Genomic DNA, 57,671 nt, shown 5'->3' with positions numbered 1-57,671 from the left:
GGCATGCAACCTGATGCCCGGTTAATCATGATTTTGCCCTGCGCGAGCAATTCTTCATTGATCGACAGTTCAGTAAATCCCCAGGCAAAATTTTCCAGGGCGCCCAGACGCTCACTCAGGATGTAGTCGCTATGGCGCTGCTGCTGTTGAAAATGCTGCGGCAGAGCAAACAGGCCTTCCTGCCAAATCACTCTGTTTTTCGTGGTTGCCATGGTCAGTCGTCCTCTTTTTTAATCTCAATGCTGTTCTGCCGAACATGAACCAACAGGCGGTAACGATGCCCTGTCCCTTCTACTGATTCTGTCTGTTTCCATTCACTGGTCTGGTCGTCAGAAAAATAAGCGACGACACCGATAAACTGTGTTTTTTCGTTCAGCTTTACTGGCGCTTGGGTTTTGATGGTGTCCGGAAGCAGGGTAAAGTCCTGGTGTTCGATATAGTTTTTCCCGAGTACATCCGGAAGTGGTGTAGTGGCTATCTGGTCATAGTCCGCAGACTGCAGTTTTGAGTCATCACTCAGATAAACCAGCTGGACATCAATGGGGGCGGGCTCTCCGTCACTATTGATATTGGTGTCCTGTTCGGTAAGCAGGGTGACGGTGAGTTCCGAAGGCTGTTCCGCCAGCGTCCCGACCTGGATACCCGGATCGCCGATCACCTGGCCAATTTTTTTCGCCGTTTCGCAACCGGTTAACGTGACTATCATCAGGATGCCAACCAGGAACGTCCTCACCATCATGCTTCCAGCTCCCGCTGTTTTTCACGCAGCACCCGGTCATAAACTTGGGCATAGACTTCGTTAAACAGCATGGCGAACCCCTGTTGACGGTCAGACGCCAGCTCATCGTAATAATGGCTGTACATTCGCCATGCGCCTGCGTCATCCAGTTCGCGGCGGAGTTCATGACTACGCCGGTACTGTACAAACCGACGCATCAGGTTCTGTGGTGAGAAAGCGTCAAGCATGACTCGCAACGCTTCGGCAATGGCGGCACGATTGGCTTCTTCGTGATGACGCACATTACGCAGGCTCTCACGAATAGCGGCAGGCGCCGCCAGGTGTACCGGGCTTTTCCCCTCGGCAAACATCACTTCCAGCGCCGTGCTGTAATCAAGGTTCAGGCGCAATGGGTTATCCTCAAGCGGGCGCAGATGCTTATCCGACAGGCTGTTCTGACTGTGCTGGAGATCAAGCAGTCCCTGAATCGCAGCCTGAAGTGCACGACCTGACTCTTCCAGAAAGGCATCCGCATCCTGAGAGTTTTGCACGCTGAGTGAACTCCCTAACCCTCGCAGCAGCGGCGTTACGGCAAGATGCTTTTGTGCCATGTCTGCCAGTGATGTTTCGTCATCCTGCGGATCGGCATAAACGGGCGGCAGATCCATAAACGGCGTATCGATCCCGCCATTGGCTTTCAGATCGGATAACGGAACCGTGCGTTGCTGGTGTGAAGCGGTGGAAAACTGCGTCAGGCTTTCAGTCTGCAGTACCTGAAGGGGGTCGGCAGAAAAACCGTTAACGACGGTTGGCGTCAGTTGATGGCGATGTTGCATGCCCGGATATTCTGGCTGTCCGTCCGTAGATATCAGCGCCTCCGCCAGGCTGTCACGACGCGTGACAATGCTTTCAGGCGTTGCCATCTGCTCGTCATAGCTGATGCGTTTTCCTTCATGCAGAAAGACTTTCAACGCCAGTGCACCAAGATTGATTTCATCACCCTGACACAGGCGGACCAGCCCGGCTTCAGTAGAAACGGGGGCCAGATTGATCATCAACCCCGGCATCAGGCTACGTAAACAAAACGCCCCGTCGTGCCGGACAATAGTACAGGCATGCCCGGCAATAGACCCCGCCCTGTCCTGTACTGACCAGTGGCAATCCCCGGCATGACCAATATCGCCATCCTCACCAGAGAACTGACATTTCGCGGCACGGCCACTTTCCAGCTCGTTGCCATTCATCACCTGTAACGTCAGTGATACGGTGTTGTTTTGTTGTTTTTCTTCAACCACAGACTGCTCCATAAAATTATTCCCTGATGTGGAGAGTGACGGAAGGCGGCACCTTCGGCTGACCAATGAAACTGGTTCTGCCCAGACATGCGCAGGACCGATCCCCAAGCCTCATCCCTCTTGCCTGATCCGGTGCCAGACACAACTGTAAGTCCCAGGCAAACTGGTCGCGCAGCAGGAAAGAGATGAACATTTTTAGCGCCTGATGATTTTCACCGTCCGGCAAAAAAGTGAGATAGCGCGCCATCGACAGATCGCCAATCTGCAGCAGGAATTTACCGCTGCGATCGGGCACCCGTGCGCCGAGCGTGAAATTGACGCCAAGTACGGACTTGCCCGGAATGTGACCCGCAGTTTTCTTTTTTGGCATTCGTTCGCCAAGCCGGTTTTGTTGAGATGGTGAAATCGCAACCCAACGCAGCTGCCAGCTTTTGATAGCAACGACAGGGAGATCGAAACAGTGCGAGACCAGGTTACAAATCACCTCCGGCGCGCGTCCTGGTGTCGCCAGCACACCGGCATAGGCCAGCATTTTGCTGTGATTGATGGCGAGCCTGTCGCGGATGCTTTGGCTACCCAGCCCCACGAGAGCGTACATCCGCTGCGAAAAATGATCGGTGCCCCCGTTGCGAAAACAGATGTAATAGCGATATTTTCGCCAGGCGTGGTACGCAAACTGCGTCCAGCGGTGGCTGAACAGATCGAGAAAGGCTTTCATTCCCTCTTCGTTTTGCGCCTCTTCCTTTGCCATCTGATCGAGGTAATAACCCGGTAGCGGAGACTGGCTTCCGGAAAAGCCAAGAAACGTTGAGGTCAAAACAAACTGCCCCGCGTCGTTTCGCTCAAGCGTGCTGAGATCGCTGCCTGGAAAGGCAATGCTGGCATCAGATTTAAACAGCACCACTTCCTGTTTGGGTTCAGTGCGGAGACTCGCCTCTCCATAGCGACGGTAGAGCGATTCCATCAGCACATAAAAGTTAGTACCGCGTACGTCGTTCAGCGGAAAGTGCGACTTTACATCAGAGCGTGCTGGCCGGTGTGTTGCCATTCCCAGGACTCCTGACTTTCCGTGTTGATGATTTTCAGACAATGAAACGAATTGATGCTGGCATATAACGCGAAGAAGTGTGACAGCACCGTGCCCAGCAAATAGATTTCCCCTTCGCAGACAAAAGGAGCTGGGTTGATCCATAACGTGGTGGCGAGCCCGCGTACCGGTACGCCCTCAAACAGGCGATCCGTTGGCTGGGTCTCCAGTTTTTCAATGGCATCCAGTTTTTGCCCGGAAAGCCGAGCCTGTTGCGGGTGATGAATGCCCGGAAGATCAAAGGTGCGCAGGATCTGGCATAGCGCTTCTCTGTCAAGCAGTGAGAGATAATTCAGGTTCATACTCGAAATAAGCGACCAGTGCATGTCGCCGTCCGTGATGGGATACAACGGTCGCGTTGGACGGGTAACATTGCTGAAAGAGGCAACGGCGGGATTTTTACCAATAGCGACACAGACATCGCCGGTATGCAACTCGGCTGGCAACATCTGGTTAGTGCAAACCAACGACGTCGTGATCACTTCACCTTTCAACCGGGTAATCCCCGGAACGCTGCCATCGGCGTGAACAAAAGCTATCGCGTGGTCAAGTCCGCGATGGAACAAGGATGTTTTGGCCCGGTGATGCCAGTACACCACCTCACGCTGGCGACTGTATTCAATTTGATGGTTGAAACTTTCAAACTCTGGCCAGGTTCTGGTTTTATTATCCTTTTCTGATGACTCTCCTGAGGCCTGAACACTGCTGGAAACCGACTCCANAAAATATCATAAGCTTCAGGAAATTTATGGCTGGCACGGAGCGGATACTGGGACATGCTGCCGTCCGGCCTGATGGGCTCTGCGTGATGGACAAACAGATTGACGGCAGGCGTGCAATAAAGCCGTAATGAATTCCGGCGCAGCTTGATATCCACGGGCAAAGGCTGGTTAAAACGCAAACGTAGCGTGAAGGCGCTGATCGGAAAATCCTCCGGCAACGGAGCAACATCCCGCAGGTGAAAGAAAAAGAAGCTCTCCGGATAACAAAAATACTCCTGGAGGACCCGATATCCGTTATGGACGTTTTTCGGCCACGGCAGTAATGCGTCGTCGCGTTCAAACCCGGCGGCTTCCAGCCATAAGTCAGGCAATGGTATCCGATATTCACCGGAAACCAGTTCCGCACCGGTCAGTCGCTCACTGAACCACAAATACAGCTGATGGCGGGTATAGTCATCTTCATTTCCGAGCCAGAACGTAAGTTTGTTTAACTCCAGCGCACGAGGAAAGACGCCTGATCCCGCGACAAAATCGACATCAATGATGCCTTCCTTGAGGGTGCTGTTATTGCAAACGTCCTGGATTTGCACAGGCTGCAACCAGACGTCACGCGCGAGTGTGAAATGACAAACGGGAGGAGACACATTTTCACGTTCAGTCAGTGCTCCTTTGCCTGGCAATAATGAACCATTGACCGTCCGGGATCTGACCAGTTCATTACGGCTCACCTGAACAGGCGCATTGAGTCTGTTTTTGGGCTGGTATTCAATGACCGTCATGGCAGGTACCGGGCGCAGGTAGTTCGGCCAGAGCATACGAATAATGCCGTGCGTAAATTCCGGGAACTCATCTTCCAGTTTCTGCCGTAGCCCCCCTGAAAGAAAGGCAAACGCCTCCATCAGACGTTCCACATCCGGGTCTCCCGCCTTTTCAGACAGAAAACGGGCCAGGTGAGGTTTTTCCTCCGCCAGCAATTTGCCTAACTGACGTAGATAGTCCAGCTCTTCCCGGTAGTAACGTTCCTCAAAAGCCATAATGTTTACTCCACCTGAAAGTGCTGATGGCTATCGAGCAGGATGTCGAACTCCAGAACATCCACGGCCTCATCAAAACCCACCTGCGCCATAATGTGAAAACGTAACTCCAGCGGGGAATAGCCATCCGCGGTGGCGGCAGTCACAACAGCACTATCGATACGCGGTTCATACTGCAGAATACAGTCATGAAGCCCATGCCCGATTTCACTGCGGAAATCACGAGAGATAAGCGCCTCATCGTTTAAATCAGAAATGCCCAGTTCCGGGGATCCGTAACAACTGCCGGAACGGGTATTGAGGATGTTTTGCAGGTTATGCAAGATGGAATGCAGCAGTACCATCTTTGGTTTCCGACGCGGCGACAACGTTGCCGCATCACCGATGCGTTCAAATAAACTTCCCCCAAAGCCCCGCTCCGTCACAGTCGTTACTCCCTGTCCAGACGCCCAACCAAAGACAGGTCGAAGCTGGCACCCATGTACTTGAAGTGCGGTCGTACGGAGAGCGCAACCTGATACCAGCCCGGTTCGCCTTCGACATCCAGTACCTCAACCTTTGCCTGACGCAGCGGTTTACGGCTGCGGACTTCTGCTGGCGGGTTTTCCTGATCGGCGACGTACTGACGGATCCAGCCATTCAGCTCCCGCTCCAGGTCGCCACGCTCTTTCCACGAGCCAATCTGCTCGCGTTGGAGCACTTTGATGTAATGGGCCAAACGGCTGATAATGAAGAGATAAGGCAATTGCGTGCCCAATTTGTAATTGGTTTCAGCTTCTTTGCCTTCGGGCGTATTCGGGAATACTTTTGGTTTTTGTACAGAGTTAGCCGAGAAGAATGCGGCGTTATCACTGCCCTTACGCATAGTCAGCGTAATAAATCCCTCTTCAGCCAGTTCATATTCACGGCGATCGGTGATCAACACCTCCGTCGGGATTTTTGCCTGTAGTTGCCCCATGGCTTCATACAGGTGTACGGGCAGATCCTTCACCGCCCCGCCGTTTTGCGGACCGACGATATTTGGACACCAGCGGTATTTCGCAAAGCTCTCCGCCATGTTGGAAGCCAGCAGGAATGCTGTATTGCCCCACAGGTAGTCTTCATGGCGCTTACTGACATCTTCGCGATAGTTGAAACTCTTAACAGGGTTTTCGCCTGGCGCATATGGCTGGCGCAGCAGGAAGCGAGGCGCGGTAAGGCCAAGATAACGGGAGTCTTCAGATTCACGTAAGGCACGCCATTTGCTATATGCCGGACCTTCGAAAATCGCACCAGGATCTTTAATCCCCGGCAGTTCAGCCCAGCTGTCCAGACCGAAAAACTCCGCAGAGACCGACGACAGAAATGGGGCGTGCGCCATCGCGCTGACCGTGCTGACGTATTTCAGAAGTTTCATGTCGGCAGCGGTGTTCTTAAATGCATAGTTACCAATGACTGCCGCGACCGGTTCGCCGCCAAACTGGCCGTAACCACTGGAGTAAACGTGTTTATAAAAACCAGACTGGGTGATTTCAGGTGCAAACTCGAAATCATCCAGCAATTCTTCTTGCGTCGCATGTACGACATAAATTTTGATGTTTTCTCGCGTATCGGCGCGCTCCACCAGTAGCTTCAGGGAGCGCAAAAATGACTCCAGCTCCTGAAACTCCGGCGAATGAACGATGAGATCCATCTGTCGGCCCATGCGTTCATCGATGTCGGCAATCATGGTATTCACGGCCAGAATATCGATCGGCTCTACATTGTTGTCGCTCTGCAGCAGCGCTGAAATAAAGGCGGTAACGCCATGACGGGCAATATCGTAGCTTTCGGAGTCGGGTTGAAACCGGGTCTGCGACATAATTTCATCCAGCAGAGAGGATGTAGCCGCAGGCGTGGCGCTAACCGGAGCAAGTTCTTCCTGTTGAGACATACTGAAATCCTTGTACAAAGTTATTTCTGACTGGCGAGACCCAGCTCCTGAATCAGCTGCTCGCGGGTTTCTTCGTTATCCAACAGCGCCTGAAGCTGAGCGCGGAATGAGGGGATATTGCCCATTGGCCCTTTCAGCGCGACCAGCGCCTCACGCAACTCCAGAAGCTTTTTCAGCTCCGGTACCTGAGCCGCAATGTTGTCTGGCGAAAGATCGGCAAGAGATTGCACTTTCAGATTGATATCCATCCGCGCACCAGGGGTTTCGCTGATCGCTGACGGTGTGGTGAAATCCCGGCGGATTCCTGACTCTGCAATGACGGCATCAAAATTATTCTTATTGATGGAAACCGGCTGGCGTTCATCCAGCGGTGTATCGTCCGCTTTTCCTTTCAGATTTCCCGTCACCAGCAAATTTAGCGGCAGTTCCACTTCTGCTGTCTGACCATCAGTTTTCGGGACGTAGCGGATATTAATTCGTTCTTTCGGGGCGATACTGCCTTCTTTATTGCTGCTCATGAGTTTAATCCGTCAGGTTATGTAGGCGCATTCCGTTCAGCCATCTAAAGAAATACCGTGACAGATAAAAACATAAGTATTGCTTTAATGGCAGTTGATAAATAGCACAAGGCTACTTTTAACAGGGCACTATACGCACCTGTAAAACGACATAAAAATACGACTTCGGACTTTTTATATCATTGCACATGCAGTGACACTATAAATAACCTTTAAAACAATGAGATACAAAACTCCACACACAACAAGATTGCGCACAGTTTCACTTAACAACGATGCACACATAAATATCATCCATATAAACGTCACTATATATTTACCAATAAAATATTTACCCGGGCAATAAATATTGCCACGCATTTATTATATACATCCGATTTCGAACCTTTATAGTCATGAATTAATACGTTATTCATGTGAACATATGAAAATCCTGGTCACCAGGAACTTACGAAAGACAATCGTTAAATAAATACGCATCCATTAAGAAAAGGAGTTAATCATGCCAACACCCTGTTATATATCGATCAAAGGCCAGACTCAGGGCCTGATTACCGATCGTGCATTCACAGCGGAATCCGTGGGCAATATCTACGTTCAGGGACACGAAGATGAAATGCTGGTGCAGGAGTTCAAGCATAACGTTACGGTACCGACCGACCCGCAATCCGGTCAGCCAAGCGGTCAGCGCGCGCATAAGCCGTTCATTTTTACCGTCGCGCTGAACAAAGCGGTGCCGCTGCTGTACAACGCGCTGGCGTCCGGTGAAATGCTGCCGACTACCGAATTGCACTGGTATCGTACTTCTATTGAGGGCAAACAGGAGCATTTCTTCACCACCCGCCTGACAGATTCCACTATCGTGGATATCGACTGTCACATGCCGCATTGTCAGGACGACACCAAGCGTGAATTCACGCAGCTGATTCAGGTATCGCTGGCTTACCGTAAGATCGAGTGGGAACACGTTTCCGCCGGAACATCAGGTGCTGATGACTGGCGTGCACCGCTGGAAGCATAAGGGTAAATCAACAGCATTTTGCCTTCCAGGCAGAGTGCTGTTCTTATTTAATCGCTTTATTCACGACACACTGTTGCGGGTAGTGCGCCTCAAAATAGCTGCGCAGAAACTCGACCGTGGTCCGGATTTTTGCCGACGTCGCCAGCCGGGAAACATAAACGGCCCAGATATTAGCGGGCTGATAGCAATCCGGCAGGATCTGTACCAGATGGCCGCTGGCAATGTTGTCACTCACATCCCACCAGGAACGCAGCGCGATCCCATGTCCGTCCAGACACCACTGATGCACAATCTCACCGTGATTCGATGACAGTGCGCCGGTCACTTTTATCGCGTGTACGCCCTCTTTACTGTGCAGTTGCCACACGCCGAAGGGGTGATCGCGTTCTTTAATCACCAGACAGGGCAACGCCGCAAGGTCGCTCAATTGCTTTGGCATACCGTGACGGGCAATAAAATCCGGTGAGGCACAGAGAATACGATGATTGTTTGCCAGCTTGCGGGCAATAAGATTGGGCGCTATATCATCACCAACGCGAATATCCAGATCGACACCTTCATTCACCAGATCCACCAGCCGGTCTTCCATATCAAAGCGTAATTCCAGCTGAGGGTACTGTCGGGCAAGGGCTGATAAAGCTGGTGCCACTACTCGACGGCCAAAACCGAAACTGCTGATGATCCGCAGTGTCCCTTGAGGAATTTGCCGCACGTCCGATAGCTCATCCACCATCTGATCCACATCCTGAAGAATGCGTTGCGCCCATTCGTAGATGCGCTCGCCCTCTTCAGTGATAGTAACGCGACGCGTCGTTCTGTGCAGCAGCACCACATTCAGTGTTTGTTCCAGCAGTGAAACCCGCTTGCTGACGAAAGCCGGTGAGGCACCGAGTTCCTCTGCCGCCGCCGCAAACCCGGCCCGGCGGGCCACCAGCATAAACACGCGTAAGTCATTCAGTAGCGGAAGATTATTCATGATCTGTGTTTTATGTTTCACCAGTTAGCGTGATTGATTATGAATGAGTCAATTATAGGATAGAGAGGAAGTCAATTTTTATCGTGGAAAAGTGAGAGTGGGTATGAAGAAAACCTGGCGTATTGCCGCGATCCCCGGAGACGGGATTGGCAAAGAAGTTCTGCCCGAAGGCATTCGCGTGTTGCAGACTGCCGCCGAACGCTGGGATCTGTCGCTCAGCTTTGAGCAAATCGAATGGGCCAGCTGTGAGTACTACTTGCGCCACGGCAAAATGATGCCGGACGACTGGCATGCGCAGCTTAAGGATTTTGACGCCATCTATTTCGGCGCTGTGGGCTGGCCGGACACCGTGCCGGATCACATCTCCCTGTGGGGATCCTTACTGAAGTTTCGTCGCGAATTCGATCAGTACGTCAACCTCCGCCCGGTGCGTCTGTTCCCCGGCGTGCCCTGCCCGCTGGCAGGCAAACAGCCGGGTGACATTGATTTCTACGTCGTACGGGAAAATACCGAAGGAGAGTACTCTTCGCTGGGTGGGCGTGTTAATGCGGGCACTGAGCATGAGGTGGTGATTCAGGAATCCGTTTTTACTCGCCGCGGCGTGGATCGCATCCTGCGCTACGCCTTTGAACTGGCGCAGAGCCGCCCCCGTAAGACGCTGACGTCAGCGACCAAATCCAACGGACTGGCGATCAGCATGCCGTACTGGGATGAACGCGTCGAAGCCATGGCCAGCCATTACCCTGACGTTCGCTGGGACAAACAGCATATTGATGTGTTATGCGCGCGTTTTGTCCTGCAGCCGGAACGTTTTGACGTTGTCGTCGCATCGAATTTGTTTGGCGATATTCTTTCCGATCTCGGCCCGGCCTGCACAGGAACGATCGGCATTGCGCCGTCTGCCAATTTAAATCCACAGCGCACTTTTCCGTCGCTTTTCGAACCGGTACATGGTTCCGCGCCGGATATTTATGGCAAGAACATTGCCAACCCTGTCGCCACAATCTGGGCCGGTGCGATGATGCTCGACTTCCTTGGCCAGGGCGATGAGCGTTACCACGCCGCCCATAATGGTATTTTGAACGCCATTGAGCAGAGCATTGCCAGCGGACCAAAAACCCCGGATATGAAAGGCAGCGCCTCCACACAGCAGGTCGGTGAAGCCATTCGCCAGGCCCTTCTTCGCTAAGATCGAACCGCAACCTCAGAGCCGCGTCACTGACGCGGCTTTTTTGTACCTGCCGCCTGGCAGGTCGCCAAAAAAAAACAACACGCAGTTAACATTTCGTCAAACTAAATTTGACATTAATCCCGCCATCACAGATGTATATACAGGCAAATACAATAAAAACATGACAACCACACGATAAACATCCGCTTCAGGCAGGGGAGATCTGTATGGCCGTATCCGGCGACATGAACATTCAACAAGCCATCGACGACAGCCGCTTTTCGTGGTTCCACTGGACACTCATTATTCTCGGTTTTCTGGTACTGGCCATTGATGGTTTTGATACGGCGGCAATGGGCTATATCGCGCCCGCGCTCTCCAGTGACTGGGGAATTAAAAAACAGGATCTTGGCCCGGTGCTGAGCGCCGCCCTGCTCGGCCTGTCGCTGGGCGCGTTAATCGCTGGCCCGGTTTCGGACCGTATTGGCCGCAAACGTGTGCTGGTCTTTTCGTGTTTGTTCTTCGGACTCGCCAGCCTGGGCACGGCGTACGCACAGTCGATCAACACGCTGACCCTGTGGCGCTTCCTGACCGGGCTTGGACTTGGCGCCGCCATGCCGAACGCCATTACGCTGATGTCCGAATACGCACCGCAGCGCNGCTATCTCTTCCTGGCTGATTCCGGCGCATGGCTGGCACAGCGTCTTGCTGTTGGGTGCCGCGGCGCCGTTAGTGCTGACGGTGCTACTGATCTGGCTGCTGCCGGAATCAGTGAAATATCTGGTTAACCGCGGCGAAAATGGGGTGAAAATCAAACGGATCCTGCGTCGTTTTGTCGATCAGGATCTTGAGCAGGTAAGCCGTTTTTCGCTGCATGAAGAGCAGAAAACGCAGAAGAAAGGCAGCGTGGCGCAGTTGTTCAGCGCGGCTTATCTGCCCGGTACGCTGATGCTGTGGATGAGCTATTTTATGGGGCTGGTTATCTATTACGTCCTGCTGAGCTGGATGCCGATCCTGATGCAGGGCATGGGTTATCAGATGGAGCAATCCGCGCTGCTCACCTCGCTGTTCACCTTTGGCGGCACGGCGGGCATTCTGCTGGCCGGCTGGCTGATGGACCGCTGGGAAGCGCACAAAGTGGTCTCGGTCGGGTTTATCATCACCACGCTGTTCATCGTGCTGATGGCGCAGGAAAACAGCCATATCTGGCTGTTTGGCGGGCTGATTTTCCTGATGGGGATCACCATGAACGGCGCGCAGTCCGGTATGCAGACGCTGGCGGCTACGTTCTATCCAACCCAGTGTCGGGCAACGGGCATCGCGTGGATGCAGGGTGTGGGCCGTTTTGGCGGCGTGGCGGGGACGATGATGAGCGCCCAGCTGCTGTCGATGCAATGGCAGGCTGACAGCATCCTGATGTTCCTCGGTGTTCCGGCGCTGCTGGCCGCCTGCGCCACGCTGTATAAAATGTGGCGCTGCCAGCCCGTCGCGCAGCCTGCGCTCTGATTCAGACTCCGCGCTTCACTCATGAAGCGCGGCATTTGTTACAGAAAGTCCTTATCTTTCAGCACAATCAGCGGTTCAATATCGCTCTCTTTTTTGATGACCAGCGACTCATCGCCGCGCAGACAGGTGCCGCCATAGCTGCCGCCGACCGTAAAGGTACACACCTGAATATATTTGCCCTCCACTTTTGGCAGACACCACAGCTGCTGGTAGATATTTTTGCGATCGGCAAACTTCCCGGAGCTTTGATCGAGCAGTTGATCGTCGTGGCTGACCAGATCGATATTGCTGCCGCAGCGGCCGGAGATCGGCTTCACGGCATAACCGGTTTTCGCCAGTTCATCCGTGACAGTGAAATCGGTATCCAGCAAATAGCGATGGCCCGGGAACAACGACCACAGCACCGGCAGAATCGCTTTGTTACCGGGTATCACCGTCCATAGTGGTTCGAACACCAGCACTTCCGGGCGCAACAGGACGTCGATCAAACGCACCTCATTTTGCGGATGACCGGTACGAATCGGCACCGCCGCGTATTCTGTTTCACTGACTTCACGCACCTGTTCAAGCGCCGTTTCCCACGCCCAGGTTTTCCAAACGCAGTTCACGTGCCGCCCGTCATCATCGATAAGCTGCCCGGCATCGTCCCAGCGCAGTTCGCCCAGCCCGTGCAGGATTTTGCTTTCAAAACCGGCATTAGTCAGCGCGCGCTGCATAAACTGCGCGTGGTAATCCTCTTCGAGATCTTTATCCTGCATGATGTGTACAAACGGCCGCGCCAGGCTGTGGCCCCATGCGCCGGTCAGCTCATCGAGCAAATCCTCCGCCGGGTTATAGCCTTTACCGGACAGACCCAGCTTCGCCCACTCTTCCAGGATCACGCCCCCTTCGGTATGACAGGAAGCGGAATCGGCGTTGTATTCGTAGACTTTCAGCCCACGTTCATCCATGCAGAAATCCATGCGCCCGGTGATCATATGGTGGCGTCTCAACTGCCATGAGAGGCGCAGCCGCGGCCAGAGGATTTTCGGGATATCGAACAGCGCCAGCAGGTTGTCATCCTTCAGCACTTTATCGGTGGCGTGCAGATACATCAGGTGCAGCTCGTTGGTGGCTTTAATCAGCTCCTGCTCGCCGGTCTCCGAGATGGTGAAATACTGGTACGGATCTTTGTTGATCTCATGTCCGTTCGCCCGCACGTAGGCGCGCTGGAGCGGATCCTGTTCGTTGAGCCATTTGCCATCAAACTGACCGTGGTTTTCCAGCCGCGCACCGTGGATCGCCATCAGTTTTGCCGGGCTAGCCGGTTGCGGCAGGCTGTACTGCGCATCGTCGGTCTGGATCATCCAGCCAAGAATGGTGGTGTCGTCGAAGGTGTCATGAATGGTGTATTCGCCGTTTCTCACCTCAAGCGTCAGTTCGCGCGTCCACTGCTGCCCCGGCGGTAGCGGCTGGTGCGCCACGTTCTGCTCGGCAATGCGCACTTTATTACCCGCCAGTTGGGTGACAACCGCGACGTGGCCGGTCTGATGAAACTCACCGCCCTTTTGCCNNGGGGGAGCCGTTGGCAAACGCTTTTAATGGCAGGAGATTGTCATTCACCACTTCGCGCAGAAAGCGCAGCGAGAAAATTTCATACGCCATGCCAACGTCGGTGAAAACGAAACCATAGGTCAGAAACAGAAAGCGGCGCGCAAACTCAACGCACTGCCATTTGTGGCCCATATATTCGTTGCCGATATAGCTACGAAAGGAGGGATCGTCGTGGGAGAAATCAGAGCCTAAACTGCTGTAATTGGAAGAGTAAATCGCAACGCCACCTGGCGCATACCCCAACAGCGTTCCGAATGGGGCATCACTACTCTGTGTTCCTGTACTCATGTGCAAACCTTAGGAAAAGACCACCTGAGCATATTCCTTCTGTGAACATTGCCCAGGCATGACCGGTCAGAAGTGAGACTATGATAGCACTGCCATTATCTGTGTGCATTAACGCCTCAGTTCGTTAAACCCTTCCTGCATCTCCTGCTACACTGCCTCAACAACCCAGGAAAAAGGCAGGCCAACATGTCAGACAACACGTACCAACCTCCAAAAGTATGGGAATGGAAACAGAACAACGGCGGCGCGTTCGCAAACATCAACCGTCCGATCTCCGGCCCCACGCATGAGAAAGAACTCCCTGTAGGTAAGCACCCACTTCAGCTTTATTCACTTGGCACGCCAAACGGCCAGAAAGTGACGATTATGCTGGAAGAGCTGCTGGCGCTGGGCGTCACCGGCGCGGAATACGATGCCTGGCTGATTCGCATCGGCGACGGCGATCAGTTCTCCAGTGGCTTCGTGGACGTCAACCCGAACTCGAAAATTCCGGCACTGCGTGACCATTCCACCACCCCGCCGACGCGAGTCTTTGAATCCGGCAACATTCTGCTTTATCTGGCAGAAAAATTCGGCCACTTCTTACCGAAAGACCCGGCCGCGCGCACCGAAGCGCTTAACTGGCTGTTCTGGTTGCAGGGTTCAGCGCCTTTCCTCGGCGGCGGTTTTGGCCACTTCTACAGCTATGCGCCGGTGAAAATTGAATACGCGATCGATCGCTTTGCGATGGAAGCCAAACGCCAGTTCGATGTGCTGGATAAGCAACTGGCGCGCGGGCGCTATGTGGCGGGGGAAGAGTACACCATCGCCGATATGGCTATCTGGCCATGGTATGGCAACGTGCTGCTTGGCAACGTTTATAACGCGGCAGAATTCCTTGATGCGCAGAGCTACAAAAACGTACTGCGCTGGGCGAACGATGTCGGCAGCAGACCGGCCGTAAAACGCGGTCGCATCGTTAACCGCACCCATGGCGAGCTAAGCGAACAGCTTCACGAGCGCCATAACGCCAGCGATTTTGACACCAGTACGGAAGACAAACGTCAGGGTTGATCGACCACAAGCCGGGCGGCCCTCGCCCGGTTATTTCCTATCCCGCCAGTTTCTTGTCATACGCCGCACCGGGTTGTGATCGGCGCAACGTGATCGTCGTCGCAAACGAAGTAAGATAGAAACAGTGTTTCGAAAATAACAATCAGTGAAGGAGACATCATGGCCTGGTTAGCCAATCCTGCCCGTTACGAGCAGATGCAGTATCGTTACTGTGGCAACAGCGGCTTACAGTTACCCGCCCTGTCGCTCGGCCTGTGGCATAATTTCGGCCACGTCCATGCGCTGGAATCTCAGCGTGCCCTGCTGCGTAAAGCCTTCGATCTGGGCATTACGCATTTTGATCTGGCAAACAACTATGGCCCGCCGCCGGGCAGCGCGGAAGAGAATTTTGGCCGCCTGCTGCGCGAAGATTTTGCCGGCTATCGCGACGAACTGATCATCTCCACGAAAGCAGGCTACGACATGTGGCCCGGCCCGTACGGTTCCGGCGGTTCACGTAAATATCTGCTGGCGAGCCTCGACCAGAGCCTGAAGCGTATGGGACTGGAATATGTCGATATCTTTTATTCGCATCGTGTCGATGAGAAAACGCCGATGGAAGAAACCGCGTCGGCATTAGCGCAGGCGGTACAGAGCGGCAAAGCGCTGTACGTCGGTATCTCGTCCTATTCCCCGGAGCGGACGCAGACAATGGTTGAGCTGCTGCGCGAATGGAAGATCCCGGTGCTTATCCATCAGCCGTCCTACAACCTGTTGAACCGCTGGGTGGACACCAGCGGGCTGCTCAACACCCTGCAGGATAACGGCATTGGCTGCATCGCCTTTACGCCGCTGGCGCAGGGCCTGCTGACCGGGAAATACCTCAACGGGATCCCGGAAGGTTCGCGCATGCAGGAGGAAGGGAAAAGAGCGCGCGGCCTGACGGAGAACATGCTGAGCGAAAGCAATCTAAAAAGTTTGCGTCTGCTGCACGACATGGCACAACAACGCGGTCAGTCGATGGCGCAAATGGCGCTAAGCTGGCTGTTGAAGGATAACCGCGTGACGTCGGTGTTGATTGGCGCGAGCCGCCCTGAGCAACTGGAAGAGAACGTGCAGGCGCTGAAAAACCTGTCGTTCAGCGCTGAGGAACTGGCGCAAATCGACAAGCACGTCGCTGACGGGCAGCTGAATCTGTGGCAGGCCTCGTCAGATAAGTAAAGTCGCCAACAAAACCCCTTTCACGCGAGAGGGGTTATTTCAGATATCTTCAGGATTGATCCACGGACGCTGAAACTCCGGCCAGACCAGCGCCACCAGCGCAGGCCAGGCGTCGAGGCTGAATTCGCGGAAGCACTGCTGTAAATTCAGCACGTTGAGATCGGCACGTGAAACCTGTTCGCCGTTCAGGCAGCGTTTTTTCAATGTGTCGTAATATTTATATACTGCGGAATTGAGATCGCTGCAGCGCCGCTGGGCGTCAAATAAACCCGGCACGGCGTTTATTTCCCCCATACTCATACGTTTAATTGTCGCATGCAGGAAATCGATATATTCATGATTCACGCGCCAGTACCACACCGGCGTGATAGCATTCATCAGGACTGAAAAGTGATCCTCACCCTCTTCTTTGCTCATTGGATAAGCCGATTCCGGACCTGAATGCCCCTCGCCCCGCGGCTTTTTATTGTTGCCAGACATTAAGAAAAGAATTACCGCTGTGAGCAATAACAGTGCTATCACAAAATAAATTATGCTGTTCATGGTTTGCTCCATTTTTTTTGATTTTAAAATTACGCCATGATATTGTCAACGAACCTCAACTCTGCATCCCCTCTATTCTGTTGAATAAAAAGGACATCATCGATGATACCCGAGACGCTTATCCCGGCTCGTTTCCACTTATCAGCAACGGAAAAGGAAACCGGGGGAGCAGATAAAAATGCTAATCTAACACAAAGCAAAAGCACACTCGCCAACCATGAAAAAGATATTTTAGCGACGGTCGCCCATAACGGACAATCGCGAAATATGCTGCTGGAAGAGCGCGATCGTCATATTAAAGAGCGTTTGTTTCGAGTGATTAAAATTGAAGCATTTGCCAGAGCGCTGAACGATTTACAAACGGAAGGTGAGATTGACGCGCAGGAATTAAGTCAAATTATTACCGAGAAAACGACGTTTATTAATGAATCCGGCAATGAAATTTGGCTTAATTTAATAACTCGCGAATCTGACTCACCTCTTTTTTATAAATTTCTCGACGAGTCATCAACATGAAAGATGTTGAAGATAATAACGTCTATTTGACTTTAGACGACAGAAACAGCGACGACATCATTCGCCATCAGAACCTGACGGTGCTGATTAATGAAAAGAACGCCGCTATCGAACATACTGCACAGGCGGTGACGTCCATTCCGGCCGCGCTGGTGAAAATGAAATGGCAGAACCGCCGCGATATTTATGCCTGGCAGGTGAAAGAAGAGATTTACGGTGTCGCCATTGAGGAAATCATCGCCCGCAAGCCGGAGCTGAAAGAGAAGCTGCTGGCGCGCATTGAAGCCAACTATCAGCATCTTCTGGCTCGCGAAACTGCGACGCTGCGCCTGTCGCGTAAGCTGGCAGAAGGCCAGTTAAAGACGTCAAACGTCACGAAGGTGGCGCTGGACGATACGCCGAAGAAGAAGAAATAAAAAAGGCTGGCAACAAGGCCAGCCTTCTCACGATGCGCTACCGGAATTACTTCGCCTGCGTGACCTCTTGCCCTACCAGACCAATTTTCAGATAACCGGCCTGATGGAGCGTATCCATCACTTTCATCATTGTTTCATAATCGACGGTTTTGTCCGCGCGGAAGAAGATGGTGGTGTCTTTCTTCCCTTCCGTCGCCGCGTTCAGTGCGTTGATCATGTCCGCTTCCGTCACCGGATCGTTACCGAGGAACNNCATCGACTTATCCGCTTTGACCGACAGATAAATCGGTTTTTCCGGACGCGGCTGCGGCTGGCTGGAAGACGCCGGTAAATTGACTTTAACGTCCACAGTGGCGAGCGGCGCCGCCACCATGAAGATGATCAGCAGCACCAGCATAACGTCGATAAACGGCGTCACGTTGATTTCATGCATTTCACCGTTATCGTCCAGATTTTCGTTAAGACGCATTGCCATAAAGCATTAACCTACACGTAATTTCTGAGCCGTACGAACCGGGTGCGTCACGCCGCTGGCGTTCAGATCCAGATCGCGGCTTTGCAGCAGCAGTACCTGCGCCGCCACGTCGCCGAGGGTCGCTTTGTAGCTGCCAATCATACGCGCAAAGATGTTATAGATAACGACCGCCGGGATCGCCGCAAACAGACCAATGGCCGTTGCCAGCAGCGCTTCCGCGATGCCCGGAGCAACAACCGCGAGGTTAGTGGTTTGCGTCTGCGCGATACCGATGAAGCTGTTCATGATCCCCCAGACGGTACCAAACAGACCGACGAATGGGGAGATGGCGCCGATAGTCGCCAGATAACCGTTACCGCGCCCCATATGGCGGCTGACTGCGGCGACACGACGCTCGAGGCGGAATCCGGTGCGCTCTTTAATGCCTTCGTTATCTTCCGACCCGGCGGAGAGTTCAAGCTCGTTCTGCGCTTCATTCAGCAGCAGCGTGCTCAGGCTTTTACCGTGGAAGGTGGAGGCGATGTCGCTGGCCTGATCGAGGGAACGCGCGTCGCTCAGTTGCTTTTGTTCACGCTTGAGGCGACGTTTATGAGACAGCAGTTCTGCGCTTTTACTGAAGAAAATGGCCCAGGTGACGACCGACGCCAGCACCAGACCGATCATCACGACCTTAACCACGATGTCGGCATGATGATACATACCCCAAACGGAGAGATCCGCCTGCATCAAATTATTACCCACTCTGCATCTCCAGGATGTCAATCACAAAAAAACTCAGCTAATAATATCAAAACGTCGTCGAATTGATAGTCGTTCTCATTAGTATTTACATACTGCCGTAAATCACACTTTGTTTCCTTGCGCTCACGCAGTAAAAAAGGCGCATTTCCGCGTTATGAAAAATATTCTGCTTTATCCGCGAACCACTGGTGCAGCTTTTATCAGTCATGGTAGTCTGGACGTCCAGACGTATAAAAACAGGCAAATTAACATGGCAGACAAGCACCTCGACACCGCACTGGTTAACGCAGGACGGAGCAAAAAATACACGCTGGGCGCGGTTAACAGCGTGATTCAGCGCGCCTCTTCATTGGTTTTCGACACGGTTGAGGCCAAAAAGCAGGCGACCCGTAATCGCGCGAAAGGCGAGCTGTTTTATGGCCGTCGCGGCACGCTCACCCACTTTTCTTTGCAGGAAGCGATGTGCGAACTGGAAGGCGGTGCCGGTTGCGCCCTCTTCCCCTGTGGAGCGGCGGCGGTAGCGAATTCGATTCTGGCGTTTGTCGAGCAGGGTGATGAGGTGCTGATGACCAACACCGCCTACGAACCCAGCCAGGATTTCTGCACAAAAGTGCTGGCCCGGCTTAGTGTCAGCACCCGCTGGTTCGATCCGCTGATCGGCGCTGACATCGCGCAGCTGATAAAGCCAAACACCAGAGTGGTGTTTCTGGAATCACCGGGGTCAATCACCATGGAAGTGCAGGATATTCCGGCGATTGTGCAGGCCGTCCGGCGCGTGGCGCCTGAAGCCATCATTATGATCGACAACACCTGGGCGGCGGGCATTCTCTTTAAAGCGCTGGAATTCGACATTGATATCTCAATTCAGGCCGCCACTAAATACCTGATTGGCCATTCCGATGGCATGATCGGCACGGCTGTCGCCAACGCCCGCTGTTGGGATCAGTTGCGTGAAAATGCCTACCTGATGGGGCAGATGGTGGATGCGGATACCGCCTATATGACCAGCCGTGGGTTGCGTACGCTGGGGCTGCGTCTGCGTCAGCATCATGAAAGCAGTCTTAAAATTGCCGAATGGCTCTCAAACCATCCGCAGGTTGAACGGGTAAACCACCCAGCACTTCCCGGCAGTAAAGGCCACGAATACTGGAAACGGGATTTTACAGGCAGCAGCGGCTTGTTCTCATTCGTTCTGAAAAAACGCCTCACCGACGCCGAACTTTCCGCGTATCTCGATCCCTTTGAGCTGTTCAGCATGGCCTTTTCCTGGGGCGGCTTCGAGTCGCTGATCCTGGCGAATCAGCCGGAGCAAATCGCACATATGCGCCCCGGTGGCGAGGTCGATTTCAGCGGGACGCTGGTACGAGTTCACATCGGTTTAGAGAATGTTGACGATCTCATCGCGGATTTAGCGGCGGGGTTCAATCGCATCGTGTAAAGTGGCGCGCAGGCTGTGCACCTGAATGAACAGATTTACAGAGATTGCCTTCAGAATTGTCTGTATTTGTTGCGCCCGCGATCAAGGTGTTTAGGGAAAATCAGGAGTACAATAGCGAAATAAAGCGCGGTTCTTTAGGAAAGTTCATGGTAGTCATTCAAGATATAGTCGCCGCTCTCTGGCAGCACGACTTTGCTGCACTGGCGAATCCCCACGTTGTGGGTGTTGTTTATCTGGTCATGTTTGCGACATTGTNNCTGCCCCCCGCAGCCAGTCTCGGCTGCTGGCTGAGCTATATCCAGGGGCGCTGGCTCAGCAATACGCAGATCGTGAAAGGCTGGCTGGCGCAGTTACCGGAAAAATACCATCAGCGCGCCACCTGCATGTTTGACCGCCATGGCCTACTGGCGCTGCTTGCCGGGCGCTTTCTGGCCTTTGTGCGTACGCTGCTGCCTACCATGGCAGGCATCTCCGGCCTGTCGAGCCGCCGCTTCCAGTTCTTTAACTGGTTAAGTGCCCTGCTGTGGGTTGGCGTGGTGACCAGCCTGGGCTACGCGCTCAGCATGATCCCGATCGTCAAGCGCCATGAAGATCAGGTCATGACCTTCCTGATGATCCTGCCGATTTTCCTGTTAGTGGCCGGTCTGCTCGGTACGCTGATTGTGGTGATTAAGAAGAAGTACTACAGCGCCTGATTTCTGCTGACGCCGGGCAACGCCTTACGCCCGGCGAATACGCGCCGCATCCTCCCCTGGCGTCATGCCAAAGTAACGCTTAAATTCCCGACTGAACTGCGACGCGCTTTCATATCCCACGCGCATCGCCGCCGCGCTGGCCTTCATGCCGTCGTGGATCATCAGCATGCGCGCCCGGTGCAGCCGATAAGTTTTCAGGTACTGCAATGGCGAGGTGCTGGTGACCGATTTAAAGTTATGGTGAAACGCCGAAACGCTCATGTTGGCTTCCGCCGCCAGTTGGTCAACGCTTAAGTTCTCGGTGTACTGGCTTTCAATGCGCTTCAGCACCCGGCTGATCAGGCTGAAATGCGTCTGACGGCTGACCAGCGCCAGCAGCGCGCCGCCGCAGGGGCCTGTCAACACATGGTAAAGGATCTCGCGGATAATCTGCTTGCCGAGAATACGCGCGTCTAACGGCCGTTCCATCACATCCAGCAGCCGTTCAGCCGCACAAAGGATATCGTCAGACAACGTGGCGGAGTTGATCCCACTGGCGGCCATCGCCGGGTGGAAAAGATCGTCTTCGCCGATATCCATCAGCAGTTCCTGCAACTGCAAAATGTCAACGTTGAGACGGATGCCCGCCAGCGGCACGTCCGGCGTCGCGAAGGTTTCACACTCGAAGGGCAGCGGTACGGTCAGCAGCAGATATTCATTGGTGTCGTAGCGAAAGGTTCGCTCATTGATATAGCCAATCTTATGGCCTGAAAAGAGAAATACAATGCCGGGCTGATACATCACCGGCGTTCGCGTTCCAGGCTGCGTTCCGTACAGTAGGCGCACGTCAGGCAACAGGTCGTTCAGTTTTTCCTGGTGAGATATCAGTTGCTTAATCTGTTCCGTCAGTTGCAGACAGATGGCTTCACGGTTCATTGCAGAGAGCTCCGGGCAGATTTATCGACCGTTACATTGTGCGCACTCTTGTGCGGTTTCTCCAGCGCTCTGGAGAAATGGGCAAGACATCGGCAGAAATGTGCATTGAGGGACCGGGGGGACAGGACCACAATGATCCCATCAGGCAGAGGCGTTGCGCTGCCCTTTTTTCACCCTCCGTTAAGGGAACGAACAATGAATAATTTTAACCTTCATACCCCCACCCGCATTCTGTTTGGTAAAGGCGTGATTAGCGATCTTCGCGCTCAAATCCCGGCTGACGCTCGCGTGCTGATCACCTACGGCGGCGGCAGCGTGAAAAAAACCGGCGTGCTGGATCAGGTACTGAGCGCGCTGAAAGGTCTGGACGTGCTGGAGTTCGGCGGCATCGAGCCCAACCCGTCTTACGAAACGCTGATGAAAGCGGTAAAAATCGCTCGTGATGAAAAAGTCACCTTCCTGCTGGCGGTCGGCGGTGGTTCTGTTCTTGATGGCACCAAATTTATCGCGGCGGCAGCACACTACGCTGACGGCATTGACCCGTGGCAGATCCTCGAAACCCGTGGTGGCGAGATCACCAGCGCGATCCCGATGGGCTCTGTGCTGACGCTGCCGGCCACCGGTTCAGAATCAAACAATGGCGCGGTCATTTCCCGTAAAACCACTGGCGATAAGCAGGCATTTAAAAACCCGCACGTACAGCCGGTGTTCGCGATCCTCGATCCGGTTTACACCTACACCCTGCCGCCGCGTCAGGTCGCTAACGGCGTAGTGGATGCGTTCGTCCATACCGTTGAGCAGTACGTCACTTACCCGGTTAATGCCAAAATTCAGGATCGCTTCGCCGAAGGCATTTTGCAGACGCTGGTGGAAGAAGGTCCGAAAGCGCTGGCTGAACCGGAAAACTACGACGTTCNCGGGATGGGGCCAGCCACTCAGGCGCTGAACGGGCTGATCGGTGCTGGCGTGCCGCAGGACTGGGCAACGCACATGCTCGGTCACGAACTGACCGCGATGCACGGGCTGGATCACGCCCAGACGCTGGCGATTGTTCTGCCTGCGCTGTGGAATGAGAAACGCGACGCCAAACGCGCCAAACTGCTGCAGTACGGCGAGCGCGTGTGGAATATCACCGAAGGGTCTGAAGAAGAACGCATCGACGCCGCGATTGCAGCGACGCGTAATTTCTTCGAGCAACTCGGCGTGCCAACGCACCTGTCCGACTACGGTCTTGACGGCAGCTCTATCCCGGCGCTACTGGCGAAACTGGAAGCGCACCACATGACCCGACTAGGCGAAAAACAAGATATTACCCTCGACGTCAGCCGCCGTATTTACGAGGCCGCGCGCTAAGGTTTACCGCTTTTCCTTTCGTTTTTGCATATTTCGTCCAGACTTAATCCTACACCTTCCCGGGGCATTGCGCCGGGAAGACACATGAAAGGAGGAATGCATGACACATCCAACCGTAATCAAACTACAGGACGGCAACGTCATGCCGCAGCTGGGTCTCGGCGTGTGGAAAGCAGGTAAAGAGGAGGTCGTCGGTGCCATCCATAAAGCGCTGGAGGTGGGCTATCGGTCTATCGATACCGCCGCGGCGTATCAAAACGAGGATGGCGTAGGCAAAGCGTTAAAGAGCGCGAGCGTGCCGCGCGACGAATTGTTCATCACCACCAAATTGTGGAATGACGATCAGAAACGCCCCCGCGAAGCGCTACAGGAAAGCCTGAAAAAGCTGCAGCTTGAGCATGTTGATCTCTACCTGATGCACTGGCCGGTTCCGGCTATCGACCATTACGTTGAGGCCTGGGAAGGCATGATTGAGCTGCAAAAATCAGGGCTGGCGAAAAGCATTGGTGTCTGCAATTTCCAGATCAACCATCTGCAACGGCTGATCGACGAAACCGGGGTGACGCCGGTGATCAACCAGATCGAGCTGCACCCGCTGATGCAGCAACGTCAGTTGCACGCATGGAACGCCACGCACAAAATCCAGACCGAATCCTGGAGCCCGCTGGCGCAGGGTGGCGAAGGCGTGTTTGATCAGAAGATCATTCGCGACCTGGCGGATAAATACGGCAAAACCCCGGCGCAGATCGTCATTCGCTGGCACCTCGACAGCGGACTGGTGGTGATCCCGAAATCGGTCACGCCGTCGCGCATTGCGGAAAACTTTGCTGTCTGGGATTTCCGTCTCGATAAAGACGAACTCGGCGAAATTGCGAAGCTGGATCAGGGGAAACGGCTGGGGCCAGATCCGGACCAGTTCGGCGGGTAATTTTCTACGCTCTCACATCATCAACCCTCTCCCGCCGGGAGAGGGTTTCATCCGCATTATTTAAAAAGCGCCGTAATAACCTCTTTTAACCACATCAATGCCGCATGGCTGTTATTACGCTCATGCCATAACAGTGCGACTTCAAAGGTCGGTATGTCGAGATCTAACGTACCGCTCTTAAAGCCGAACTGTTCCTGCCACATTTCGCCTAATCCACAGGGTATCGTGGCAATAACCGGCATATTTTTCAGCAATCCAGGAATGACAGAAAAATAAGGTGTGGAATACGTCACATCCCGCGACAACCCTTTGGCTTCCAGCAGCGCATCGATTTGGCTGCGGCTGGCGGATTTATAACTGACCATAACGTGCCGCAACGCGGCGTAATGCTCCGGTGATACCGGCGTTGCTAATGTCAGCTGTGCGGGATCCCACAAGACCAGAAAATTCATCGGGGCAACAACAGCACGGCAAATATGCTGCGTGGACGGTATGGCAACCGAAACCGCCATATCCAGTTCCCCTTTCTCCAGCCGCGGCGTATCGGTAAACGGATCGCTGACCACCGTATTCACGCGCAGTCCCGGTGCCTCACGGGCCAGGACGGGTAACAGTTTCGGCATTAACAGCATCTCTACCCAGTCGGTCATACCCAGCGTCAGGGCCACCTGAACGGTAGCCGGGTCGAATGCCGGTGGGGTAAAAATGGACGACTGCAATTGTGAGAGCAACGGTAATAATGACTGATGAAGCTCAATGGCACGGAATGTCGGCTGCATGCGCTGGCCGCTGCGGATAAAGAGCGGGTCATTAAACAGGTTTCGAAGACGCGCCAGGGACGCACTGACGGCGGGTTGCCCCAAATGGAGTTTGCTGGCCGCCGCAGAAACATGTTGTTCCCGGAACATCACCATAAAGGTGATTAACAGATTAAGGTCGACGCCCCTGAAATCATTTTCATTAATACTCATTATTAATCCAATCAATTTGATTGATAATTATATTTTCATGACACTGGTGCTCTGTCAAACCTGGTACAGGAACTGGAAATGAAAACCGCAATATTCTTTTTTGCGACGCTGCTGATGGTAAGTGCGGCGATAGCTAAACCTTTACCCATTAGCCAACAGCAGGCCCCCGGCTATTACCGAATGATGCTGGGAGACTGGCAAATAACGGCCGTGTCTGACGGAACCGTCAAAATACATTTAGATAAGCTGTTGACCCATATTTCTGCGGAAAAATTAAAAACGCAGTTAGCAAAAGAGGTCATGACGCCACTGGCAGAAACGTCCATTAATGCCTTTATCATCAATACCGGTAAACAGATCATTCTGGTCGATACCGGCGCCGGTGCATTAATGGGCGATGCGGGCGGTCATTTATTGACGAATCTGCGTGAGGCCGGTTTTCCGCCGGAAAGCATTGATGCGGTCCTGCTGACGCATATCCATGGCGACCATTCCGGCGGGGTGCAATCGAAAGGATTGCCCGCCTTCCCCAATGCCACCGTTTATGTCGATCAACATGATGTCGACTGGTGGCTGGATCCGGCAAACAGCAGCAAGGTTGAGGAAAGCCAGCGGCACACCTTTGCTGAATCTGAACTGTCGATGCGCCCGGTTATCGATGCCGGTAAGTTAACAACCTTCCATGCGCCCACGGAGATTATTCCCGGCATTACGGCGACGCCCGCCGCCGGACATACGCCAGGAAGCGTGATTTATCGCGTCAGTCATCAAGGCGAAAGCATGATTTTCTGGGGCGATATTATTCATGCTAAAGCCGTGCAAATACCGGAACCGGAAGTCGCGATCCATTTCGATGTCGATCAGAAAAAAGCCGTCGCCACCCGGGTAAAGGTGCTTGAGGAGACGGTCAAATCGGGTGACTGGGTGGCGGCAGCGCATATTGCCTTCCCGGGCATCGGCCATGTCAAAAAAGCCGAAGATGGGGGTTATCGCTGGGTGCCCGTCAATTACAGCGCGAAGGCCACACGCTAATAAAATGCCCCGCCGCGAAGAGAGGTTTCGGGCGGGGCACAGGACGACAATAAAAGCGATCGCTTAGCCGATTTTTCGCTTTTTCTTCGCCGGAGCACCACCGTTCGAACGCTGATGTACAATCGGCGTGTGCTTGGTCAGCGCCGGGCGCGTATTACGGTTCTGACGACGCGCTTCGCGCATCTCTTCAATCGTCGGCGCTGGCACCAGGCAATCTCGGCGACCACCAATCAGGTGCTTTTTACCCATCGCTTCCAGCGCCTGACGGATCAGCGGCCAGTTGGCCGGATCGTGATAGCGCAGCAGCGCTTTGTGCAGACGACGCTGTTTGTCGCCTTTCGGCACGACCACGTCTTCACTCTTGTAACCAATCTTCGCCAGCGGGTTTTTGCCAGTGTGATACATGGTGGTTGAGTTCGCCAGCGGCGACGGGTAGAAGTTCTGCACCTGATCGAGACGGAAGCGGTGTTTCTTCAACCACAGCGCCAGGTTCACCATATCTTCATCACGCGTGCCCGGGTGCGCTGAGATAAAGTACGGGATCAGATACTGCTCTTTGCCTGCCTGCTTCGAATAGGTGTCGAACAGTTCTTTAAAGCGATCGTAGCTGCCCATTCCCGGCTTCATCATTTTCGACAGCGGCCCCTCTTCGGTGTGCTCCGGGGCAATTTTCAGGTATCCACCCACGTGATGGGTCGCCAGCTCTTTGATATAGCGCGGATCTTCCACGGCGATGTCATAACGCACGCCAGACGCGATGAGGATTTTTTTGATGCCTTTCAGATCGCGGGCGCGACGATAAAGATTGATTGTCGGCTCGTGGTTGGTGTCCATGTGCTGGCAAATATCCGGATAGACGCACGACAGACGGCGACAGGTCTGCTCCGCACGCGGCGACTTACAGCGCAGCATATACATGTTGGCGGTCGGGCCGCCAAGATCGGAGATCACGCCGGTAAAGCCCGGAACGGTGTCGCGAATGGCTTCGATCTCATTAATGATCGAATCTTCAGAGCGGCTCTGGATGATACGCCCTTCGTGCTCGGTGATCGAACAGAACGAACAGCCACCAAAACAGCCGCGCATGATGTTGATCGAGAAACGGATCATCTCGTACGCCGGGATACGGCTGTTGCCGTACGCCGGATGCGGTACACGTTTATACGGCAGGGCAAATACGCTGTCCATCTCTTCGGTCGACAGCGGAATCGCAGGCGGGTTGATCCAGATGTAGCGGTCGCCGTGCTTCTGCATCAGCGCGCGGGCGCAGCCCGGGTTGGTTTCGTGATGCAGAATACGCGAGGCATGAGCGTAAAGCACTTTGTCGCTTTTAACCTTCTCAAAAGACGGCAGCAGCACGTAAGTCTTTTCCCACGGTTTCGGACGCGGCGGCTGAACGACAATGGCTTTCGCTTCAGTTTTCTTCGGTTCGACCGGTTTGTTATCCGCACACGGCAAATCTTCCCCATATGGATGGGGGATCGGGTCGATTTTGCCTGGCATGTCAATGATGCGGGAATCCACCCCGCTCCAGCCCGGCAGCGCCTCTTTCACCATAATCGCCGTGTTGCGCACGTCGCGGATCTCAGAGACCGGTTCGCCCTGCGCCAGACGGTGCGCCACTTCCACCAGCGGACGCTCGCCGTTGCCGAAAATCAGCATATCGGCTTTGGAATCGACCAGCACGGAACGGCGCACGGTATCAGACCAGTAATCATAATGCGCGGTGCGGCGCAGGCTGGCTTCGATGCCGCCCAGGATCACCGGCACCTCTTTCCACGCCTCTTTACAGCGCTGGGTATAGACCAGCGTTGCACGATCCGGGCGTTTGCCCGCCACATTATCTGGCGTATAGGCGTCGTCATGGCGCAGCTTACGGTCGGCGGTGTAACGGTTGATCATCGAATCCATGTTGCCGGCAGTGACGCCGAAAAACAGGTTCGGTTTGCCGAGACGCATGAAGTCTTCTTTGCTGTTCCAGTCCGGCTGGGCAATGATGCCGACGCGAAAGCCCTGCGCTTCCAGCATACGGCCGCAGATCGCCATGCCGAAGCTCGGATGGTCCACGTAGGCGTCGCCAGTGACCAGGATGATATCGCAGCTGTCCCAGCCAAGCAGATCCATCTCCTCACGTGACATTGGCATAAAGGGCGCAGGGCCAAAACAGGCCGCCCAGTACTGGGGCCAGGAAAAAAGGTCACGATCCGGCTGGATCAGGGAAATAGCGCTCATAGTGCTTCCGAAGAAAAAACAGACAAAAGGGCGGGGATTATACGCTGGATCATTGTGGGAAATGAAGGGGTATTGTGCGGGGATGTTATTGCCCGGTGGCGCTGCGCTTACCGGGCCTATGCGGCTTCGTTTCCGCTATGGCGCGGGATTCACCAGGATCTGCCCTATCGACCCGCGATCGGCCATTTCCAGCGTCTGGCTGGTGAACTGGAACGGGAAATGCGGCCATGATGGCTGACCAAAATAAACCAGTAGCTCAACCTGACCATCGACCCACACCGTGTCTTTCCAGCCGCGGTCTTCCGGGAACGGCATCGCGCCGTTGACGTTGCGGATCTGGAACATAACGCCTTCAATATGGAACGACTGCGGCAGGTCGGCACGCACCGTCCAGCGCTCCCAGGTGCCCTGCTGCGCGGTCACATCGATGCGCTGCGGGTCCCACAACTGGCCGTTGATGCCCGGATCTTCGCCCAGCGTAATATCGCGACTGCGAATTGGCGTGCCGGACATGATTTCCGTCGGCAATAGCCGCATCGGCAGGCTGTCGGTCACCAGCGGCAACAGTCCGGTCGGACGCAGGGTCAACACCAGAGTTGAAATCAGAATGCTCGACGGCTCAAAGAAACCGCGAATGCGGTCGACGATGCTCGCGGCTTCACCGCAGGTCACCGACACTTCATCGCCGTTGGTCATGTCCACCAGCACTTCTCGGCGCTCTCCGGGTGCCAGCGACAGCTGTTTCACGGAGACCGGTGCGGGCAAGAAGCCCTGATCGCCAGAAATCACATGCAGCGGGCGACCGTCGCTCATTTGCAACTGATAGCGACGCGCGTTCGAGGCATTCAGCAGACGTAAACGCACCCAGCCGCGAGAAACCTCAACATACGGACTCTGCACACCGTTCACCAGCAGCGTATCGCCGACGAAACCGCCGTTGCCGGGTTCGCTGTACTCCGGCGTGCCGAAGTTGTCGAGGCGCTTGTCCTGGATAATCACCGGGAAGTCGTCAACGCCGTAGTGGTTCGGAATGGGTAAGGACTTACTAACCTCATCTTCCACCAGCCACATACCCGCAAGGCCGTTGTAAACCTGCTGCGCGGTGTGGTTTGGCGTATTGGCGTGATACCACAGCGTCGCCGCGCTCTGGCGGGCGCGCCGCGCCGCCGATCAGCGGCCCCGGCACCTGCAGCCCGCTGATGGTCATCGCCACGTTTTCCGACAGGCGGTTACTGTAAATCAGCTTGGCGTCATCACCGTTCCAGACGCGAATGGTTGGGCCAAGATAGCGGCCATTGATACTCCAGACCGGCGCGCGCGTGCCCTGGGTAAAAGACCAGTGTGCGCGTTGCAGGGTTAAGAAGATCGGCTGACCATGGCGGGACTCCACCAACGGCGGCACCGGCAGCGCCTGCTGCTGGCCCGCGGCGTTTGCCCTCAGCGGCACGGCACCGGCACACAGTGCCAGCCCCGAGGCCTGAATAAACTGACGCCGACTGAGTGACATAGAGACTCCATGAAATACTGACAAAACAGAAGGAGGGAAGTCGTTTCCCGCCGATTAGCGTTTTCCGCTCGCTTCCCGCTGCGCAACTTCCTGATCGAGTTCGGCGATCTTCGCTGCCATCACCTCACGGCAATGGGTGGCCAGCGCGCGAACCTGATCTTTGCCCCAGTCGCTGGTATCGATCGGCGGAAGCATCTCCACAATCACCAGACCGTTATTCAGGCGGTTGAGGTTAATTTTATTAGAAGTATTGGAAACGCACACAGGAATAATGGGCACGCCCGCTGCCAGTGCGGCGTGAAAAGCCCCCGTTTTAAACGGCAGCAAACCGCGGCCACGGCTGCGCGTACCTTCCGGGAACATCCAGAATGAAATCTTGCGTTTTTTGAAGGTTTTGACAACTTCAGCAATGGTGCCGTGCGCTTTCGCACGGTTGTTGCGGTCGATCAGCAGGTTGCCCGTCAACCAGTACAGCTGACCAAAAAACGGGATCCACAACAGGCTCTTTTTCCCGACGGTAACCGTTGGCGGCTGAACAATGCTTGATGCCGTCACCATGTCGTAGTTGTTCTGGTGGTTGGCAATGTAAATCGCATTACCGTAACTTTCCGCATCGGCAGGTTTACGCAGTTCCACCTTCAGACCAAAAAGCGGCGCCAGTCGGCCAAACATATGGCCAAACGTCGCAACGTGTTTGGGATTGCGTGGGCTGAACAGGCAGTAAATGCAACCAAAAATGCATACCAGAATGCAGTAGATCACGACGATGATTAATCGAAAAATTAATAACATAACATCCTCTGAAACCCAGGCCCTTGGGTCTTACCGCAAATTCTAACACGCCCCTGAAAAGTCGGGGCGTTTGTTTTTACTCTTCGCTATCGCCAGCGTCAGGGCGCTTCGGTGAGTCGATGTCAATACGATCGATTTTTTGCAGACCGCGCATCAGCGTACCGCGGCGTCCGCGCTCGCCAGTGACTTTCTGCAACTCTTCCGGACGCAGCTTAATTTTACGCTTACCGACATGAATGGTGAGCGTACTTTGCGGTGGCAGTAAATAGAGGTGCGCCAGGCTGTCGAGGCCTTTGGCGGCATCGGCCGAAGAGATGTTGATGATCTTGTTGCCTTTGCCTTTCGACAGTTCCGGCAGATCGCTCACCGGGAACATCAGCATACGACCGGCAGTGGTGATCGCCAGCAGCATGTCACCGTCGTTTTCAATGACCACCGGCGGCATCACCTGCGCGTTTTCCGGCAGGGAAATCACCGCTTTACCGGCACGGTTACGTGCCACCAGATCGTTAAAGGTGCAGACAAAACCGTAACCCGCGTCGGAGGCCATCAACAGTTTCTGCTCATCCCCTTCCATCAGCATATGCTCGACAGTCGCGCCCGGCGGCAGCGTCAGTTTGCCGGTCAGCGGTTCGCCCTGACCACGCGCTGATGGCAGGGTGATCGGGTCGATGGCGTAGCTGCGCCCGGTGGTATCGATAAACACCACCGGTTGGTTGCTCTTGCCTTTCACCGACGCTCTCCAGCTGTCGCCGGATTTATAGCTCAGCCCTTGTGCGTCGATGTCATGCCCTTTCGCGCTACGCACCCAGCCCATCTGCGACAGAACGATAGTCACCGGCTCTGACGGCAGCATGTCGTGCTCGTTCATCGCCTTCGCTTCTTCACGTTCATGCAGCGGAGAACGACGATCGTCGCCGTAGGCCTCGGCATCGGCCTGCAACTCTTTTTTCAGCAGGGTATTCATTTTGCGTTCGGACGCGAGGATCGCCTGAATCTGATCGCGCTCTTTTTCCAGATCGCTCTGCTCGCCGCGAATTTTCATCTCTTCCAGTTTGGCGAGATGGCGCAGTTTCAGTTCGAGGATCGCTTCAGCCTGGGTTTCGCTGATGCCAAACCGCGACATCAGCACCGGCTTCGGCTCGTCTTCGCTACGAATGATGTGGATCACTTCGTCGATGTTGAGGAACGCGATGAGCAAACCTTCGAGGATATGCAGGCGTCGCAGCACGCGTTCCAGACGATAGTTGAGGCGGCGGGTCACGGTGTCGCGACGGAACGCCAGCCACTCGGTGAGGATCTCCAGCAGGTTTTTCACCGCCGGACGACCGTCCAGACCGATCATGTTGAGGTTGATGCGGTAGCTTTTTTCCAGGTCGGTAGTGGCAAACAGGTGGTTCATCACCTGTTCCATGTCGACGCGGTTAGAGCGCGGCACAATCACCAGACGGGTCGGGTTTTCGTGGTCCGACTCATCGCGCAGATCGTCAACCATCGGCAATTTTTTATTGCGCATCTGGCTGGCGATTTGCTCCAGCACGCGGGCGCCGGAAACCTGGTGCGGCAGGGCGGTAATGACCACCGCGCCGTCTTCTTTTTTCCACACCGCGCGCATACGCACAGAGCCGCGACCGTTCTGATAGATTTTGCGAATTTCAGCGCGCGGGGTAATGATTTCCGCTTCCGTCGGGAAGTCCGGCCCGTGCACGATATCCAGCAGTTCATCCAGCGAGGTTTTCGGCTTTTCAATCAGGGTAATCGCCGCACTGGCGACTTCGCGCAGGTTGTGCGGCGGAATGTCTGTCGCCATACCAACGGCGATGCCGGTGGTGCCGTTCAGCAAAATGTTGGGCAGGCGCGCAGGCAGCATTTTCGGCTCCTGCAGCGTGCCGTCAAAGTTCGGCACCCAGTCAACGGTTCCCTGCCCCAGCTNNCAGCAGCACTTCGGCGTATTTTGACAGGCGGGACTCGGTGTAACGCATGGCGGCGAAGGATTTTGGATCGTCCGGCGCCCCCCAGTTCCCCTGCCCGTCAACCAGCGGGTAGCGGTAGGAGAACGGCTGCGCCATCAGCACCATCGCTTCATAACAGGCGCTGTCGCCATGCGGATGGTATTTACCGAGCACGTCACCGACGGTACGGGCGGATTTTTTAAACTTGGCGCTGGCGCTCAAACCCAGCTCAGACATCGCATACACGATGCGACGTTGAACCGGCTTCAGGCCATCACCAATGAACGGCAACGCGCGATCCATGATGACGTACATGGAGTAATTGAGGTAGGCGTTTTCCGTGAATTCATGCAGCGCAAGGCGCTCTGCCATATCGCTCATTAACTGTGATTCCTTAATATATGCGCCGGTCTGGTGCAGGCGGCAAAACTACCCGCGATAATACCCTATCTGGCGCGCCGAGTCACAGGGGCGTCTGGCGTGAAAATAACAGACATCCGGGCGATCACTCACCCGGATGGAAATGATTTCTGAAATGTCGAACTGGCTTAGTTCGTTTTGCTGATTTGTTTGACGTCGATTTCCACCGAATTCCAGTCTTTATCGACTTCGCCACGGATCTCAACGTTATCTTGTGGCGTCACGGTGACGCCGTTCCAGCGCTTGTGATCGATATCGACGTTAATGGTGCCAGTGGCGTCTTTAAAGACGTACAGATCGTCAGAAATACGCTCAACGATGTTGCCGCGCAGTGTCACCCAGGTGTCATCGCGCAGGGTTTTGGCGTTTTCAACGGTGGTGCTGGAGCCGTCTGGCCCCTGGAATCCGCCGCCCTGGGTTTGCGTGGTGCTCGAACCCGGACCGGTAAAGCCGCCCTGATTCGCCGCGAAAACCGGGGCAGACATCAGCGCCAGAATGGCTGTCATAGCCGCTAATTTTTTCATTTTCACTCTCCTTTTTCATCTCTGTGGTGTCCATTACACAGGGTAAAACTTAACAACTTCTTAAGGGAAAAAAAGAAATTTTTTTGCTGTACAGCGCCGGTTCTGCCGGGTTTACTGAGGGCAGAAACGCTTCACAAGGACGATCTTATGCGCATTTTACTGGTAGAAGATGACAAGCTGATTGGCGATGGGCTGAAAACGGGCCTGCACAAAATGGGCTTCAGCCTCGACTGGTTCACGCGCGGTGATGAAGGCAGAACCGCGCTGTACGCCGCGCCCTACGACGCGGTGATCCTCGATCTCTCTCTGCCCGGCATTGACGGGCTGGATATCCTGCGCGAATGGCGCGACAAGGGCCACAGCGAACCGGTGCTGATCCTCACCGCCCGCGATGCACTGTCGCAGCGCGTTGAGGGGTTGCGCCTCGGCGCCGATGACTATCTGTGCAAACCCTTTGCCTTAATTGAAGTGGCAGCGCGTCTCGAAGCGCTGATTCGCCGTTCGCATGGCCAGTCGAGCAATGAATTGCGCCACGGCGCGGTGACGCTCGATCCGGGGAAACTGACGGTGACGTTATCCGGCGAACCGCTGGCGCTCAAACCGAAAGAATTTGCGCTGCTGGAACTGCTGCTGCGCAACGCCGGCCGCGTGCTGCCGCGTAAACTTATTGAAGAAAAGCTGTACAACTGGGACGACGATGTCTCCAGCAACGCCGTGGAAGTCCATGTTCACCATCTTCGCCGCAAGCTCGGCACGGATTTTATCCGCACGGTGCACGGCATCGGCTACACCTTAGGTGACGTATGATTCGGATTCGCCAGCTCAGCCTCCGCCTGCGACTGACACTGTTGTTTTTGCTGCTGACGCTCGTCACCTGGGGATGCGCCAGCTTTTTCGCCTGGCAGCAGACCTCGGAAAAACTCGACAAGCTGTTCGACACCCAGCAGATGCTGTTCGCCAAACGCCTCAGCGCGATGGATTTTGCGAGCGTGCATTCACTCACCCCGACAGTGGCGGAGCGTAAAAAGATCAAACACGGTCATCTTGATGATGACGCGCTGGCCTTTGCCATTTTCACCGCCGACGGCAAACGTCTGTTCGACGACGGTGAAAATGGCCGCAATATCGCGTATGACTACCGTCGCGACGGCTTTGACGATGGTCAGTTGAATGACGACGACGACGCCTGGCGCTTTCTCTGGCTGACCACCCACGACGGGCAGTACCGCATCGCGGTCGGTCAGGAGTGGGATTACCGTCAGGAGATGGCGCTGGACATCATCACCTCACAACTGACGCCCTGGCTAATTGCCCTGCCGCTGATGCTCATTCTGCTGTTCGTGCTGCTGAGTCGCGAGCTGTCGCCGCTGAAAAGGATCACACGTTCACTGCAATTGCGTTCGCCGGAATCGGCTGAGCCCATCCGCACCGAGGGCGTACCCAGCGAGGTTCGTCCGCTGCTGGATGCCCTGAACCAGCTGTTTCAGCGTACGCACGAGATGGTGGTGCGCGAACGTCGTTTTACCTCCGATGCGGCGCACGAACTGCGCAGCCCGCTGACAGCACTGAAAGTGCAGACCGAAGTGGCGCAGCTTTCGGATGACGATCCTGATGCCCGGAAAAAGGCGCTTGCGCAGTTGCATACCGGCATTGACCGCGCGTCACGGCTGGTCGAACAGTTGCTGACGCTGTCGCGCCTCGATTCGCTGTCGAAGCCGGATGACATCGCGCCGATCCCACTGGAAGATTTGCTGCAATCAGCGGTGATTGATATTTATCCCCCCGCGCAATCCGCAGGCATCGACGTGCGTCTGCACATTGAGGCGCAGGGCGTCGTGCATGCCGGACAGCCGTTGCTGCTCAGCCTGCTGGTGCGTAATCTGCTCGATAACGCCATTCGCTACAGTCCGCGCGGCAGTCAGGTGGATGTGACGCTGAGCGAACGCCAGTTTACGGTTCGCGATAACGGCCCCGGCATCAGCGAAGAGGCGCTGGCGCGCATTGGCGAGCGTTTTTACCGCCCGCCAGGTCAGGACCAGACCGGCAGCGGCCTCGGGTTGTCGATTGTTCGCCGCATCGCCGCACTGCATCATATGTCAGTCACCTTTGGTAACGCGCCAGAAGGCGGATTTATCGCCCGCGTTTACTGGTAAGTGTTCGATTATTGCGCTTTGAGCAAAAGACTTTGCACATTTTGCTCATTTTTCCCTTTCGTTAGTTCGCGTATTATCACTGCCAAACTCGTTACATTGGGGACAAGACATGAGCAACATTTTGATTATCAACGGTGCGAAGAAGTTCGCGCATTCCAACGGCCAGTTAAATGACACCCTGACCGAGGTCGCGGACGGCGTGCTGCGCGACCTCGGGCATGATGTTAACGTCGTTCGCGCTGACGGCGACTATGACATCAAAGAAGAGGTGCAGAAATTCCTTTGGGCTGACGTCATCATCTGGCAGATGCCAGGTTGGTGGATGGGCGCACCGTGGACGGTCAAAAAGTACATCGATGATGTCTTTACCGAAGGTCACGGTTCTCTGTATGCCAGCGATGGCCGTACCCGTTCCGACGCCAGCAAAAAATATGGCTCAGGCGGTCTGATCCAGGGCAAAAAATACATGCTGTCGCTCACCTGGAACGCACCTGCAGAAGCGTTTTCTGACGAAGCGCAGTTCTTCCACGGCGTTGGCGTTGACGGTGTTTACCTGCCGTTCCACAAAGCTAATCAATTCCTGGGAATGGAAGCATTGCCGACGTTTATCGTTCACGACGTGATCAAAATGCCGGACGTCCCGACGTATATCGCAGAATATCGCAAGCATCTGGCAGAGATTTTTGGTTAACTAGACGCAGGTAAAACAAAGGAGTTGAGTTAACCATGTTGACAGTGATTGCAGAAATTCGCACCCGTCCCGGGCAGCACCATCGTCAGGCGGTACTGGATGAGTTCGCGAAAATTATTCCGACCGTGCTAAAAGAAGAAGGCTGTCACGGCTATGCGCCGATGGTCGATCACGCGGCTGGCGTGAGTTTCCAGGCAACCGCCCCGGATTCCATCGTGATGGTGGAGCTGTGGGAAACCGTGGCGCATCTTGAAGCGCATCTGCAGACTCCGCACATGAAAGCGTGGAGCGAAGCGGTAAAAGCGAACGTGCTCGAAAGCCATATCCGCATTCTTGAACAGGGTGTGTGATGTGAATATCGCCCGGTAGTTCGCTGCCGGGTAGCAGTCAGGCGGGTAAGCAGCAATGCTACCCGCCTTTGTTTTATCAGCGTTACGCTTCGATATCCGCCATATCGCCTTTTTCCTGCAACCAGTTACGACGGTCTTCCGAACGTTTCTTGGCCAGCAGCATATCCATCATGGCGGTGGTTTGCTGTTCATCTTCATCAGTGATGATCAGTTGCACCAGACGGCGGGTGTTCGGGTCGAGGGTGGTTTCGCGCAGCTGCATCGGGTTCATCTCGCCCAGCCCTTTAAAGCGCTGCACGTTCGGTTTACCCTTTTTGCGTTTGAGCTGCTCGAGCACGCCCGCCTTCTCTTCTTCCGTCAGCGCGTAATAAACCTCTTTACCGAGGTCAATACGGTAGAGCGGCGGCAGCGCGACATAGACGTGGCCTTCTTTCACCAGCGTACGGAAATGCTTCACAAACAGCGCGCACAGCAGCGTGGCAATGTGCAGACCATCGGAATCCGCATCCGCAAGGATACAAATTTTACCGTAGCGCAGCTGGCTGAGATCGTCGCTGTCCGGATCGATGCCGATCGCCACGGAGATGTCGTGCACCTCCTGCGAGGCCAACACTTCGTCGGAAGAGACTTCCCAGGTATTCAGGATCTTCCCTTTCAGCGGCATGATCGCCTGATATTCACGATCGCGCGCCTGCTTGGCCGATCCGCCCGCGGAATCCCCTTCCACCAGGAACAGTTCAGTGCGGTTGAGATCCTGCGCGGTGCAATCCGCCAGTTTGCCAGGCAGCGCCGGGCCACTGGTCAGTTTTTTACGCACCACTTTCTTCGCCGCACGCAGACGGCGCTGAGCGCTGGAAATCGCCATTTCGGCCAGCAGTTCTGCGGCCTGGACGTTCTGGTTCAGCCACAGACTGAACGCATCTTTCACCACGCCTGACACAAACGCCGCACACTGGCGCGACGAGAGACGTTCTTTCGTCTGCCCGGCGAACTGCGGATCCTGCATTTTCACCGACAGCACGTAGGCGCAGCGATCCCAGATATCTTCCGCCGACAGTTTCACGCCGCGCGGCAGAATATTGCGGTATTCGCAGAATTCGCGCATCGCATCCAGCAGCCCCTGACGCAGTCCGTTAACGTGCGTGCCGCCCTGCGGGGTCGGGATCAGGTTAACGTAGCTTTCCGTCAGCAGCTCGCCGCCTTCCGGCAGCCACAGCAGCGCCCAGTCCACCGCTTCGGTGTCGCCTTCGAACGCACCGACGAACGGCTTTTCAGGCAGCAACGGCAGACCGTTAACCGCTTCACTCAGATAGTCTGTCAGACCGTCTTCGTAGCGCCAGGTTTGCTCGGTGTTATTGACGTTATCTTTGAAAACGATTTCGACGCCCGGGCACAGTACCGCTTTGGCTTTCAGCAGATGCGTGAGGCGTGAAACGGAAAAGCGCGGGCTGTCGAAGAAGCTTTCGTCTGGCCAGAAATGTACGCTGGTCCCGGTGTTGCGTTTACCGCAGGTCCCGGTGACGTGGAGATCTTCCACCTTCTCGCCGTTTTCAAAGGCGATGCTGTAAACCTGCGCGTCGCGGCGCACATTCACTTCCACACGCTTCGACAGGGCGTTGACTACGGAGATCCCCACGCCGTGCAGGCCGCCGGAGAACTGGTAGCTTTTGTTGGAGAACTTACCGCCCGCGTGCAGACGACAGAGGATCAGCTCCACCGCCGGAACGCCCTCTTCCGGGTGGATACCCACCGGCATGCCGCGACCGTCGTCAATCACTTCCAGCGACTGATCGGTATGCAGAATAACTTCCACGCGTTTTGCGTGGCCCGCCAGCGCTTCGTCCACGCTGTTATCAATGACTTCCTGCCCCAAATGGTTAGGGCGAGTGGTGTCGGTATACATCCCCGGGCGGCGGCGGACCGGCTCTAGCCCGGTGAGTACCTCAATGGCATCAGCGTTATATGAAGATTGCGTCATGATCTGTTCGTAGATAGTTCAGTTTGCTTAATGCAAACCCAGGAAATCGATAATCTGTGTGAAATGATCTTCGAAGCCAATAAATGCGTGGTTACCGCCCTCCTCCACCGTCTGACGGCAGGAGGCGTAATACTCTACCGCCTGGCGGTAATCAAGCACTTCGTCACCCGTCTGTTGCAGCAACCAGATAAGATCCGGCGCCTCCAGCGGGTCGATCTGCATCACTTTGAGATCGTAAATATGGCGTGACTCTAGCACATATTGTTCACCGGTGTAGGGATTCTCATTATGACCGAGATAGTTTAGCAAGAGTTCAAAGGGTTTAATCGCCGGATTAACCACCACCGCAGGCAGCATAAAGCATTGCGACAGCCAGGTGGCGTAATAACCGCCGAGCGATGAACCGACCACGCCCAGCGGTTCGCCGCCGAGCTCCAGCACTAAACCTTCCAGCAGCTCGGCCGCTTCCGCCGGAAACGCCGGCAGCTGCGGGACCACCATGTTGATCTCAGGATGCGTTTGCGCCAGCCACTGTTTCATGGCCGTCGCTTTCGCCGAGCGGGGCGAACTGTTGAAACCGTGCAAATAGAGAAGCGTAGACATGCGGAACCTTAATACCCTTCCGAAGCGGTATCGGGACGGAACTGCGCCGCTTCGAGTCGACAGACTTCGGTGGTCAACGTGCCGTCAGCGTGCAGCTCGATCCAGCGCCAGCCCGGCGCGATGGTGTCGAGCGTAAAATTGGCACAGTGCGGTTTAAACTGCACGCACGTTGATGGCGTCGCCATCATTCGCCGTCCGTTCCAGGCAACGTCCATTTCCTGATGAATATGTCCGCAGAGCAAATTTTTAACCCGCGGATACGCTGAAAGCACCTGATCCAGCGCTCCGGCATTGCGCAGGCTGTGTTGATCCAGCCAGCTACACCCCGACGCCAGCGGATGATGATGCAACAACAACAGCGTGTTGCGTTCGGCGGATTCCGCGAGTTTATGCTCCAGCCATTCGAGCTGGAAGTCGCTCAGCTCGCCGTGCGGGACGCCAAACACCTGGCTGTCGAGCAGGAGGATTTGCCAGTGGTCACCCACCAGTACGCGTTTTGCGGGAGAAATTCCGGCATCCTGTAAAGTGCTGTACATCGCCGGCTGGAAATCATGATTTCCCGGCAACCAGACACAAGGTGCGGCAAAGCCCGCGATGCCTTCAGCGAAATGCTGGTAGGCCGCGGAAGAGTGATCCTGTGCCAAATCCCCTGTCGCTACAATCAGATCACACTCACGCTGTGAGGCGCGGATGGCCTCCAGTACCGCCTGGTAACTTTCCCAGGTATTCACTCCCAACAGCGTTTCATGTTTCTCAGCAAACAGGTGAGTATCTGTAATTTGTAATATCCTGACCCTGGCCCCACCAGCCAGAGGAAGGTTTAACAGGCTTTCCAAATGGTGTCCTTAGGTTTCACGACGCTTAGTAAACCGGAATCGCCATCGCTCCATGTGCTAAACAATATCTCAGCCAATCAGCCAGAAACTGATTGATTTGATGCTTTTCGTCGCGTTGATGCAACTTCTTATTCGGGTAATCATACCGTGCTTTGAAGCGAAAGATCTGCTGGCTTGAACACACTTCAGCCACCATCGCATCATGATAAAGCCGCACGGTCATTGACGGCAGACTCCAGTAGCTTATCGCCGGTGCCGTCTGTTCAATTTCCACCAGTGTAGTGTAGCGGGTGGTCTCGGTTATCGTTAACCGATATTGCGCATTCGTCACCTGATAGCTCACCGTTTCGCCGGGTGCGTCAGTACGAGGCAGCAGGCGGCGCAAATGTGCAAAATTGGTCTCGCACAGGCGCATCATTTCTGGGAAGTCAGGTGTATAACGCTTCATTATTTCCACTCGTTTCGTAAAGCCTGATAATGCAGTTGCAGCCATTGCAGAGCGATGACAGACGCTGCGTTGTCGATTTTCCCCTCTTCTACCCATTGGTAAGCCTGTTCCCGGCTTACCACATGAACCCGAATATCTTCGTTTTCATCAGCCAGACCGTGAATTCCATCCGCGGTAGTGGCGTCCACTTCGCCTACTAATATAGACAGGCGCTCGCTGGTTCCCCCCGGACTTGCCAGATAACTCANNTCCGCCCGACGATAAGGCCAGCCTCTTCGACCGCTTCGCGGCGGGCGACATCTTCCACCGTTTCGCCCTCTTCTATCATACCGGCGACCATCTCGAGCAACCACGGTGTGTCACTGGTGTCATACGCTGCAATACGGATTTGCTCGACCAGCACCACTTCGTCACGCACTGGGTCAAAGGGTAGCAAGACTGCAGCATGACCGCGCTCAAAAATTTCTCGCGTCACTTCACCACTCATTTCGCCATTAAACAGACGATGGCGAAAGCGATAAAGATCAAGCGAAAAAAAACCGCGGTAAAGCGATTCACGTGCAATAATTTCTACATCTTTTTTGGAGAAGGTAACGGCCTGTTCACGAGGCTGAGTCATTATTCGTTCCTGCCATGATTGTGGTGAAATTATGGATTTAAAGTCAGTTTGGCTACTGTTTTACTGACCATATGATAGATTGGTGCAAATTAACGCCAGATGGCACATTACGCCAACTTTTTCGAATGGCAGACTCTGGTACAATCGGCGAACATTTTTTTTGAATTAGATCAGCGCTAAATGCTTCACAACAAGGAATGCAAATGAAGAAATTGCTCCCTATCCTTATCGGCCTGAGCCTGTCTGGTTTCAGCGCAATGAGCCAGGCGGAAAACCTGCTTCAGGTGTATCAGCAGGCACGTGTCAGCAACCCTGACCTGCGTAAATCAGCAGCCGATCGCGATGCTGCATTCGAGAAGATTAACGAAGCGCGCAGCCCACTGCTTCCTCAACTGGGCCTTGGTGCGGACTATGAGTACAGCAACGGTTACCGTGATCAAAACGGCATTAACTCTAACGCGACCAGTGCGTCTCTGTCACTGACGCAGACGCTATTTGATATGTCGAAATGGCGTCAGCTTTCGCTGCAGGAAAAATCAGCCGGCATTCAGGATGTCACCTATCAGACCGATCAGCAAACGCTTATTCTGAACACCGCGACGGCCTATTTTAACGTACTGAGCGCCATTGATTCCCTCTCCTACACTGAAGCGCAGAAACAGGCGATTTACCGCCAGTTGGATCAAACCACTCAGCGCTTTAACGTGGGTCTGGTTGCCATCACCGACGTGCAGAACGCCCGTTCGCAATACGATAACGTACTGGCTAACGAAGTGACTGCTCGTAACAACCTCGACAACGCCGTTGAACAGCTGCGTCAGGTGACCGGCAATTACTACCCGGAACTGGCGTCACTGAACGTCGATAGCTTCAAAACCGACAAGCCGAACGCGGTTAACACGCTGCTGAAGGAAGCGGAAAAACGCAATCTGTCGCTGCTTCAGGCGCGTTTAAGCCAGGATCTGGCGCGTGAGCAAATTCGCCTCGCTCAGGACGGCCATCTGCCGACCCTGAACTTAACGGCGTCAACCGGCGTTTCTGACACCTCCTACAGCGGTTCTAACACTGGCGGTGCTAACGCGTCACGTTTTGAAGACAGCAACGTCGGCCAGAACAAAGTTGGTCTGAACTTCTCACTGCCGCTGTACCAGGGCGGGATGGTTAACTCTCAGGTGAAACAAGCGCAGTACAACTTTGTCGGTGCCAGCGAACAACTGGAAAGCGCGCACCGCAGCGTCGTGCAGACCGTGCGTTCTTCCTTTAATAACATCAACGCCTCAATCAGCAGCATCAACGCCTACAAACAGGCCGTGGTCTCTGCGCAGAGTTCGTTAGATGCGATGGAAGCCGGTTACTCGGTCGGTACTCGTACTATCGTTGATGTGCTGGATGCCACCACCACGCTGTATAACGCCAAACAGCAGCTCTCCAGCGCGCGTTATAACTACCTGATTAACCAGCTGAATATTAAGTCTGCGCTCGGTACGTTGAATGAGCAGGATCTGCTGTCGCTGAACAATGCGCTGGGTAAACCGATCTCCACCACGCCAGAAGCGGTGGCACCGGAAAACCCGCAGCAGGACGCCAGCGCTGACGGTTACAGTGCCGATAGCGCCGCACCGGCAACACAGCCTGCCGCCGCACGCACCCTCTCCAGCAGCAACCAGGGTGCAAACCCGTTCCGCAATTAATCTTGCCTGTACCCGGCGCCACTGTGCGCCGGGTATATGTAAGGCAACGTAAAGATCCCCTCCCTGCCATACCTGTCGCTTCAATTTCAACCACTCATCCTCTATCCTTGACCACTACCACTGGGTCCTGGAAGACAAAAATGAAACGGACAAAAACTATCAATCATGCGTCGTTCCGCAAAAGCTGGGGCGCACGCCATCTGACTCCCGTCGCGCTGGCTGTTACGGCTGTATTTATGCTGGCAGGCTGCGAAAAAAGCGACGAGACGGTCTCGCTGTATCAAAACGCGGACGACTGCTCGGCCGCGAATCCGGGCAAGAGCGCGGAATGTACCACGGCGTACACCAATGCGCTGAAAGAAGCGGAGCGTACGGCACCGAAATACGCCACCCGCGAAGACTGCGTGGCTGAGTTTGGCGAAGGCCAGTGCCAGCAGGCACCTGCTCAGGCAGGCATGGCGCCGGAAAGCCAGGCGCAGGCGCAAAGCAGCGGCAGCTTCTGGATGCCGCTNTGAGCGGCGGCGCGGGTTATCAGCAGCAGCCGCTGTTCAGCTCGAAGAACCCGGCCAGCCCGGCATACGGTAAATACACCGATGCAGGCGGCAGAAATTATGGTGCCGCGCAGCCGGGCCGCACGATGACCGTGCCGAAAACCGCGATGGCGCCGAAACCGGCCACCACCTCTACGGTCACCCGTGGCGGCTTTGGCGAATCCGTCGCTAAACAGGCCACCATGCAGCGCAGCGCGTCCGGTACGTCCACACGTTCAATGGGCGGCTAAGCGACATGGAAAGAGTCAGCATCATTGAGCGCCCGGACTGGCGTGAAAAAGCGACCGAGTTCGGTTTCAATTTTCACACCATGTATGGCGAGCCGTACTGGTGTGAAGACGCCTATTACAAACTCACGCTGGCGCAGGTGGAAACGCTTGAAGACGTTACCGCCGAGCTGCACCAGATGTGCCTGCAGGTAGTCGACAAGGTTATCGCCAGCGACGACCTGATGGCGAAGTTCCGCATCCCGAAACACACCTGGGGTTTCGTTCGCCAGTCGTGGCAAACCCACCAGCCGTCGCTCTATTCGCGTCTGGATCTGGCGTGGGACGGCGTGGGCGAACCGAAGCTGTTAGAGAACAACGCCGACACACCCACCTCGCTGTATGAAGCGGCATTCTTCCAGTGGATCTGGCTGGAAGATCAAATCAATGCCGGGAACCTGCCTGCCGGGAGCGATCAGTTCAACAGCCTGCAGGAAAAGCTCATCGAGCGCTTTGGCGAACTGCGCGAGCAGTTTGGTTTCCAGCTGCTGCACATGACCTGCTATCGCGATACCGTTGAAGATCGCGGAACCGTGCAGTATCTGCAGGACTGCGCCAACGAAGCGGGCGTCGCGACAGAATTCCTCTTCATTGACGACATTGGGCTTGGCGAAAAAGGCCAGTTTACCGATCTGCAGGATCAGGTGATTGGCAATCTGTTCAAGCTTTATCCGTGGGAATTTATGCTGCGCGAGATGTTTTCCACCAAGCTGGAAGACGCGGGCGTACGCTGGCTGGAACCGGCGTGGAAAAGCATCATATCCAACAAAGCGCTGCTGCCGCTGCTATGGGAAATGTTCCCCGACCACCCGAACCTGCTGCCCGCGTATTTCGCCGAAGACGACCATCCGCCAATGGACAAATACGTCGTGAAACCCATCTTCTCACGTGAAGGGGCGAACGTGTCGATCGTCGAAAACGGCAACGTGCTGGAAGAAGTGGAAGGTCCGTACGGTGAAGAGGGAATGATCGTCCAGCAGTTCTGGCAGTTACCGAAATTTGGCGACAGCTATACGCTGATTGGTAGCTGGCTGATCAACGATCAGCCCGCCGGTATTGGTATTCGTGAGGACAGAGCGCAGATCACCCAGGATCTGTCACGCTTCTATCCCCACATTTTTGTCGAGTAACGGTCAGCCGATTTGCACTGACAGCATGCTTAACGAGCCCATCTCGAGACCGTCCACCGGGATCGTGATGGGTTCTTCACCATCCCACGCGCCCAGCACGTACAGCAGCGGCAGGAAGTGATCCGGCGTCGGGTTAGAGAGAGAACCGCCTTCATGCGCCATGTAATTGACCAATGGATGCTGTTCCACCGGCCCTTTCCAGTCGAGGTTGGCCTTTACGTAGTCGTTAAACGACGTTGCCCACGGATAAGGCGAGCTGTCGCCATGCCAGCGTACCGTACGCAGGTTATGCACCACGTTACCGCTTGCCACCAGCATAATGCCCTCATCGCGCAGCGACGCCAGCTTGCGGCCCATTTCCATATGCCAGGCAGCCGGTTTGGTGCTGTCGATACTGAGCTGCACCATCGGAATATCGGCGTTCGGGTACATTTTGATCAGCACGCCCCACGAGCCGTGATCAAAGCCCCAGGCTTCTTTATCGAGCGCAACGGGAACCGGTGCCAGCAGCGAAACCAGTCGTTCAGCCAGTTCGGGCGATCCCGGTGCCGGATAGTGCGTATCGTACAGCGCCTGCGGGAAACCGCCGAAATCGTGAATCGTTTTCGGTGCTTCCATCGCCGTAACGCCAGTGCCGCGCGTAAACCAGTGCGCAGAGACCACGACGATTGCTTTAGGGCGCGGCAGATCCTCACCCAGACGTTGCCAGGCGCGGGTATAGCGGTTGTCTTCCAGCACGTTCATCGGGCTACCGTGACCAAGAAACAGCGCTGGCATTCGGGTACGAGACATGATGTTATCCTTTGCAGGGGGGTAATGTAATGACTCCACATTACCCTTTTTTTAGAAAGGATAAACTCAGATAACCGTGATGATCTTCATCAAATAGTTTGAATGAACGGATGTAGTCGCAGGAGAATGTAATGTCAGTACCACTCATTCTGACCCTTTTAGCCGGTGCCGCCACCTTTATTGGCGCCCTGCTTGGCGTACTCAGCCAGAAGCCGTCCAATCGCCTGCTGGCGTTTTCCCTCGGCTTTGCCGCCGGGATCATGCTGCTGATCTCACTGATGGAAATGCTTCCGGCGGCGCTGGCGACTGAAAACATGTCGCCGGTGCTTGGCTACGGCATGTTTATCATCGGCCTGCTAGGGTACTTCGGGCTCGATCGCATGCTTCCGCACGCGCACCCACAGGATCTTATGCACGGCGAGAAAGCAGTGATGCCGCGCAATCTCCGGCGCACCGCAGTTTTGCTGACGCTCGGCATCAGTTTGCACAACTTCCCGGAAGGGATTGCCACCTTCGTCACCGCCAGCAATAACCTCGAACTGGGTATTGGCATTGCCTTTGCCGTGGCATTGCACAATATTCCTGAAGGTCTCGCCGTCGCCGGTCCGGTGTATGCTGCAACAGGCTCCCGGCGCAAAGCGGTGTTCTGGGCGGGCGTTTCAGGGATGGCCGAAATTCTGGGCGGCGTGCTGGCCTGGCTTATCCTTGGCAGTCTGGTTTCACCCGTTGTGATGGCCGCCGTCATGGCCGCTGTGGCGGGGATTATGGTGGCGCTGTCGGTGGATGAACTGATGCCGCTGGCGAAAGAGATCGATCCCCACAATAACCCAAGCTATGGCGTGTTATGCGGGATGTCGGTGATGGGCATGAGCCTGGTGGCGTTGCAGTCTATGGGAATTGGTTAATGACGACATGGCGCTGCGAAGCATTCCGCAGCGCCATAGCATGTCATTTTCTATAAAAGTGTTTAATTTAATTTCATAGCGGCAGTTTATTTATCATTCTGAGACTACCGCAACCCCGGAATATTAACGTTATAAATATCTTTAATTTATTACCTTAACGATATAATAGTATATATATCTGCTGACATTTTTATTTAACGCTCACAGCAGGAGAAGTAAATAATAACTCACCTGTTGTTTTACGCCGCCACTGCAATCGCGCCCATTCACGTCAAATATAATATTAATTTTACTACATCCTTTGCTTAGAAAATCTAAAAAGACAACCCTTTCGCCAGTGTTATCCTTCGCTCCGGTAACGTTACCGTTTTTTAAAATATAACGTTATTACCGCATATTTTATTAACATATAAAGGATTACTCTGAATGTTCAGGAAAATATTAGCCGTTGCGTTAACGTCGGCGCTCCTTTCCGGTACCGCTTTTGCTGCCCCAGATGTCCCGGAGCAGGGATCGGGCCAGGTGACGTTTTCTGGATGGGTTATCGAATCTCCGTGTTCCATTAAACCGGGTGATGAAGATCTGCAGGTAGACCTCGGCGAAGTCGCCACCAGCGTGCTCAACAGCGATAAAATGTCGTTAGCCGCTGACTTTACCATTCACCTTCAGGACTGCATCCTGTCGAAAGAGGTCGACGGGCAAACCGTTACCACCAACAAAGTTGACGTCACCTTTTCCTCCGCCAACGTCAATGCCACCGACTCCAGCCTGATGAAAAACAGCGCCGAAGATAACGAAGGTGGCGCATCGAACGTCGGTGTTCGTATTCTTGATGAAGGTAATGAAAAGGTCACGCTTGGGGAAGCCGTGGCGGTTAATTTCCCCAATCTGAATTCCTACCAGGAATTAAATTTTAAGGCCCGCATGGAAAAAACGCCGGATGCCGCCGGGGATGTAACACCGGGTAACGTGAATACCATCGCTAATTATATTCTTAATTACGAATAATTCATTTTGCGTAACAGAAATGGCCGGTGATCCGTTTGCCGGCTTTCAGGATGCCCTACCAAAAGAATGGACTCATGCGCAGATTCCTTTTTTCGCCAATCACCAGATTAGCGGCTTTTGTAAAAAACATCTTATTTCTCCTGATGGTTTTTTCGGGTATGCCTGCCGTTTCTCTTGCTGTGGAATTTAATACCGACGCCCTCGACGCCGACGATCGTCAGAACGTCGATCTCAGCCAGTTCGAAAAGAGAGACTACATTTCACCCGGACGTTATCCGGTGCAAATCACGCTTAATAAAAATACCCTGCCCGGCGAATGGATCCTCGAATGGCAGGCAACGAATGCGGAAAGCGGCTCAGCACTGTGTCTCACGGCAAGCCAGCTGTTGCAAATGGGTTTTGACGACGCCTTTGTCCGCCAGCTCACCCGCCGCGGCCAGACGTCGTGTCTGGATATCATCAACAAACCCGAGTTCAGCGCAAAGCTCGATAAATCCACGATGCGTCTGACGCTGACTGCGCCGCAATCCTGGATGAAGTATCACGCGAAAAACTGGACCCCGCCGGAGTACTGGGATACGGGTGTCAATGGCGCGCTGCTGGATTACAACCTCTACGCCAGCCAGTATTCGCCGCACGACGGCGACAGTACGCAAAGCTTCAGCGCCTACGGCACAGCGGGCATCAACCTGGGCGCATGGCGACTGCGCTCTGACTATCAGTACAGCCAGAATTTTGTCAGCGGTAACAGCACCGATACCGACAGCCGTCTGGCGCGCACGTACCTTTTTCGTCCTTTGCCGTCGCTGGCGTCAAAGTTCACCCTCGGCCAGTACGATCTCAGCTCCGATATTTTCGATACCTTTCATTTCACGGGAGCGACGCTGGAAAGCGATGAACGTATGCTGCCGCCGGATTTACAGGGCTATGCGCCACAAATCACCGGCATCGCGCAGACCAACGCCAAAGTCACCGTATCGCAAAATGGCCGCGTACTGTATCAGACCACCGTCACGCCGGGACCGTTTACCATTTCCGATATGGTCGACACCCTGCAGGGGCAAATGGATGTCACTATCGAAGAGGAAGATGGACGAACCAGCAGCTTTCAGGTCGGCTCGGCGTCCGTACCGTTTTTGACCCGTCAGGGCCAGTGGCGATATAAAACCTCCGCCGGGAAACCGACCTCAAACAGTCATAACGACGTGCATAATCCGCTGTTCTGGACCGGGGAATTCTCATGGGGATGGCTGAGCACCACCTCGCTGTACGGTGGCGCTATTTTGACGGCCGATGATTATCAGGCATTCACCTCCGGCATCGGTTTTAACCTCAACGTGCTGGGTGCGATCTCCTTTGACGTCACGCGTTCGCAGGCCAACCTGACGCAGGAGACAGGCAATAACAGTCAGCACGGTTACAGCTACCGCATGAACTACGCCCGCCGTTTTGACGCCACCGATAGCCAGATCACCTTCGCCGGTTACCGCTTCTCTGACAAAAACTACGTGTCGATGAATGAATATCTCGACTACCGCGAGGGCGACAACGGCAGCGATAACGAAAAAGAGAGCTACGTGCTGTCGTTCAGTCAGGCCATCGCCCCCTGGGACATGAGCGCCTGGCTGAATATCAGCCGCAACACCTACTGGAATGCCGCCAGCAACACCAGCTACTCGCTCTCGCTCAACCACAGTTTTGCCATTGGCGAACTGAAAGGCCTCTCTGCATCGCTGGCCGTCACCCGTACCCGCTGGGATGACACTGACGAAAACCAGTATTACTTCTCCCTCTCCGTGCCGTTAAGCACGGGGCGGAATCTGGCCTATAACCAGCAGCGCTACGGCGATAACACCACGCAGTCGCTGTCGTATTACGACGCATCCGACCGCGATAACACCTGGAACCTCTCCGTTTCTGCAGATAACGATCAACTCAGCGACGGCGAGCCCGCGCTACGGGGAAGCTATCAGCATTACGCTCCGCCGGGCCGTCTGAGCCTCGCCGCCAGCGTGCATCCGAACAACTACACCTCAATGAACCTGGGCTGGAACAGCGCGATCACTGCCACCCGCTACGGCGTGGCGATACACGATCGCCCCAGCGGTAACAACGCGCGCATGATGGTCGATGCCAATGGCGTTTCCGGTGTTGAGCTAAATCGTGGGCGAAGCGTCACCAATGCCTTCGGCATCGCGGTGATCCCTTCGCTCAGCAATTACCAGACCACCACCGTGCAGGTAAACAGCAACACGCTCCCGGAAGGCGTGGATATCAGCAGCCCGGTGTTCCGTACCACACTGACGGAAGGCGCCATCGGTTACAAAGCGCTTAACGCCAGCCAGGGGTATCAGATTATGGGCGTTGTCAGACTGGAGAATGGTACGTTTCCGCCGCTCGGCGTGTCGGTCATTGATACCCGCACCCACAAAGACATCGGCCTGATCGCGGACGATGGTTTTGTCTATCTCAGCGGGCTTCAGGAAAACAGCGTCCTCAGCGTGAGCTGGGGCGAGCACCGCTGCGAAATCACCCCACCCAACCACAGCAGTCTCGACAGCGCACTCATTCTGCCTTGTCGAAACACCCACCATGCCAGAGAAAATCATGAAACCGATTGATATCGCGAAAGGGCTGATCCTGTTTTTGTCAGCCATCAGCCTGACGCACGCGGCCATTTTGCCCGATCGCACCCGGCTTATTCTCAACCAGGGCGATAAAAGCGTCTCCCTGCGTCTGAGTAATAAAAGCCAGACGCTGCCCTATCTCGCGCAATCCTGGATTGAAGATCAGACCGGGGTGAAAAATCGCGATTATATTTCCACCGTACCACCGCTGGTGCGGCTTGAACCCGGCGAGCAGACGCAGGTCAGGCTGATGGGACTGCCCGCCCTTGCCCGGCTTCCGGCGGATCGGGAATCGCTGTTTTATTACAACGTGCGGGAAATCCCACCGCGCAGTGAAGGGCAAAACGTCGTTCAGATTGCGATGCAAAGCCGTCTGAAGCTGTTCTGGCGACCAAAAGCGATTCGCCTGAATACCGGGCAGCCGCTGCCCTGGAAATCGGTCAAACTCACGCGTACCGAAAACGGGCTGCACTTCAGGAACACCTCGCCCTACCACATGACCGTCGGCTACGTCGGTACTGATGGTAAAACGCTGCTGAAAGGCACAACCAGCCTCATGCTCGCGCCCTTTAGCGAACAAACGTTACCCGTGAAAAACCTGCCGCCGCAGTTTCAGGTGGGGTACATCGGTGATTTCGGCGGGCTGAATTTGTATAAGGCCAGTTGCAACGCGGTTCAGCGTGAATGCGACAGCCAGCCAGCACAGAAGGGGTGATTATGCGCACATTTGCTCTTTTGTTTACGCTGCTGATCGCCTTGTTTTCAGCTCCCACCTGGGCGGTGGATTGTTATCAGCGCGTGCATGGCGGCCCCACGGATTATACCGTCACGCTGCCACCGTTTATGGTGCCGGTCGATGCCCCATTAGGCAGTAAAATCTGGGAAAGCCGGGATATCAACATCACGGTGTATTGTGATAACGCCCAGAGCTGGAGCTCGGTTCATCCTTCCGAGTCGCTCTTTGCCTGGCTGATGCTGAGCGCCACCAACAATGCCGATGTGCTTGATAACCCCTATTTCACCTTTGGCGTGACCTATAACGGCGTTGACTATACAGGCGCCGATATCGGCATTCCAACCGGGGCCTGCCTCGACAAGAAAAATAGCGGCGGCGTGTTTGAGCCAATCTGCAACGGCGTCACGCCGCAGCTCAATACCTCCTTCAACGCCCGCTTTCGCCTTTTTATTCAGTTGAAAGCGATACCCGCAGATCTGGATGAGCATTTTGATTTCGGTGAGATTAACGTCGTGCAGTTTGACGGCCAGGGCGGCGCAAATCTGATGGATGGCGCGAAGAACCTGCGCTTCAACATTGATGGCCTCGACAACATCACTTTTCTGGATTGCAGCGTGGACATCAGCCTTGAGCCGCAGAATCAGGTCGTTGATTTTGGCGTACTGTCGCGCAGAGAGCTACAAAATACACCAGCAACACAGTCGTTTCGCTTATCCGCCACCAAAGATCTGGCGGCAGGCTGTACGCAGACCTTTGAGGTCGAAACCAGCTTTTACGACAACGACGGCGCACTGTACGACGCCACGCATCTTGATATGGGGAATGGCCTTCTGCTGCGCATTNGGAAAGCTTCACCCATGATTACACCGCCGAGCTGACGAAAAACCCGTCGCAGGAGATCGCCGTCGGGCCGTTCAGCAAAACGGTGACCATCAAAATCAACTACCACTAGACGCAAAAAAGCCGGGGATCGCCCGGCTTCTCTCATTTACAGCGGNCCCCCAGCCATATCGTGCTCACCAGCAAACTTAATGCACTCCGGCGCGCGCGCCATTGAGCCATCATCGTTGGTCAGTTCACACAGCACGCCTGCTGGCTTAAAGCCCGCCAGGGTAACCAGATCAATCGTCGCTTCAGTGTGGCCGCCGCGGGTCAGCACGCCACCCGGCTGCGCGCGCAGCGGGAACACGTGGCCAGGGCGGTTCAGGTCGGACGGCTTAGCGCCATCAGCAATCGCCGCACGAACGGTGGTGACGCGGTCGGCGGCAGAAACGCCGGTCGTTACGCCTTCAGCGGCTTCAATGGTGACAGTAAAACCGGTACCGTAGGCACTGGTGTTGTTCTCAACCATCATCGGCAGATCAAGCTGTTTGCGACGATCTTCGGTCAGGCACAGACAAACGATGCCGCTGCCGTGACGAATGGTCAGCGCCATTTGTTCAACGGTCATGGTTTCGGCGGCGAAAATCATGTCACCTTCGTTTTCACGATCTTCATCATCCAGCACCATCACACCGCGGCCTTCGCGCAGCGCGGTAAGTGCGTTTTCCACACGTTCGAATGGCGTGCCAAAAGAGGAAAGTAGCGTCTGATTCATGGTAATAAAAACCTCATTAAAATTGTGGTTACCAGAATCAGGGCAGTCTTAGGAGTACCGTACAAGCGGCAAAAAAATAACGTGAGCGGGCGCAAACCCGACTGGATCGTTACTCTCTCCCATCCGGACTTTAACCGTCGGCCCCGGAATTACACCGGATCTGCTGACCTCCTGAATGTTCAGGAGCGCTCGCGGGCTTTCAGCGTTCGCTGATTTACCGCCGGTGGGGAATTTCGCCCCGCCCTGAGAATAAGCGGGTTAACTATAACGCGATTGACTATCCTCGGCAATGCATTGAGTTCAAACATTTGTATTTAGGGTTTATCGACTTCCGTTCAGGCACTACAATGAACATCAGAACAGAGACGATCAGGGAAACGACAATGATTGACCCGAAGAAAATTGAGCAAATCGCCCGCCAGGTACACGAATCGATGCCGAAAGGTCTGCGTGATTTTGGTGACGATGTGGAGAAAAAAATCCGCCAGGTGCTGCAGTCGCAGCTGACCCGTCTGGATTTGGTGAGTCGCGAAGAGTTTGACGTGCAGACGCAGGTGCTGCTGCGCACGCGTGAAAAACTGACACTGCTGGAACAACGCCTCAGCGAGCTGGAAAATCGCACCAGCACGCCGACAGCCGTCACCCCGCCGCCGGTGGAGCCGCAGGACTAAAAACAATAACGGGCCTTTCGGCCCGTTGTTACGTTAAAGCTCCGTCTCCAGCGCTCGCGTCCTCTGTGTTTGCTGGCAATAAAAATCGTAGCGGATGTAAAACCACTCACGCTGCGCTTCATCCATATTCCCGGTGACTGCTTCGAGATCAACCGATTGGCCAAGCGAGTGCATTCTGGCAAAGCTACGTGCGATAAAATCGAAATTGTTCAAAATGTAGAGTTCGTTTTGGTTCATCGGCATACTCCTTCAGTCAATGCGTTTCTGAGTCGGCTATATGCTTTTTCCTGCTTCCAGTATTTATCTTTACTTTAGGCTAAATGTACGCAAAACGTGCTCATTCATTCGCTAATTTTTGCGCTGTGTCATAAACCCACACATTCACCACGGTTTGTTGATGACCAGCGCGTGTATTTAGCGATTTACCGCGACGCAGCGGCGTTACTGACCGCTGTCTTTCTGGATTTTCTTGATGATATTGGTGGTGGAGCAGCCATCTTCGAAGTTCAGCACCATCACCTCGCCACCGTTAGCCCAGACCTCTTCGCTCCCGGCGATTTGCTCTGGTTTGTAATCACCGCCTTTCACCAGCAGATCCGGCAGGATCCCGGCAATCAGGCGTTGCGGCGTGTCTTCTTCAAAGGAGACCACCCAGTCGACCGCTTCCAGTGCGCCGAGCACAATCATACGTTGCTCTAGCGGGTTAACCGGGCGACTTTCGCCTTTCAGACGTCTGGTGGACGCATCGCTGTTCACCGCCACAATCAGACGATCGCCAAGCTTACGGGCATTCGCCAGATAGGAGACGTGACCGGCATGCAGAATGTCGAACACGCCGTTGGTCATTACCACTTTTTCGCCGCGTTTGCGCGCCGCGATAACCGCCTGCTTCAGTTCGTCTTCGGTCATCACGCCAAAACCGGTATCGGCACGGCCACGCACCGCGTTTTCCAGTTCGATCGGCGAAACGGTCGAGGTACCGAGTTTACCCACCACCACGCCTGCCGCAGCGTTAGCAAAATAGCACGCTTCTTCAAGCGAATTCCCGGCTGCCAGCGTCGCTGCCAGCACGCCAATCACCGTGTCGCCTGCGCCGGTAACGTCATACACTTCCTGCGCCTGCGTTGGCATATGCAAAGCCTCTTTGCCCGGCTGCAGCAGCGTCATGCCCTGCTCAGAACGGGTCACCAGCAGTGCGGAGAGGTCAAAATCGGCAATCAGCTTCATGCCGCGCTCAACGATCTGCGCTTCGTCTTTGCACTTGCCCACCACCGCTTCGAACTCAGACAGGTTCGGCGTCAGCAGCGTCGCGCCACGATAGCGGTCAAACTCAACGCCTTTCGGGTCGATCAGTACCGGTACGCCCGCTTTACGCGCCAGTTGGATCATCGACTGAACGCTGCTCAGCGCCCCTTTGGCGTAGTCAGAGAGCACCAGCGCGCCAATGTTGCCCAGCGCCTGCTGAATGCGCTCGTGCATCGGCTGCGGGTCAACGTCCGCAAACCCTTCTTCGAAATCGAGACGAATCAGTTGCTGATTGCGCGACAGGACGCGCAGTTTGGTAATGGTAGGATGCGTCGGAACAGTAACGAAATCGCACTTCACGTTGACGTCCGCCAGCGCTTTGCTCAGCGCGCGCGCCGCATCGTCGATACCGGTCAGCCCGACCAGACGCGCAGTGGCACCGAGCGAGGCGATGTTCATTGCCACGTTCGCTGCGCCACCCGGGCGCTCTTCGATGGTGTCAACTTTAACGACCGGGACCGGCGCTTCCGGGGAAATACGGCTGGTCGGCCCGTACCAGTAACGATCCAGCATCACATCTCCAACGACCATGACGCCTGCACGTTCGAACTCTGGCAGCGTTACTTTCATTCCTGACTCCTGAAAGATTCACAATTTGCGCGCGATGATACCACCACTTACTTTGAACCGCACGACTCCACCAGCCACTTCTGCCAGCTGGCGCTGACGCGCGCGCGTTCTTCAGCGAAGGCGTCCTGCGCCACATGGCCAGCCGATTCCTGCAGCGCAAGATGGTGCAATTCATCTCGCAGCGTGGTGTAGGCCCGCGTAAGCGCCATCGCTTCCTCTTCATCCATAATGTCGTTCTGCGCCAGCAGTTCGAGGATCCGCACATTATCGGACCAGCGCGTCAGCTTCGGCTTCAGATGAGCATAGCGCAACACCAGGTACTGGGTAATAAACTCGATGTCGGTGATCCCACCGGCATCGGCTTTTATATCAAAGCGATCGCGGTGTTTATTGCCCAGATGGGCGCGCATTTTTTCGCGCATTTCACGCACGTCCGTCTGCAGCTTTTCACCGTCACGCACGGTCGTGAGCACCGCTTTGCGGATCGCATCAAACTGCGTGTGCAACGCCGGATCGCCGTACACCACGCGGGCGCGAACCAGCGCCTGATGTTCCCAGGTCCAGGCTTCGTTTTTCTGATAATCAGCAAACGCGTCTGTGGTCGTTACCAGCATTCCTGCCTCCCCGGACGGACGTAAGCGAGCGTCCACTTCGTACAGAATGCCTGACGATGTGCGGGTGCTGAACAGATGCATGATGCGTTGCGCCAGCCGCAGGTAGAACTGACGACCATCGATCTCGCGTTCGCCATCGGTCATCACATCCGCCGGGCAATCGTGCAGGAAAACCAGATCGAGATCGGAACTGTAACCCAGCTCCCAGCCGCCCAGCTTGCCGTAACCGACCACGGCAAACCCGCGGCCTTCACGATCGTGCAGATGCGTCGGCTGGCCATAACGCGCCACCATCTGCACCCACGCCTGATGCACAGCGTCCCGGCGATGTCCGCCGCCGCGACGCGCAGCAGTTGCGCCTGCTTAAACTGGCGCAGCGCTTCCAGCTGTTGCTCTTCGTCTTCTTCAGGCACCCGCAACAGATACTGACGCAAATCGTCACGATAGGCATCAGTCGCGGTCGGCTGGTACAGCGTGCCGGGATCGAGCAGTTCGTCCAGCAGCAGCGGGTAACGCGCCAGCTGGCTGGCCACCATTGGTGAGGCGGCGCAGAGCGAAATCAGGTGTTTGAGCGCGCCGGGGAATTCGCTCAGCAATTCAAGATAGGTGGTACGGGTGACAATGCCGCTCAGCAGCGGCGTGATACGCGCCAGCGGCACCGGCGCGTCGGCGCGGCTGCAGATTTCACTCAGCAGATGCGGCATCAGTTGATCCAGCACCTGCCGCCCGCGTGGGCCAATCGAGCGCCGGTCGAGCTCTTTGCGGAAATCGGCAATCAGCGCCACTACCCGATGGCGATCGCTGTCGGAAAGGTGCGCCAGCACCGGCGTGTTGTCCTCTTCCTGTAACGCGTCCTGCCACAGTTCGCGCCAGAGTTCGGAGATCGCCTCTTCCTGCGACGGCGTTTCGTCATCGCCAATCAGCTCGTTGAAGATGCGGCGTACGGCGGTCATATGCGCCGTCAGTTGCGCGTCCAGCGCGGCCCAGTCCGGGAAATTCATGCCCCACGCCAGCCGGGCGCGATTAAGCTCATCCGTTGGCAAGGTCTGGGTTTGTTCGTCATTGATGCTTTGCAGCAGATTTTCCAGGCGGCGCAGGAACAGATAGGCCACGCGCAACTGTTCTGCATCGCCGTCCGGCAGCAGGTGCAGCGCGTCAATGGCTTCCAGCGTCACCAGCAGCGAACGCGACTGCAATGACGGCTCACGTCCGCCACGAATCAGCTGGAACACCTGCACGATAAACTCGATTTCACGGATCCCGCCCGCGCCAAGCTTGATGTTGTCTTTCAGGCCGCGGCGACGCACCTCGCGCGCGATCATTCCTTTCATATTCCGCAGCGACTGAATGACGCTGAAATCGATGTAGCGGCGGAACACAAACGGGCGCAGCATCGCCCGTAATTCGCTGGCATTGACGTCGTCGGCATCGCCCATCGGACGTGCTTTGACCATCGCGTAGCGCTCCCAGTCGCGCCCCTGCTCCTGATAGTAATCTTCAAACGCGGCAAAGCTCAGCACCAGCGGGCCGCTGTCGCCAAACGGGCGCAACCGCATGTCGACGCGGTAGACAAAACCGTCCTGCGTCGGCTGGTCGAGCACTTTGATCAGCCGTTGCCCGAGGCGGGTGAAAAACTGCGCGTTATCGAGCTCACGCCGCCCACCGCGGGTCGAACCGTGCTCGGGCCAGGCAAAAATCAGATCGATATCCGAGGAAAAATTCAGTTCGCCGCCACCGAGCTTCCCCATCCCGAGGATCAGCAGCGGTTGCGGCACGCCGTCAGCGTTACAGGGGGTTCCCCATTCGCGACAGCAGGCGTCGTACAGCCAGTCGCGCGCGGCGACGATCAGCGTCTCGGCAAGCGCGCTTAACTGCTGCAGCGTGTTTTCTTCGCTCACCAGCGATAGCGTCTGCATCCAGGCGATGCGCACCATAATGCGGCGGCGAAACAGCCGCAGCTCGCGCATCAGCGCGGGCTCATCCTGC

The 57,671-nt window shown here is 55.1% G+C and carries 46 protein-coding genes, 9 pseudogenes and 1 riboswitch (1 of these 56 running past the window's edge); of the genes and pseudogenes, 25 read left to right on the top strand and 30 right to left on the bottom strand.

Annotated elements, in window-relative coordinates; translation table 11 throughout:
* The 8 genes and pseudogenes from tssK to tssB all read right to left on the bottom strand — a co-directional run.
* Positions 1-212, bottom strand: partial view of a type VI secretion system baseplate subunit TssK gene (gene tssK / locus GM30_RS03280; protein WP_049847477.1) — the 5' portion only. Its footprint begins 1,132 nt before the window's first position; only the first 212 of its 1,344 coding nucleotides appear in the window; the start codon lies at positions 210-212; the stop codon falls past the left edge of the window.
* A gap of 2 nt (positions 213-214) precedes the next feature.
* Positions 215-739, bottom strand: a complete 525-nt coding sequence (gene tssJ, locus GM30_RS03275; RefSeq protein WP_049847476.1) for a type VI secretion system lipoprotein TssJ — start codon at positions 737-739, stop codon at positions 215-217.
* The gene (gene tagH / locus GM30_RS03270; protein WP_420340998.1) at positions 736-2,013 is read right to left on the bottom strand and encodes a type VI secretion system-associated FHA domain protein TagH; all 1,278 of its coding nucleotides are present in this window, start codon (positions 2,011-2,013) and stop codon (positions 736-738) included. The genes tssJ and tagH overlap by 4 nt, the downstream gene beginning before the upstream one ends.
* A gap of 16 nt (positions 2,014-2,029) precedes the next feature.
* Positions 2,030-3,061 carry a type VI secretion system baseplate subunit TssG gene (tssG, locus tag GM30_RS03265; RefSeq protein WP_049847474.1) on the bottom strand — a complete coding sequence of 344 codons (1,032 nt, stop codon included), beginning with the start codon at positions 3,059-3,061 and terminating at the stop codon, positions 2,030-2,032.
* Positions 3,028-4,856 (bottom strand): annotated as a pseudogene (gene tssF, locus GM30_RS03260) (type VI secretion system baseplate subunit TssF). The gene tssG and the pseudogene tssF overlap by 34 nt, the downstream one beginning before the upstream one ends.
* Positions 4,857-4,861: 5 nt before the next feature.
* Complete coding sequence (tssE, locus tag GM30_RS03255) at positions 4,862-5,281, bottom strand: type VI secretion system baseplate subunit TssE (protein WP_049847473.1); 420 nt, start codon at positions 5,279-5,281, stop codon at positions 4,862-4,864.
* 5 nt (positions 5,282-5,286) lie between these two features.
* Complete coding sequence (gene tssC / locus GM30_RS03250; RefSeq protein WP_049847472.1) at positions 5,287-6,768, bottom strand: type VI secretion system contractile sheath large subunit; 1,482 nt, start codon at positions 6,766-6,768, stop codon at positions 5,287-5,289.
* 20 nt (positions 6,769-6,788) lie between these two features.
* Positions 6,789-7,286 (bottom strand): type VI secretion system contractile sheath small subunit, encoded by a 498-nt coding sequence (gene tssB, locus GM30_RS03245; protein ID WP_049847471.1) that lies wholly within the window; start codon positions 7,284-7,286, stop codon positions 6,789-6,791.
* Between the two features lie 502 nt (positions 7,287-7,788).
* On the opposite strand from tssB, the gene GM30_RS03240 reads away from it, so the two are divergent.
* The gene (locus GM30_RS03240) at positions 7,789-8,307 is read left to right on the top strand and encodes an Hcp family type VI secretion system effector (protein ID WP_038161925.1); all 519 of its coding nucleotides are present in this window, start codon (positions 7,789-7,791) and stop codon (positions 8,305-8,307) included.
* Between the two features lie 43 nt (positions 8,308-8,350).
* Here the strand turns inward: GM30_RS03240 and GM30_RS03235 are convergent, their stop codons facing one another.
* Positions 8,351-9,304, bottom strand: a complete 954-nt coding sequence (locus tag GM30_RS03235) for a LysR substrate-binding domain-containing protein (protein WP_162212975.1) — start codon at positions 9,302-9,304, stop codon at positions 8,351-8,353.
* An 82-nt stretch (positions 9,305-9,386) separates the two neighbouring features.
* On the opposite strand from GM30_RS03235, the gene GM30_RS03230 reads away from it, so the two are divergent.
* Complete coding sequence (locus GM30_RS03230) at positions 9,387-10,472, top strand: tartrate dehydrogenase (RefSeq protein WP_049847469.1); 1,086 nt, start codon at positions 9,387-9,389, stop codon at positions 10,470-10,472.
* Between the two features lie 209 nt (positions 10,473-10,681).
* Positions 10,682-11,960, top strand: a pseudogene (locus GM30_RS03225) (MFS transporter).
* A 38-nt stretch (positions 11,961-11,998) separates the two neighbouring features.
* Here GM30_RS03225 and gss read toward each other — a convergent pair.
* Positions 11,999-13,841: pseudogene (gene gss, locus GM30_RS03220) on the bottom strand (bifunctional glutathionylspermidine amidase/synthase).
* Between the two features lie 186 nt (positions 13,842-14,027).
* Between gss and yghU the strand changes: the two are divergent.
* Positions 14,028-14,894 (top strand): glutathione-dependent disulfide-bond oxidoreductase, encoded by an 867-nt coding sequence (gene yghU, locus GM30_RS03215; RefSeq protein ID WP_049847468.1) that lies wholly within the window; start codon positions 14,028-14,030, stop codon positions 14,892-14,894.
* A 159-nt stretch (positions 14,895-15,053) separates the two neighbouring features.
* Entirely contained in the window at positions 15,054-16,094 is a 1,041-nt protein-coding gene (locus GM30_RS03210) for an aldo/keto reductase (protein WP_049847467.1), read from the top strand.
* A gap of 39 nt (positions 16,095-16,133) precedes the next feature.
* Here GM30_RS03210 and GM30_RS03205 read toward each other — a convergent pair whose 3' ends face one another.
* Positions 16,134-16,637: an ESA_00282 family adhesion-associated protein gene (locus GM30_RS03205; protein WP_049847466.1), complete on the bottom strand. Its 504-nt coding sequence runs from the start codon at positions 16,635-16,637 to the stop codon at positions 16,134-16,136.
* Between the two features lie 102 nt (positions 16,638-16,739).
* Between GM30_RS03205 and GM30_RS03200 the strand changes: the two genes are divergently transcribed.
* Together GM30_RS03200 and GM30_RS03195 are read left to right on the top strand one after the other, a co-directional pair.
* The gene (locus GM30_RS03200; RefSeq protein ID WP_049847465.1) at positions 16,740-17,153 is read left to right on the top strand and encodes a hypothetical protein; all 414 of its coding nucleotides are present in this window, start codon (positions 16,740-16,742) and stop codon (positions 17,151-17,153) included.
* Positions 17,150-17,569, top strand: coding sequence for a hypothetical protein (locus GM30_RS03195; RefSeq protein WP_049847464.1), 420 nt, complete (start codon positions 17,150-17,152; stop codon positions 17,567-17,569). Before GM30_RS03200 ends, GM30_RS03195 begins: the two co-directional genes overlap by 4 nt.
* 46 nt (positions 17,570-17,615) lie before the next feature.
* Here GM30_RS03195 and exbD read toward each other — a convergent pair whose 3' ends face one another.
* Complete coding sequence (exbD, locus tag GM30_RS03190; protein WP_049847463.1) at positions 17,616-18,044, bottom strand: TonB system transport protein ExbD; 429 nt, start codon at positions 18,042-18,044, stop codon at positions 17,616-17,618.
* A 6-nt stretch (positions 18,045-18,050) separates the two neighbouring features.
* The gene (gene exbB, locus GM30_RS03185; protein ID WP_049847462.1) at positions 18,051-18,785 is read right to left on the bottom strand and encodes a tol-pal system-associated acyl-CoA thioesterase; all 735 of its coding nucleotides are present in this window, start codon (positions 18,783-18,785) and stop codon (positions 18,051-18,053) included.
* Between the two features lie 250 nt (positions 18,786-19,035).
* Here exbB and metC point away from each other — a divergent pair, with 250 nt between their 5' ends.
* Both metC and GM30_RS03175 read left to right on the top strand, forming a co-directional pair.
* Entirely contained in the window at positions 19,036-20,223 is a 1,188-nt protein-coding gene (gene metC / locus GM30_RS03180; RefSeq protein WP_049847487.1) for a cystathionine beta-lyase, read from the top strand.
* Positions 20,224-20,369: 146 nt separating this feature from the next.
* Complete coding sequence (locus GM30_RS03175; protein WP_049847461.1) at positions 20,370-20,918, top strand: DedA family protein; 549 nt, start codon at positions 20,370-20,372, stop codon at positions 20,916-20,918.
* Positions 20,919-20,942: 24 nt separating this feature from the next.
* Here GM30_RS03175 and GM30_RS03170 read toward each other — a convergent pair whose 3' ends face one another.
* Positions 20,943-21,833 carry an AraC family transcriptional regulator gene (locus GM30_RS03170; RefSeq protein WP_049847460.1) on the bottom strand — a complete coding sequence of 297 codons (891 nt, stop codon included), beginning with the start codon at positions 21,831-21,833 and terminating at the stop codon, positions 20,943-20,945.
* Between the two features lie 195 nt (positions 21,834-22,028).
* On the opposite strand from GM30_RS03170, the gene yqhD reads away from it, so the two are divergent.
* Entirely contained in the window at positions 22,029-23,186 is a 1,158-nt protein-coding gene (gene yqhD / locus GM30_RS03165; protein WP_049847459.1) for an alcohol dehydrogenase, read from the top strand.
* 100 nt (positions 23,187-23,286) lie between these two features.
* On the top strand, positions 23,287-24,114 hold the full coding sequence (gene dkgA / locus GM30_RS03160; protein WP_049847458.1) for a 2,5-didehydrogluconate reductase DkgA: 828 nt from the start codon (positions 23,287-23,289) through the stop codon (positions 24,112-24,114).
* Between the two features lie 56 nt (positions 24,115-24,170).
* Here the strand turns inward: dkgA and GM30_RS03155 are convergent, their stop codons facing one another.
* On the bottom strand, positions 24,171-25,085 hold the full coding sequence (locus GM30_RS03155; protein ID WP_049847457.1) for a LysR substrate-binding domain-containing protein: 915 nt from the start codon (positions 25,083-25,085) through the stop codon (positions 24,171-24,173).
* A 78-nt stretch (positions 25,086-25,163) separates the two neighbouring features.
* On the opposite strand from GM30_RS03155, the gene GM30_RS03150 reads away from it, so the two are divergent.
* Positions 25,164-26,117 (top strand): MBL fold metallo-hydrolase, encoded by a 954-nt coding sequence (locus GM30_RS03150; protein WP_049847456.1) that lies wholly within the window; start codon positions 25,164-25,166, stop codon positions 26,115-26,117.
* Positions 26,118-26,180: 63 nt separating this feature from the next.
* On the opposite strand, the gene GM30_RS03145 is transcribed toward GM30_RS03150, so the two are convergent.
* The 5 genes and pseudogenes from GM30_RS03145 to GM30_RS03125 all read right to left on the bottom strand — a co-directional run bounded on the left by GM30_RS03145 (position 26,181) and on the right by GM30_RS03125 (position 33,544).
* A complete protein-coding gene (locus GM30_RS03145) occupies positions 26,181-28,349 on the bottom strand; it encodes a YgiQ family radical SAM protein (protein WP_049847455.1) in 2,169 nt (722 codons plus the stop codon).
* Positions 28,350-28,484: 135 nt separating this feature from the next.
* Positions 28,485-29,856 (bottom strand): annotated as a pseudogene (ftsP, locus tag GM30_RS03140) (cell division protein FtsP).
* Positions 29,857-29,910: 54 nt separating this feature from the next.
* Positions 29,911-30,648, bottom strand: a complete 738-nt coding sequence (gene plsC / locus GM30_RS03135; protein ID WP_049847454.1) for a 1-acylglycerol-3-phosphate O-acyltransferase — start codon at positions 30,646-30,648, stop codon at positions 29,911-29,913.
* Positions 30,649-30,724: 76 nt separating this feature from the next.
* Positions 30,725-32,981 (bottom strand): annotated as a pseudogene (gene parC / locus GM30_RS03130) (DNA topoisomerase IV subunit A).
* 167 nt (positions 32,982-33,148) lie between these two features.
* A complete protein-coding gene (locus tag GM30_RS03125) occupies positions 33,149-33,544 on the bottom strand; it encodes a YgiW/YdeI family stress tolerance OB fold protein (protein WP_049847453.1) in 396 nt (131 codons plus the stop codon).
* 147 nt (positions 33,545-33,691) lie between these two features.
* Between GM30_RS03125 and qseB the strand changes: the two genes are divergently transcribed.
* The 4 genes from qseB (at position 33,692) to GM30_RS03105 (ending at position 36,738) form a co-directional block, all read left to right on the top strand.
* Positions 33,692-34,351, top strand: coding sequence for a quorum sensing response regulator transcription factor QseB (qseB, locus tag GM30_RS03120; RefSeq protein ID WP_049847452.1), 660 nt, complete (start codon positions 33,692-33,694; stop codon positions 34,349-34,351).
* Positions 34,348-35,697 carry a quorum sensing histidine kinase QseC gene (qseC, locus tag GM30_RS03115; protein ID WP_049847451.1) on the top strand — a complete coding sequence of 450 codons (1,350 nt, stop codon included), beginning with the start codon at positions 34,348-34,350 and terminating at the stop codon, positions 35,695-35,697. Before qseB ends, qseC begins: the two co-directional genes overlap by 4 nt.
* A 109-nt stretch (positions 35,698-35,806) precedes the next feature.
* A complete protein-coding gene (locus GM30_RS03110) occupies positions 35,807-36,388 on the top strand; it encodes an NAD(P)H-dependent oxidoreductase (RefSeq protein ID WP_049847450.1) in 582 nt (193 codons plus the stop codon).
* Between the two features lie 35 nt (positions 36,389-36,423).
* A complete protein-coding gene (locus GM30_RS03105) occupies positions 36,424-36,738 on the top strand; it encodes a putative quinol monooxygenase (RefSeq protein WP_049847449.1) in 315 nt (104 codons plus the stop codon).
* Positions 36,739-36,820: 82 nt separating this feature from the next.
* Here GM30_RS03105 and parE read toward each other — a convergent pair whose 3' ends face one another.
* The 5 genes and pseudogenes from parE to nudF form a co-directional block, all read right to left on the bottom strand.
* A complete protein-coding gene (gene parE, locus GM30_RS03100; protein WP_049847448.1) occupies positions 36,821-38,716 on the bottom strand; it encodes a DNA topoisomerase IV subunit B in 1,896 nt (631 codons plus the stop codon).
* Between the two features lie 27 nt (positions 38,717-38,743).
* The gene (gene yqiA / locus GM30_RS03095; protein ID WP_049847447.1) at positions 38,744-39,319 is read right to left on the bottom strand and encodes an esterase YqiA; all 576 of its coding nucleotides are present in this window, start codon (positions 39,317-39,319) and stop codon (positions 38,744-38,746) included.
* An 8-nt stretch (positions 39,320-39,327) separates the two neighbouring features.
* The gene (gene cpdA / locus GM30_RS03090; protein WP_049847446.1) at positions 39,328-40,155 is read right to left on the bottom strand and encodes a 3',5'-cyclic-AMP phosphodiesterase; all 828 of its coding nucleotides are present in this window, start codon (positions 40,153-40,155) and stop codon (positions 39,328-39,330) included.
* Between the two features lie 25 nt (positions 40,156-40,180).
* Positions 40,181-40,603 (bottom strand): DUF1249 family protein, encoded by a 423-nt coding sequence (locus GM30_RS03085; protein ID WP_049847445.1) that lies wholly within the window; start codon positions 40,601-40,603, stop codon positions 40,181-40,183.
* Positions 40,603-41,222 (bottom strand): annotated as a pseudogene (nudF, locus tag GM30_RS03080) (ADP-ribose diphosphatase). The gene GM30_RS03085 and the pseudogene nudF overlap by 1 nt, the downstream one beginning before the upstream one ends.
* A gap of 197 nt (positions 41,223-41,419) precedes the next feature.
* On the opposite strand from nudF, the gene tolC reads away from it, so the two are divergent.
* The 3 genes and pseudogenes from tolC (at position 41,420) to GM30_RS03065 (ending at position 44,860) form a co-directional block, all read left to right on the top strand.
* Positions 41,420-42,913, top strand: a complete 1,494-nt coding sequence (tolC, locus tag GM30_RS03075) for an outer membrane channel protein TolC (protein ID WP_072094019.1) — start codon at positions 41,420-41,422, stop codon at positions 42,911-42,913.
* Positions 42,914-43,053: 140 nt separating this feature from the next.
* A pseudogene (locus GM30_RS03070) lies at positions 43,054-43,694 on the top strand (DUF1190 family protein).
* A gap of 5 nt (positions 43,695-43,699) precedes the next feature.
* Positions 43,700-44,860, top strand: coding sequence for a glutathionylspermidine synthase family protein (locus tag GM30_RS03065; RefSeq protein ID WP_049847443.1), 1,161 nt, complete (start codon positions 43,700-43,702; stop codon positions 44,858-44,860).
* Positions 44,861-44,863: 3 nt separating this feature from the next.
* Here the strand turns inward: GM30_RS03065 and ygiD are convergent, their stop codons facing one another.
* Positions 44,864-45,652 carry a 4,5-DOPA-extradiol-dioxygenase gene (gene ygiD / locus GM30_RS03060; protein ID WP_049847442.1) on the bottom strand — a complete coding sequence of 263 codons (789 nt, stop codon included), beginning with the start codon at positions 45,650-45,652 and terminating at the stop codon, positions 44,864-44,866.
* A 131-nt stretch (positions 45,653-45,783) separates the two neighbouring features.
* Between ygiD and zupT the strand changes: the two genes are divergently transcribed.
* From zupT to GM30_RS03035, 5 genes and pseudogenes are all read left to right on the top strand, one after another.
* Complete coding sequence (gene zupT, locus GM30_RS03055) at positions 45,784-46,557, top strand: zinc transporter ZupT (protein ID WP_049847441.1); 774 nt, start codon at positions 45,784-45,786, stop codon at positions 46,555-46,557.
* A gap of 426 nt (positions 46,558-46,983) precedes the next feature.
* Positions 46,984-47,565 (top strand): fimbrial-like protein, encoded by a 582-nt coding sequence (locus tag GM30_RS03050; protein WP_049847440.1) that lies wholly within the window; start codon positions 46,984-46,986, stop codon positions 47,563-47,565.
* 50 nt (positions 47,566-47,615) lie between these two features.
* Entirely contained in the window at positions 47,616-50,186 is a 2,571-nt protein-coding gene (locus GM30_RS03045) for a fimbria/pilus outer membrane usher protein (protein ID WP_080993380.1), read from the top strand.
* Positions 50,173-50,907, top strand: coding sequence for a fimbrial biogenesis chaperone (locus GM30_RS03040; protein WP_049847438.1), 735 nt, complete (start codon positions 50,173-50,175; stop codon positions 50,905-50,907). Before GM30_RS03045 ends, GM30_RS03040 begins: the two co-directional genes overlap by 14 nt.
* A 2-nt stretch (positions 50,908-50,909) precedes the next feature.
* Positions 50,910-51,880: pseudogene (locus GM30_RS03035) on the top strand (pilus assembly protein).
* 36 nt (positions 51,881-51,916) lie between these two features.
* Here the strand turns inward: GM30_RS03035 and ribB are convergent.
* Positions 51,917-52,525 (bottom strand): 3,4-dihydroxy-2-butanone-4-phosphate synthase, encoded by a 609-nt coding sequence (ribB, locus tag GM30_RS03030; RefSeq protein ID WP_049847437.1) that lies wholly within the window; start codon positions 52,523-52,525, stop codon positions 51,917-51,919.
* Positions 52,526-52,632: 107 nt separating this feature from the next.
* Positions 52,633-52,780, bottom strand: a riboswitch (FMN riboswitch).
* A 128-nt stretch (positions 52,781-52,908) separates the two neighbouring features.
* Between ribB and ubiK the strand changes: the two genes are divergently transcribed.
* Positions 52,909-53,196, top strand: a complete 288-nt coding sequence (ubiK, locus tag GM30_RS03025) for a ubiquinone biosynthesis accessory factor UbiK (RefSeq protein WP_049847436.1) — start codon at positions 52,909-52,911, stop codon at positions 53,194-53,196.
* A gap of 33 nt (positions 53,197-53,229) precedes the next feature.
* Here the strand turns inward: ubiK and glgS are convergent, their stop codons facing one another.
* The 3 genes and pseudogenes from glgS to glnE form a co-directional block, all read right to left on the bottom strand.
* On the bottom strand, positions 53,230-53,439 hold the full coding sequence (glgS, locus tag GM30_RS03020) for a cell surface composition regulator GlgS (protein WP_238158692.1): 210 nt from the start codon (positions 53,437-53,439) through the stop codon (positions 53,230-53,232).
* Positions 53,440-53,637: 198 nt separating this feature from the next.
* On the bottom strand, positions 53,638-55,071 hold the full coding sequence (hldE, locus tag GM30_RS03015) for a bifunctional D-glycero-beta-D-manno-heptose-7-phosphate kinase/D-glycero-beta-D-manno-heptose 1-phosphate adenylyltransferase HldE (RefSeq protein ID WP_049847434.1): 1,434 nt from the start codon (positions 55,069-55,071) through the stop codon (positions 53,638-53,640).
* Between the two features lie 47 nt (positions 55,072-55,118).
* Positions 55,119-57,671, bottom strand: a pseudogene (gene glnE / locus GM30_RS25965) (bifunctional [glutamate--ammonia ligase]-adenylyl-L-tyrosine phosphorylase/[glutamate--ammonia-ligase] adenylyltransferase); the annotation flags it as partial.

It is taken from the genome of Trabulsiella odontotermitis, assembly GCF_001188485.1.
GTDB lineage: Bacteria > Pseudomonadota > Gammaproteobacteria > Enterobacterales > Enterobacteriaceae > Trabulsiella > Trabulsiella odontotermitis_A.
Note: the sequence above shows the minus strand (reverse complement) of the source record. Positions and strands in the feature narration are given on the sequence as shown.

Coding starts and splice junctions, on each gene's coding strand:
- GM30_RS03110 (WP_049847450.1), top strand. CDS start 35,807: ATGAGCAACATTTTGATTATCAACGGTGCGAAGAAGTTCGCGCATTCC.
- GM30_RS03150 (WP_049847456.1), top strand. CDS start 25,164: ATGAAAACCGCAATATTCTTTTTTGCGACGCTGCTGATGGTAAGTGCG.
- qseB (WP_049847452.1), top strand. CDS start 33,692: ATGCGCATTTTACTGGTAGAAGATGACAAGCTGATTGGCGATGGGCTG.
- qseC (WP_049847451.1), top strand. CDS start 34,348: ATGATTCGGATTCGCCAGCTCAGCCTCCGCCTGCGACTGACACTGTTG.
- GM30_RS03040 (WP_049847438.1), top strand. CDS start 50,173: ATGAAACCGATTGATATCGCGAAAGGGCTGATCCTGTTTTTGTCAGCC.
- plsC (WP_049847454.1), bottom strand. CDS start 30,648: ATGTTATTAATTTTTCGATTAATCATCGTCGTGATCTACTGCATTCTG.
- GM30_RS03230 (WP_049847469.1), top strand. CDS start 9,387: ATGAAGAAAACCTGGCGTATTGCCGCGATCCCCGGAGACGGGATTGGC.
- GM30_RS03155 (WP_049847457.1), bottom strand. CDS start 25,085: ATGAGTATTAATGAAAATGATTTCAGGGGCGTCGACCTTAATCTGTTA.
- GM30_RS03065 (WP_049847443.1), top strand. CDS start 43,700: ATGGAAAGAGTCAGCATCATTGAGCGCCCGGACTGGCGTGAAAAAGCG.
- tssJ (WP_049847476.1), bottom strand. CDS start 739: ATGATGGTGAGGACGTTCCTGGTTGGCATCCTGATGATAGTCACGTTA.
- parE (WP_049847448.1), bottom strand. CDS start 38,716: ATGACGCAATCTTCATATAACGCTGATGCCATTGAGGTACTCACCGGG.
- yqiA (WP_049847447.1), bottom strand. CDS start 39,319: ATGTCTACGCTTCTCTATTTGCACGGTTTCAACAGTTCGCCCCGCTCG.
- tolC (WP_072094019.1), top strand. CDS start 41,420: ATGCAAATGAAGAAATTGCTCCCTATCCTTATCGGCCTGAGCCTGTCT.
- GM30_RS03050 (WP_049847440.1), top strand. CDS start 46,984: ATGTTCAGGAAAATATTAGCCGTTGCGTTAACGTCGGCGCTCCTTTCC.
- GM30_RS03105 (WP_049847449.1), top strand. CDS start 36,424: ATGTTGACAGTGATTGCAGAAATTCGCACCCGTCCCGGGCAGCACCAT.
- GM30_RS03195 (WP_049847464.1), top strand. CDS start 17,150: ATGAAAGATGTTGAAGATAATAACGTCTATTTGACTTTAGACGACAGA.
- dkgA (WP_049847458.1), top strand. CDS start 23,287: ATGACACATCCAACCGTAATCAAACTACAGGACGGCAACGTCATGCCG.
- glgS (WP_238158692.1), bottom strand. CDS start 53,439: ATGCCGATGAACCAAAACGAACTCTACATTTTGAACAATTTCGATTTT.
- zupT (WP_049847441.1), top strand. CDS start 45,784: ATGTCAGTACCACTCATTCTGACCCTTTTAGCCGGTGCCGCCACCTTT.
- hldE (WP_049847434.1), bottom strand. CDS start 55,071: ATGAAAGTAACGCTGCCAGAGTTCGAACGTGCAGGCGTCATGGTCGTT.
- yghU (WP_049847468.1), top strand. CDS start 14,028: ATGTCAGACAACACGTACCAACCTCCAAAAGTATGGGAATGGAAACAG.
- tssB (WP_049847471.1), bottom strand. CDS start 7,286: ATGAGCAGCAATAAAGAAGGCAGTATCGCCCCGAAAGAACGAATTAAT.
- GM30_RS03200 (WP_049847465.1), top strand. CDS start 16,740: ATGATACCCGAGACGCTTATCCCGGCTCGTTTCCACTTATCAGCAACG.
- GM30_RS03045 (WP_080993380.1), top strand. CDS start 47,616: ATGCCCTACCAAAAGAATGGACTCATGCGCAGATTCCTTTTTTCGCCA.
- GM30_RS03170 (WP_049847460.1), bottom strand. CDS start 21,833: ATGAACCGTGAAGCCATCTGTCTGCAACTGACGGAACAGATTAAGCAA.
- metC (WP_049847487.1), top strand. CDS start 19,036: ATGGCAGACAAGCACCTCGACACCGCACTGGTTAACGCAGGACGGAGC.
- GM30_RS03205 (WP_049847466.1), bottom strand. CDS start 16,637: ATGAACAGCATAATTTATTTTGTGATAGCACTGTTATTGCTCACAGCG.
- GM30_RS03240 (WP_038161925.1), top strand. CDS start 7,789: ATGCCAACACCCTGTTATATATCGATCAAAGGCCAGACTCAGGGCCTG.
- GM30_RS03085 (WP_049847445.1), bottom strand. CDS start 40,603: ATGAAGCGTTATACACCTGACTTCCCAGAAATGATGCGCCTGTGCGAG.
- ubiK (WP_049847436.1), top strand. CDS start 52,909: ATGATTGACCCGAAGAAAATTGAGCAAATCGCCCGCCAGGTACACGAA.
- ygiD (WP_049847442.1), bottom strand. CDS start 45,652: ATGTCTCGTACCCGAATGCCAGCGCTGTTTCTTGGTCACGGTAGCCCG.
- GM30_RS03145 (WP_049847455.1), bottom strand. CDS start 28,349: ATGAGCGCTATTTCCCTGATCCAGCCGGATCGTGACCTTTTTTCCTGG.
- tssG (WP_049847474.1), bottom strand. CDS start 3,061: ATGGCAACACACCGGCCAGCACGCTCTGATGTAAAGTCGCACTTTCCG.
- GM30_RS03210 (WP_049847467.1), top strand. CDS start 15,054: ATGGCCTGGTTAGCCAATCCTGCCCGTTACGAGCAGATGCAGTATCGT.
- tssC (WP_049847472.1), bottom strand. CDS start 6,768: ATGTCTCAACAGGAAGAACTTGCTCCGGTTAGCGCCACGCCTGCGGCT.
- GM30_RS03125 (WP_049847453.1), bottom strand. CDS start 33,544: ATGAAAAAATTAGCGGCTATGACAGCCATTCTGGCGCTGATGTCTGCC.